This is a genomic window from Pseudomonas sp. GW821-FHT02A11 (genome assembly GCF_059421985.1).
In genome coordinates, this window is record NZ_JBWKWB010000002.1 from 115343 (window position 1) to 156166 (window position 40824).

39 protein-coding genes, 2 pseudogenes and 1 riboswitch (1 of these 42 running past the window's edge) are annotated in these 40824 nt (G+C 61.5%); of the genes and pseudogenes, 30 read left to right on the forward strand and 11 right to left on the reverse strand.

Annotated elements, in window-relative coordinates; translation table 11 throughout:
- From AC07V9_RS03015 to AC07V9_RS03025, 3 genes are all read right to left on the reverse strand, one after another.
- Positions 1-761 carry the 5' portion of an HNH endonuclease family protein gene (locus AC07V9_RS03015; protein WP_495014215.1) on the reverse strand. It extends 46 nt beyond the left edge of the window, so only the first 761 of its 807 coding nucleotides appear in the window; its start codon is at positions 759-761; its stop codon lies beyond the left edge, outside the window.
- Positions 758-2062: an AAA family ATPase gene (locus AC07V9_RS03020; RefSeq protein WP_495014216.1), complete on the reverse strand. Its 1305-nt coding sequence runs from the start codon at positions 2060-2062 to the stop codon at positions 758-760. Before AC07V9_RS03020 ends, AC07V9_RS03015 begins: the two co-directional genes overlap by 4 nt.
- Before the next feature lie 94 nt (positions 2063-2156).
- Positions 2157-2759, reverse strand: a complete 603-nt coding sequence (locus AC07V9_RS03025; RefSeq protein ID WP_495014217.1) for a cupin domain-containing protein — start codon at positions 2757-2759, stop codon at positions 2157-2159.
- Between the two features lie 290 nt (positions 2760-3049).
- Here AC07V9_RS03025 and glnT point away from each other — a divergent pair, with 290 nt between their 5' ends.
- From glnT to AC07V9_RS03050, 5 genes are all read left to right on the forward strand, one after another.
- Positions 3050-4384, forward strand: a complete 1335-nt coding sequence (gene glnT / locus AC07V9_RS03030; protein WP_495014218.1) for a type III glutamate--ammonia ligase — start codon at positions 3050-3052, stop codon at positions 4382-4384.
- A gap of 130 nt (positions 4385-4514) precedes the next feature.
- Complete coding sequence (locus AC07V9_RS03035; RefSeq protein ID WP_495014219.1) at positions 4515-5420, forward strand: class II glutamine amidotransferase; 906 nt, start codon at positions 4515-4517, stop codon at positions 5418-5420.
- 11 nt (positions 5421-5431) lie between these two features.
- Positions 5432-6115 carry a protein glxC gene (locus AC07V9_RS03040; protein WP_495014220.1) on the forward strand — a complete coding sequence of 228 codons (684 nt, stop codon included), beginning with the start codon at positions 5432-5434 and terminating at the stop codon, positions 6113-6115.
- Positions 6116-6130: 15 nt separating this feature from the next.
- Entirely contained in the window at positions 6131-7465 is a 1335-nt protein-coding gene (locus tag AC07V9_RS03045) for an FMN-binding glutamate synthase family protein (protein WP_495014221.1), read from the forward strand.
- Between the two features lie 276 nt (positions 7466-7741).
- Positions 7742-9067 (forward strand): ammonium transporter, encoded by a 1326-nt coding sequence (locus AC07V9_RS03050; RefSeq protein WP_495014222.1) that lies wholly within the window; start codon positions 7742-7744, stop codon positions 9065-9067.
- Positions 9068-9144: 77 nt separating this feature from the next.
- On the opposite strand, the gene AC07V9_RS03055 is transcribed toward AC07V9_RS03050, so the two are convergent.
- Positions 9145-9471 (reverse strand): NIPSNAP family protein, encoded by a 327-nt coding sequence (locus tag AC07V9_RS03055; RefSeq protein WP_495014223.1) that lies wholly within the window; start codon positions 9469-9471, stop codon positions 9145-9147.
- Between the two features lie 172 nt (positions 9472-9643).
- Between AC07V9_RS03055 and AC07V9_RS03060 the strand changes: the two genes are divergently transcribed.
- The 25 genes and pseudogenes from AC07V9_RS03060 to AC07V9_RS03180 all read left to right on the forward strand — a co-directional run bounded on the left by AC07V9_RS03060 (position 9644) and on the right by AC07V9_RS03180 (position 32204).
- Complete coding sequence (locus AC07V9_RS03060; protein ID WP_495014224.1) at positions 9644-10528, forward strand: NAD(P)-dependent oxidoreductase; 885 nt, start codon at positions 9644-9646, stop codon at positions 10526-10528.
- Between the two features lie 3 nt (positions 10529-10531).
- The gene (locus AC07V9_RS03065) at positions 10532-11959 is read left to right on the forward strand and encodes an aldehyde dehydrogenase family protein (protein WP_495014225.1); all 1428 of its coding nucleotides are present in this window, start codon (positions 10532-10534) and stop codon (positions 11957-11959) included.
- A gap of 93 nt (positions 11960-12052) precedes the next feature.
- A complete protein-coding gene (locus AC07V9_RS03070) occupies positions 12053-12445 on the forward strand; it encodes a carboxymuconolactone decarboxylase family protein (protein WP_495014226.1) in 393 nt (130 codons plus the stop codon).
- 53 nt (positions 12446-12498) lie between these two features.
- A complete protein-coding gene (locus tag AC07V9_RS03075; RefSeq protein ID WP_495014227.1) occupies positions 12499-13839 on the forward strand; it encodes an MFS transporter in 1341 nt (446 codons plus the stop codon).
- Between the two features lie 18 nt (positions 13840-13857).
- A complete protein-coding gene (locus tag AC07V9_RS03080; protein ID WP_495014228.1) occupies positions 13858-14778 on the forward strand; it encodes an NAD(P)-dependent oxidoreductase in 921 nt (306 codons plus the stop codon).
- A complete protein-coding gene (locus tag AC07V9_RS03085) occupies positions 14775-15164 on the forward strand; it encodes a cupin domain-containing protein (protein WP_495014229.1) in 390 nt (129 codons plus the stop codon). The genes AC07V9_RS03080 and AC07V9_RS03085 overlap by 4 nt, the downstream gene beginning before the upstream one ends.
- 151 nt (positions 15165-15315) lie before the next feature.
- The gene (locus AC07V9_RS03090) at positions 15316-16092 is read left to right on the forward strand and encodes a carboxymuconolactone decarboxylase family protein (RefSeq protein WP_495014230.1); all 777 of its coding nucleotides are present in this window, start codon (positions 15316-15318) and stop codon (positions 16090-16092) included.
- Between the two features lie 16 nt (positions 16093-16108).
- The gene (locus AC07V9_RS03095; RefSeq protein ID WP_495014231.1) at positions 16109-16951 is read left to right on the forward strand and encodes an N-acyl homoserine lactonase family protein; all 843 of its coding nucleotides are present in this window, start codon (positions 16109-16111) and stop codon (positions 16949-16951) included.
- Positions 16948-17715, forward strand: a complete 768-nt coding sequence (locus AC07V9_RS03100; protein WP_495014232.1) for an SDR family oxidoreductase — start codon at positions 16948-16950, stop codon at positions 17713-17715. The genes AC07V9_RS03095 and AC07V9_RS03100 overlap by 4 nt, the downstream gene beginning before the upstream one ends.
- A gap of 38 nt (positions 17716-17753) precedes the next feature.
- The gene (locus AC07V9_RS03105) at positions 17754-19094 is read left to right on the forward strand and encodes an MmgE/PrpD family protein (RefSeq protein ID WP_495014233.1); all 1341 of its coding nucleotides are present in this window, start codon (positions 17754-17756) and stop codon (positions 19092-19094) included.
- A gap of 17 nt (positions 19095-19111) precedes the next feature.
- Entirely contained in the window at positions 19112-19993 is an 882-nt protein-coding gene (locus AC07V9_RS03110; protein ID WP_495014234.1) for an NAD(P)-dependent oxidoreductase, read from the forward strand.
- Positions 19994-20070: 77 nt separating this feature from the next.
- Positions 20071-21168 (forward strand): annotated as a pseudogene (locus AC07V9_RS03115) (transglycosylase SLT domain-containing protein); the annotation flags it as partial.
- 1093 nt (positions 21169-22261) lie between these two features.
- Positions 22262-23209 carry a sigma 54-interacting transcriptional regulator gene (locus tag AC07V9_RS03120; RefSeq protein WP_495014235.1) on the forward strand — a complete coding sequence of 316 codons (948 nt, stop codon included), beginning with the start codon at positions 22262-22264 and terminating at the stop codon, positions 23207-23209.
- Positions 23210-23257: 48 nt separating this feature from the next.
- Positions 23258-24169 (forward strand): sigma 54-interacting transcriptional regulator, encoded by a 912-nt coding sequence (locus AC07V9_RS03125; protein ID WP_495014236.1) that lies wholly within the window; start codon positions 23258-23260, stop codon positions 24167-24169.
- Between the two features lie 412 nt (positions 24170-24581).
- Entirely contained in the window at positions 24582-24920 is a 339-nt protein-coding gene (locus AC07V9_RS03130; protein WP_495014237.1) for a type III secretion system major pilin HrpA, read from the forward strand.
- 53 nt (positions 24921-24973) lie between these two features.
- Positions 24974-26026 (forward strand): type III secretion system effector HrpZ, encoded by a 1053-nt coding sequence (locus AC07V9_RS03135; protein WP_495014238.1) that lies wholly within the window; start codon positions 24974-24976, stop codon positions 26024-26026.
- Between the two features lie 39 nt (positions 26027-26065).
- Positions 26066-26440 (forward strand): type III secretion system inner rod subunit SctI, encoded by a 375-nt coding sequence (sctI, locus tag AC07V9_RS03140; protein WP_495014239.1) that lies wholly within the window; start codon positions 26066-26068, stop codon positions 26438-26440.
- A 9-nt stretch (positions 26441-26449) separates the two neighbouring features.
- Positions 26450-27253 (forward strand): type III secretion system inner membrane ring lipoprotein SctJ, encoded by an 804-nt coding sequence (sctJ, locus tag AC07V9_RS03145; protein ID WP_495014240.1) that lies wholly within the window; start codon positions 26450-26452, stop codon positions 27251-27253.
- Complete coding sequence (locus AC07V9_RS03150) at positions 27253-27783, forward strand: type III secretion protein (RefSeq protein WP_495014241.1); 531 nt, start codon at positions 27253-27255, stop codon at positions 27781-27783. Before sctJ ends, AC07V9_RS03150 begins: the two co-directional genes overlap by 1 nt.
- A 23-nt stretch (positions 27784-27806) precedes the next feature.
- Entirely contained in the window at positions 27807-28388 is a 582-nt protein-coding gene (sctL, locus tag AC07V9_RS03155; protein ID WP_495014242.1) for a type III secretion system stator protein SctL, read from the forward strand.
- Between the two features lie 513 nt (positions 28389-28901).
- A complete protein-coding gene (locus AC07V9_RS03160; RefSeq protein ID WP_495014243.1) occupies positions 28902-29126 on the forward strand; it encodes a type III secretion protein in 225 nt (74 codons plus the stop codon).
- Positions 29113-29544 carry a type III secretion system chaperone gene (locus AC07V9_RS03165; RefSeq protein WP_495014244.1) on the forward strand — a complete coding sequence of 144 codons (432 nt, stop codon included), beginning with the start codon at positions 29113-29115 and terminating at the stop codon, positions 29542-29544. The genes AC07V9_RS03160 and AC07V9_RS03165 overlap by 14 nt, the downstream gene beginning before the upstream one ends.
- Position 29545: 1 nt before the next feature.
- On the forward strand, positions 29546-31642 hold the full coding sequence (gene sctC / locus AC07V9_RS03170; RefSeq protein WP_495014245.1) for a type III secretion system outer membrane ring subunit SctC: 2097 nt from the start codon (positions 29546-29548) through the stop codon (positions 31640-31642).
- Complete coding sequence (gene hrpT / locus AC07V9_RS03175; protein ID WP_495014246.1) at positions 31639-31845, forward strand: HrpT family type III secretion system protein; 207 nt, start codon at positions 31639-31641, stop codon at positions 31843-31845. Before sctC ends, hrpT begins: the two co-directional genes overlap by 4 nt.
- A 2-nt stretch (positions 31846-31847) precedes the next feature.
- The gene (locus tag AC07V9_RS03180; protein ID WP_495014247.1) at positions 31848-32204 is read left to right on the forward strand and encodes a type III secretion protein HrpV; all 357 of its coding nucleotides are present in this window, start codon (positions 31848-31850) and stop codon (positions 32202-32204) included.
- A gap of 174 nt (positions 32205-32378) precedes the next feature.
- Here the strand turns inward: AC07V9_RS03180 and AC07V9_RS03185 are convergent, their stop codons facing one another.
- From AC07V9_RS03185 to AC07V9_RS03215, 7 genes and pseudogenes are all read right to left on the reverse strand, one after another.
- The gene (locus AC07V9_RS03185) at positions 32379-33146 is read right to left on the reverse strand and encodes a methyl-accepting chemotaxis protein (RefSeq protein WP_495014567.1); all 768 of its coding nucleotides are present in this window, start codon (positions 33144-33146) and stop codon (positions 32379-32381) included.
- 90 nt (positions 33147-33236) lie between these two features.
- Positions 33237-34325: pseudogene (locus AC07V9_RS03190) on the reverse strand (HAMP domain-containing protein); the annotation flags it as partial.
- Positions 34326-34680: 355 nt separating this feature from the next.
- Positions 34681-35469 carry an ABC transporter ATP-binding protein gene (locus AC07V9_RS03195; protein WP_495014248.1) on the reverse strand — a complete coding sequence of 263 codons (789 nt, stop codon included), beginning with the start codon at positions 35467-35469 and terminating at the stop codon, positions 34681-34683.
- Positions 35466-36506: a FecCD family ABC transporter permease gene (locus AC07V9_RS03200; protein ID WP_495014249.1), complete on the reverse strand. Its 1041-nt coding sequence runs from the start codon at positions 36504-36506 to the stop codon at positions 35466-35468. The genes AC07V9_RS03195 and AC07V9_RS03200 overlap by 4 nt, the downstream gene beginning before the upstream one ends.
- Positions 36503-37522 carry an ABC transporter substrate-binding protein gene (locus tag AC07V9_RS03205; RefSeq protein ID WP_495014250.1) on the reverse strand — a complete coding sequence of 340 codons (1020 nt, stop codon included), beginning with the start codon at positions 37520-37522 and terminating at the stop codon, positions 36503-36505. The genes AC07V9_RS03200 and AC07V9_RS03205 overlap by 4 nt, the downstream gene beginning before the upstream one ends.
- Positions 37523-37658: 136 nt before the next feature.
- A riboswitch (cobalamin riboswitch) is annotated at positions 37659-37855 on the reverse strand.
- 261 nt (positions 37856-38116) lie between these two features.
- A complete protein-coding gene (locus AC07V9_RS03210; protein WP_495014251.1) occupies positions 38117-38839 on the reverse strand; it encodes an aspartate/glutamate racemase family protein in 723 nt (240 codons plus the stop codon).
- A gap of 23 nt (positions 38840-38862) precedes the next feature.
- Complete coding sequence (locus AC07V9_RS03215; RefSeq protein WP_495014252.1) at positions 38863-40371, reverse strand: NCS1 family nucleobase:cation symporter-1; 1509 nt, start codon at positions 40369-40371, stop codon at positions 38863-38865.
- Between the last annotated feature and the right edge of the window lie 453 nt (positions 40372-40824).

Sequence of the window (40824 nt, forward strand, 5' to 3'; positions counted from 1 at the left end):
TCTTCATGGGCGCTGTGAGATCGTTTCATTTCCACCCATACCGCAGGGTTGGCCATGGACTTCAAGCCGTTGATCAGCGCGTTGAGGTCTGCTTGAGGCGCACCCGCGTCGCGCTTGTGGATGTATTCAAAAAGCCGCGAGCGATAAGAGCCGAACGCCAGGCGCCTTGCTTCGATGAGCACGTCACGATTGTTCAACGCAAGAACCCGGCAGGTATAGGTTGCACGTTTTTCCGAGAGTGTCCCGGCGTCATCGTTGGCGATGAAGTTGAACGTGTCGATGATGTCCAGCCAGAGAAACTCTTGCGGATTTTCAAAACGTGGATTGATCAGCGCATGCGCTCCGGCAGCCGGTTCAACGACCTCGGCACCCTTGGCCCTGCCGACATGCACTAAGTCACCTTCCGCGTTCAATACCGCGTATTGATTGCCTTTGGGGCTGTTGCACGGTCCGCATGCGTAGACGTAGTTGTTCCAGTCGAACACCCGATCAGGGTAAAGGTCCTTGGGCGCAATGTGCTCGACTTCATCGGCCATCGAGTCTTCGCAGTAGCAGCAACGACGCGTGTTCGTGCACATCTTTGCCAGTGCAGCCCGAACCTGTTTGAACACTGCATTGGTCTTGGTATTGCGCGCTTTGAATTCGGCTTTCGCGCTCGTTACCCGTTCGGGATAGGTGTCATGGGCATCGACAATCCCTTGATACGTTGCCAGCCCGTCAAGCATGGATTGGGGCACGGGTAGATCGGCCAGGCGAATCATTCAACCTCCAGCCCGGACCTCGATGCCACTGAGGCGGTCGTGGGCATGCAGGCGCGCAATGTTTCGATTCTCAGCAGCCCGGCTTGATCGATCTTTCCCAGCGCCTGCTTGCGGTTGAGTTGGGCCAGTTCCAGCAACTGCGCCTTTGAAGTTTCCGAGCGCGTCACCTCATCGCCAAAGAAAGCCGTGTCGTAGGCTTCCAGAATATTGCCGAAAATCAGCCGGTTGAGGGTGTCACCTTTGACCTGACCGCCTTTTTCATCGCTGCCAGGCGTCGGTAGACGCCAGACCGTTCCGTGTTCTGCCGCCTGGCAAATGATGGGACTGTGAGTGGTGACAATGAATTGCAGACGCGGGAACACCTTCAGGAACCATGGTGCGATGCGTTTCTGCCAGGAGGGATGCAAGTGCGCGTCAACCTCGTCAATGACCACCACACCCGGTAGGGAAATGGCCCCCGAGCGAATCTGGGGTGCAACAATCGCCTGACCGTAGCTGATGGTGAGCTGGCGAATCAGTTCGAACGTCAGGCTGAGGATTGAACGGTACCCATCACTCAGGAAGTCGACGCTGACCTCATGGCCGTTGCCGTCGATAAAAATGATTTCCTCGGAAGTGATGCGACTGATGCGCGAACCATGGGGCAAAAGCTCACCGTTGTTGATGAACGAGATGACGCAATCGAGAAACTGGGAATCGTCCTTGCTCTCCAGTTGTTTGATATGGAGCGACTTCAACCATTCAAGGCACTCGGTCAGCGCAATGTCTTCGCCAAATGCGGTGAGATGGGGGGCCAGGCGCGGGTTGGTATAGAACATCCGCTCATAATCACGGTTACCGCCGGTAAAGCGCCGAAACGGCCCGAATGAGGCGGAGAACCAGCCTCTGCTGCGGCCCCAAAGCGCTCGTTCAAGTCCCTTCGAACTGTGTTTGCCTTCCACCAGAATCGCACCGGTACTCAAGGCTTCGTTGTTGGATTCGATGACGATTTCGCAGGCCAGTTTTTTCACGGGGGCACGCCCTTGGCCGGTGATCGAATCGACCTCAGGGTTCCATGTCAGGTGAGCGGTAACGTTGGCCTGGTCACACCCCGTTCGAAGCCAGGTGCTCCAGTCTTGCCGCAATGCCCGGGCTTCGGCAGGGCCTGCAAGGGCCAACGCCAGTGATTTCACGAAGCTGGACTTACCCGCACCGTTGTCGCCCAGAATCACGTGCCAGCCCCATGGCTTGTCCTCAGGCACCTGAAAAACAAACTTCTCATGAGAACGAATGCCGGCGATTTCGAGTTTCGTCAGGTACATGGTGTGGTCCGATCCAAGGCAAGGCAGGCATTTTGCGTCGGTTTGTCGAGATGGTCCATGGCTGGCCCGCAAAGCCGCTCGGTACCCGAGATATTCATTCCCCCGACGCGCCGTAGTTCATGATCGACAGCAAGCGGATCGGCACCTGCACCAGAGATTCCGGGCCATGGGGGATGTCGCCATCGAAGGTCAGACTGTCGCCGGCCTCCATGTGGTACAGCTGGTTGCCGTGGCGGTACACCAGCTCGCCCTCCAGCAGATGCAGGAACTCGGTGCCGGGGTGGGAAAAGGTCGGGAACTCTTCACTGGCGTCGTCCATGCTCACCATGTAGGCCTCGAAGCTCTTCTTCGGCCCGCGGGTGTGGTTGAGCAGATGATAGGTGTGGCCTTTCTCGGTGCCACGGCGCACGACTTCCAGCCCTTCGTCGCGCTTGACCAGCAGCGCGCTGCTGCCTTGCTGATCGTACTGACTGAACAGCTTGGACATGGGCATGCCCAGGACGTCGCACAGGCGGCTGAGGTTATCCAGGCTGGTGGACACCTGGGCATTCTCGATCTTGCTCAACATGCCCTGACTGATGCCGGCGATGCGCGCCACATCAGCCAGTTTCAGCTCCTGCGCCTGGCGCTGGCGTTTGATCTGAATGCCCAAGTACTGCTCAAGCTTGAGCTTCGGTTGTTCTTCAGACGTACTCATCGGCTTTGCACGGTTTCCGTTCGATAATTTTAGTTTCGCACCAGGAATGTGCGATTCAAAGACCCGGCTGCTCGGTCGGCAGCGGATTATTCCCTCAAGGAAAATGAGTTTCCCATATATACAGCCGAATTTCCGCCTCCCGCGCGATTCATTTCCTGGCATACCCAGTTGGCAAGACGCTTGCATTCCTTATGGGAAATTAACTTTCCTGAATGGAATAAAAACCCGTCAGGCTCCGAGACAACGGTCACTGACCTCAACGTTTTGCTTATCGCCAGGAGTGAATGCTCATGTTGCCACCCGAAACACAGCGGCTGATCGAGGAACACGGGATTAAGTACGTGTTGGCCCAGTTCGTCGATATCCATGGTTCCTCCAAGACCAAATCGGTGCCGGTGTCGGGCCTTGAAATGGTGGCCGAAGAGGGCGCAGGCTTTGCCGGTTTCGCCATCTGCGGCATGGGCATGGAGCCCCACGGCCCGGACTTCATGGCCAAGGGTGATCTGTCGTCGCTAAGCCCGGTGCCTTGGCAGAAGGGCTATGGCCGCGTGGTGTGCATCGGTCACGTCGAAGGCAAGCCGTGGCCGTACGACAGCCGCTATGTGCTGCAAAAACAGGTCGAGCGCTTAAGCGATCGTGGCTGGACCCTCAACACCGGCCTGGAACCCGAATTCAGTCTGTTCAAGCGCGACGCTGCGGGTAGCCTGCAACTGGTTGACGCCAGCGATGCGCTGGACAAACCGTGCTACGACTACAAGGGCCTGTCACGCTCGCGCGAGTTCCTCGAACGCCTGACCGAAGCCCTGCAACCGGTGGGTTTCGACATCTATCAGATCGACCACGAAGACGCCAACGGCCAGTTCGAGATCAATTACACCTACAGCGATGCGATGGAGTCGGCGGACCGTTTCACCTTCTTCCGCATGGCCGCCGGCGAGATCGCCAATGACATGGGCATGATCTGCTCATTCATGCCCAAGCCGGACCCGAAACGCGCGGGTAACGGCATGCACTTTCACCTCTCCATCGCCAGCGCCAGCAACAAAAACCTGTTCCACGACGCCAGCGACCCGAGTGGCATGGGGCTGTCGAAAATGGCCTATCACTTCGCCGCCGGTTTGCTCGCCCACGGTCCGGCGCTGTGTGCCTTTGCCGCCCCAACCGTCAACTCGTACAAGCGCCTGGTGGTCGGCAATTCGCTGTCCGGCGCGACGTGGGCGCCCGCCTTCATCGCCTTTGGTGCCAACAACCGCTCGGCCATGGTTCGCGTGCCTTACGGCCGCCTGGAATTCCGTCTGCCGGACGCCGGTTGCAACCCGTATCTGGTGAGCGCCGCGATCATCGCCGCGGGCCTGGATGGTATCGACCGCAAGCTGGAAATCGACAACGTCTGCAACGAGAACCTCTACAAGCTGAGCCTGGAAGAGATCGCCGCGCGCGGCATCAAGACCCTGCCGCAGTCGCTCAAGGAAGCTTGCGATGCGCTGGAAGCCGACCCGCTGTTCGCGGAGGTGCTGGGCGACGAGATCGTCGGCGAGTTCATCCGCCTCAAGCGCATGGAGTGGGTGGAGTACAGCCGCCATGTGAGCGACTGGGAAATCAAGCGCTACACGGAATTCTTTTAACGGCAGCTTCGAGCCGCAAGCTTCAAGCCGCAAGAAAAAGCAGGTGCGTGGCGTGTACAAATTATTAAGTCAACTCGGACAGCTTGCAGCTTATTGGCTTGCAGCTTTCCTTACGAAGTGAGGCTGCTTTATGTGCGGAATCGTGGGTCTTTACCTGAAAAATCCGGCGCTGGAATCCCGGCTCGGCGAGCTCTTTGAACCGATGCTCGAAGCCATGACCGATCGCGGTCCGGACAGCGCAGGTTTTGCCATTTATGGCGATGAGGTGGCCGATGGCTGGGTCAAGCTGACCTTGCAGGCCACCATCGAAGGCTATGACTTCAAGGCGCTGATCGCGGCGCTGGAAGGCAAGCTTGGCGTATCGTTGGACTGGTTCAAGAACGCCAGCGCCATCGTGCTGAAGATCAAGGCTCAAGAGGCTGCCGTACGTGCCGCCTTGGGCGAACTGGCGCCGAGCGTGCGCATCATGAGCGCGGGCAAGAGCATCGAAATCCTCAAGGGCATGGGCCTGCCCAAAGAGATTTCCGAGCGCTTTGGCCTGGGCAGCATGAAGGGCAGCCACATTATCGGCCACACCCGCATGGCCACCGAAAGCGCCGTGACCATGGAAGGCAGTCACCCGTTTTCCACGGGCGCCGACCTGTGCCTGGTGCACAACGGCTCGCTGTCCAATCACTTCCGTCTGCGCCAGAAACTGCGCCGTGAAGGGATCAATTTCGACACCGAGAACGACACCGAAGTCGCCGCCGGTTATCTCGCCTGGCGCCTGCAGCAGGGCGACTCGCTGAAGACCGCACTGGACAGTTCGCTGGAAGCGCTGGACGGGTTTTTCACCTTCGCCATCGGCACCCGTAACGGCTTTGCGGTGATCCGCGACCCGATTGCCTGCAAACCCGCCATCCTCGCCGAGACCGATGATTACGTCGCCATGGCCTCGGAATATCAGGCGCTGTCGAGCCTGCCGGGCATCGACAAGGCCAAAGTCTGGGAGCCTGTCCCGGCCACTATGTACATCTGGGAACGCGAGTCGGCTTAAGGAACGCACACATGAAAACCATCGATCTTTCCATCGCCAGCGTGCGTGATCTCAATCAGGCGCTGCATGACCAAGTCAACAATCTTGAAGAACGTGAGTGGGTCGTGACCCATCCCAACGGCGCCCACAACCTGGCCGTCGGCGTCAACGAAGCGGTGTCCGTGGATATCCAGGGCCACGCCGGTTACTACTGCGCAGGCATGAACCAGAAGGCCTCGGTCACCGTGCACGGCAACGTCGGCGTGGGCTGCGCCGAGAACATGATGTCCGGCTACGTGCGGGTCAAGGGCAGCGCCTCGCAAGCCGCGGGCGCCACGGCTCACGGCGGCCTCTTGGTCATCGAAGGCGACGCCGGTGCCCGTTGCGGCATTTCCATGAAAGGCATCGACATCGTGGTTGGCGGCAGCATCGGCCACATGAGCTGTTTTATGGGCCAGGCCGGGCGTCTTGTGGTGTGCGGCGACGCGGGCGATGCGCTGGGCGACTCGCTGTATGAAACCAAAATTTTCGTCAAAGGCACGGTCGAGTCCCTGGGGTCGGACTGCGTCGAAAAAGAGATGCGCGCCGAACACCTCGAAGAGTTGCAAGCGCTGCTCAATCGCGCGGGTTTCAACGAAAAGGCGTCGGACTTCAAACGCTACGGCTCGGCCCGTCAGTTGTACAACTTCAAAGTCGATAACGCGTCGGCGTACTGAGTCAGGAGCATTTCCATGAGCGAATCCCACACCCCCAAGGCAGCTCCCGTTCTGCGCGAATCGGCCACCTTTGATCGTCTGGCCATCCAGGAAATACAGCGTGCCGCCGAAACCGGCATCTACGACATTCGCGGCGGCGGCACCAAGCGCAAGCTGCCGCACTTCGATGATCTGCTGCTGCTCGGCGCCAGCGTGTCGCGCTACCCACTGGAAGGCTATCGCGAGAAGTGTGGCACCGACGTGATCCTCGGCAATCGCTTCGCCAAGAAGCCGATTCACCTGAAGATCCCGGTGACCATCGCCGGCATGAGTTTCGGTGCGTTGTCGGCCAATGCCAAAGAGGCCCTGGGCCGTGGCGCGACCATCGCCGGCACCAGTACCACCACCGGCGACGGCGGCATGACCCCGGAAGAACGCGGCCAGTCGCAGCATCTGGTCTACCAATACCTGCCGTCGCGTTATGGCATGAACCCGGACGACCTGCGCAAGGCCGACGCCATCGAGATCGTGCTGGGGCAGGGCGCCAAGCCCGGTGGCGGCGGCATGCTGCTGGGCATGAAGGTCACCGAGCGCGTGGCGGGCATGCGCACCTTGCCGATTGGCGTCGATCAGCGTTCGGCCTGCCGTCACCCGGACTGGACCGGCCCGGACGACCTGGCGATCAAGATTGCCGAGATCCGCGAGATCACCGATTGGGAAAAGCCGATCTACGTGAAGATCGGCGCCAGTCGCCCATACTACGACGTCAAGCTGGCAGTCAAGGCCGGGGCTGATGTGATCGTTCTGGATGGCATGCAGGGCGGCACCGCAGCGACTCAGGAAGTGTTCATCGAGCACGTCGGCATTCCGATTCTGCCAGCCATCCCGCAAGCCGTTCAGGCGCTGCAGGAGATGGGCATGCACCGCAAAGTGCAGCTGGTCGTCTCCGGCGGGATTCGCAATGGTGCAGACGTGGCCAAGGCCATGGCACTGGGCGCAGACGCCGTGGCCATCGGCACGGCGGCGCTGATCGCTCTGGGCGACAACCATCCGCGCCTCGACGACGAGCTGAAAAAAATCGGCTCAGCCGCCGGTTTCTACGACGACTGGCAGAACGGCCGCGACCCTGCAGGCATCACCACCCAGGACCCGGAACTCTCCAAACGCCTGGATCCGGTCGAAGGCGGGCGCAGGTTGGCCAACTATTTGCGTGTCCTGGTGCTGGAAGCGCAAACCATGGCCCGCGCCTGCGGCAAGTCCCACCTGCACAACCTCGACCCCGAGGACCTGGTGGCCTTGACCGTGGAATCAGCGGCCATGGCCCGGGTGCCGTTGGCAGGGACTTCGTGGATCCCGGGGCAGCAGTATTGATTCACGGCGGTTGAACGGTTTCGCCAGCCCTGTTGGCGAACCCCTGGCTGCTGGGCCATGACCACTGTGGGAGCGAATTCATTCGCGAGGCGGCATTTCAGACGGCTAATCTCTGCCAGCTGTACCGGCCTCTCGCGAATGAATTCGCTCCCACAGTTCTCGCCAGGCTTGAATTAATGCAATGACAGCGCCCATCTCAAGAGGCCAGCAAGGCCCGCCGCTTCACTTCATTGCTTTCTGCCAGACACTTTTCCATTCATTGCAGGAGCTTCGAAAATGGTTAACCGTCTACCCGGCAAATCCCTTCTTTTAGTGATGGCGCTCAGCGCCTGCATTCCCTTGGCTCAGGCGGCCGACGCCGCGACGTTGAACACCGGCAGCACCGCGTGGATGGTCACCGCCGCCGTGCTGGTGCTGTTCATGTGTCTGCCGGGCCTGGCGCTTTTTTACGGCGGTCTGGTGCGGGCGAAAAACATGCTCTCGTTGTTCACCCAATGCTTCGGCATCGCCGGGCTGGTGGGCGTGTTGTGGGTGATCTACGGCTACAGCATGGTGGTCGACACCACCAACATGGTCGAGGGTGAGGTCAGCTTCAACAGCTTCGTCGGCGGCCTGAGCCGTGCGTTTCTTGCCGGTATGACCCCGGAAAGCCTGGTGGGCGACATCCCTGAAGGCGTGTTCGTGACCTTCCAGATGACCTTCGCCATCATCACCCCAGCCCTGATCGCAGGTGCCTTCGCCGAGCGCATGAAGTTCTCGGCGGCGCTGCTGTTCATGGCCATCTGGTTCACATTGGTCTACGCGCCGGTGGCGCACATGGTCTGGGGCGGGGCAGGTGCGTTGATGCACAACTGGGGCGTGCTGGATTTCGCCGGCGGCACCGCCGTGCACATCAACGCAGGCGTTGCAGCGCTGGCGGCGTGCCTGATGCTGGGCAAGCGCAAAGGCTACGCCAACGCGCCGATGCCCGCCCATAACCTGAGCCTGACCATGGTCGGCGCGGCGATGCTCTGGGTTGGCTGGTTCGGCTTCAACATCGGTTCGGGCGGCGGCCTGAATGGCCTGTCGGGCATCGTCATGCTCAACACCCAACTGGGCGCCTGCGCCGGCATCCTCGGCTGGATGTTCACCGAGTGGCTGAAGGTCGGCAAGCCCAGCGCGCTGGGCCTGGCCAGCGGGGCGTTGGCCGGTCTGGTCGGCATCACCCCGGCGTGCGCCTACGTGGGCGTCGGTGGCGCATTGGCGATCGGCTTGCTGTGCGGCGTGTTCTGCTACCTCAGCGTCACCGTCCTGAAGAAACGCTTCGGCTACGACGACAGCCTCGACGTCTTCGGCCTTCACGGCATCGGCGGCATGATCGGTGCGGTACTGACCGGCGTGTTCTGCGTCCCATCGCTGGGCGGGCTGGTCGAAGGCGTGACCCTGGGCAGTCAAGTGATCGCGCAGATCAAAGGCGTGGTGTTCACCACCGTCTACTGTTTTTTGGTCAGCTGGGTGATCCTGAAAGTCGTCAAGGCGGTCGTCGGACTGCGTGCCGATGAACACGTGGAAGACATGGGCCTGGATCTGGCTGAGCACAATGAGCGTGCGTATAACCACTGATGTGAGTGCGAAACCCTGATCCCTCAGAAGTCCGGTTTGCCAACGGCAAGCCGGACTGCTTCACGCAAAAAAAACAGTCACTTCAAAGCCGAATACCCTGTCGGCGTCAAAAACTGGTTCTCGATCCGCTCCACGATAATCGCCTGCGCCTCACTTGCCGCGCGCTTGGCGATCCACTCGGCATCGCTCTGAAACGCATTCCACTTCGCCTCCCGCTCAGCCAGGCTTTCCCATTGCAACAGATACGTCAGCGACTGATTGGTCGCCCCGGTCAGGTTGGTCCAGAACCCGATCTGCCTGATCCCGTACTTCTCGAAAAACCCCAGCGTCGTGCTGGTAAAGCGCTCATGTAGCGCTGGCAGACGACCCGGTGCACAGTGATAGATACGCAATTCCACGATCATTCGTCCAACTCCTCAAAGATGCCGCTGGTAGGAAACCGTAAATTAGCCTATTGACCGATTGTATGACAGTCCTATAGTTTTGTCGCAACTGCTGGCGAACGTCGAGCAGAACCACTGCAAAACGCTGGCTCGACCCGATTGACAAGAACATAAGAAATCAAAGGGCACGAACATGACGCAACCGCAACGGATCGGCTTCATCGGACTGGGCATGATGGGTACGCCGATGACCACCTGCCTGGCCAAGGCCGGCTTTCAACTGTTCCTGGCAGACGCCGATACCGGGCGTCTGCGCGATGTGCAGGCCACCCTCGGTGCCCAGGCGCTGACCCCGGAAAACGCCGCCGAACTCGACGCGCTGATCACCATGCTGCCCAACTCCACTATTGTCGAGAGCGTGTTGCTGGGGGAGGGCGGCTGGGCGGCTTCACTGGCGCCGCGTACCATGGTCATCGACATGAGTTCTTCGGAGCCGGCGCGCTCCCGCGAACTGGGCGGCAAGCTCAAAACCCTCAATCTTGAATACCTTGACGCTCCGGTTTCCGGTGGGGTCAAGCGCGCCGTGGACGGCAGCCTGGCGATTCTGGTGGGCGGCGATGCTGCTGTGATGCAACGCTGCCGCCCGGTGCTCGACGCCATGGGCAAGAACATCCTGCACATCGGCGATGCCGGGGCAGGGCATGCGGCCAAGGCGCTGAACAATTTCGTCTCGGCTGCCGGGCTGATGGCCACTGTCGAGGCGCTGCATGTGGCCAAGCGTTTCGGCATCGACCCGGACGTCATGGTCGATGTGCTCAACGCCTCCAGCGGCGGCACCAACACGTCGCTGAACAAGGCCCGGCAGTTCATGCTCAGCGGCACCTTCGGTTCGGGCTTTTCGATGCAGTTGATGAACAAGGACCTGAAAATCGCCAAGGGCTTGTCCGATGCGCTGGATTACCCGCTGCTCTTCGGCCAGAGCGCGGTCAAGGTCTGGAACGACGTGGCCCAGGACGCAACGCCGACCACCGACCACACCGAGATGTATCGCATGCTGGCCAACGAAGGCGAGGCCTGACCCATGTCCCATGCCGCCTCCTTTTACATCGATGGACGCTGGGTCGAACCGGCTTCTCCCCGCTGGTTCGAGGTGATCGACCCGGCCACGGAAACGGTGGTCGATCGTCTGGCGCTGGGTGATGCCAGCGACGTCGATCGCGCCGTGGCCGCCGCGCGCGAGGCCTTACCGGAATACGCCGAAACGAGTGTTGCCGAGCGCATTGCCTTGCTCAAACGCATCGTCTCCATTTATGAAAGTCGCCAGGAAGAATTTGCCCAAGCCATGCGCATCGAGATGGGCTCGCCAATCACGTTCTCGCGCAAATTCCAGGTGCCTCGGGGCTGGCTGCACCTCAATCAGTTGATCGAAGTGCTGCAGCGCTTTCAGTTCGAGGAAGTCCAGGGCACTACGCTGATTCGTCACGAGCCGGTGGGCGTGTGCGGGCTGATCACGCCATGGAACTGGCCGATCAACCAGATCGTGGTCAAGGTCGGCCCGGCGCTGGCAGCGGGTTGTACCATGGTGCTCAAGCCCAGCGAATATTCGCCGCTAAGCAGCCTGCTGTTTGCCGAAGTACTGGACGAAGCAGGCGTGCCGCCTGGGGTGTTCAATCTGGTCAATGGCAACGGGCCCGGTGTGGGCGCGGCGCTGTCAGCGCATCCGGACATCGACATGCTGTCCTTCACCGGTTCGACCCGCGCCGGTGTGCTGGTGGCCAAGTCTGCGGCCGATACGGTCAAGCGAGTGGCTCAGGAGTTGGGCGGCAAGTCGGCGAACATCCTGCTCGACGACGTCAATCTGCAGGACGCCGTGACCCGTGGCGTCGCCGCGTGCTTTACCAACAGCGGCCAGTCCTGCTCGATTCCAACGCGGATGCTGATCCCACGTGCGCTGATGGACGATGCCGTGCAGATCGCCAGGACCGCCGCCGAGGGCTACAGCGTCGGCCCGACCGCCGACGAACACACCCAACTGGGCCCCTTGGTCAATCGTGCGCAATTTCGGCGTGTCCAAGAGCTGATTCAGACCGGCATCGACCAAGGCGCGCAGCTGGTCACCGGCGGCGTGGGCCTGCCGGATGGCATCGAGAAGGGCTATTACGCCAAGCCAACGGTGTTCGCCAATGTCACGCCCGAGATGACCATCGCGCAGGAGGAAATCTTCGGCCCGGTGCTGTCGATGATCCCCTACGACAGCCAGGCGCAGGCGATCGCCATCGCCAACGGCACCCCTTACGGCCTGGCCGCGTATGTGCAGTGTGCCGATCAGCAACGGGCGCGGGATGTCGCTCGGCAATTACAGGCCGGCACCGTGCATTTGAACTACCCGCCGGCCGATTTCGCAGCGCCCTTTGGTGGTGTGAAGCGCTCTGGCAATGGCCGGGAGTGGGGCGAGTACGGCCTGCGCGAATACCTGGAAGTGAAATCGATGGTGGGTTACGGCGCCTGACTGGCCTTAGAGCCGACGTGCTGTGACGCAAAAAAATTTGCCTGTTTTAGATGTATGACAATCAGTCGATCGTACGAACAAGGTGGCAGAACGATGGAAGACAACGAACGTTTCAATCAGGGCTTCAACAATCGCAAGGAAGTGCTGGGCGACCGCCATGTCGAGAAGTCCTGGGCGGCGGCCGATGACTTTAACCGGCCGATGCAGAAGATGGTGACCGAAGTCTGCTGGGGCGAGATCTGGGGAGACCCGACGCTGTCGTTCAAGACCCGCAGCATCATCAACATCGCCATGCTCACCGCCATGAGTCAGCACCACGAACTGAGCGTTCATGTTCGGGGCGCACTGCGTAATGGCGTGAGCAAAGATGAAATTCGCGCCGTGCTGATGCAGGCGGCGGTGTACTGCGGCGCGCCGCTGGGCCTAGCGGCCTTTCGGGTGGCGTCCGAGGCGATCAAGGCCTTTGAAGCCGAGAGCGTCGGCTGAACTCAACCTCGACTTCATTGCTTGCGTCCGACAATAACTATAAGGAAAACGTCATGAGCACCTACGCCCCAGCCAGTTCGGTGGCTGAAACCGATCAGTCGATCGAGAAGAAAAGAAGAAACGCGATCAAGGGCGCCTTCTTCTCCGAATACATCGACATGTTCGACATCTACTTGCCGGTGGTGGTGTTGTCCCCGGTGCTGTTCTTCTTCCAGCCAGCGCAGTTGTCGCCGGGCATGGCCGCCATTCTCGCCTCGCTGGTGTTCATCACCACGCTGCTGGGCCGCCCGATCGGGGCCTTGCTCTTCGGCATGATCGCCGACAAGACCGGCCGACGCATGGCCTCGATCTATTCGGTGACCGGCTTTGGCGTGGTGACGCTGTTGATCGCGCTGTTGCCCGGCTACGAGACCATCGGCATTGCCTCGTACTGGCTGCTGGTGCTGTTGCGCTTCGTCGATGGCATTTTCCTCGGCGGCGGCTACACCGGAGCCATGCCGCTGGCCATCGAGTATTCCAAGAAGCATCAGCGTGGCTTCGTCGGTGGCCTGATCATCGCCGGCTTCCCACTGGCCTATGTGAGCATCAACCTGGTGGCGATGCTGATGTTCATGCTGTTCCCGCTGGACGGCCCAGGCTCGCCCTACGTGCAATGGGGCTGGCGGATTCCGTTCGTGATTGGCGCGGTTCTGGCCGGCGTGCTGGCGCTGTATTACGTGTACGCGGTGTCGGAATCGGAAATATGGGAAAGCGAAACAGGCAACAAGCCTCGGGAAAAACTGCCGCTGACCGACCTGATCCGAGGCAAGAGCGGGCGCAATTTGCTGCAAGTGTTGCTGATGATGACCGGCTTCTGGCTGACCCAGAACATCATCACCATCTTCCTGCCCACGGGCCTTCTGCGAAACACCCTGCACCTGTCCGGCATGGAAGTCACCGGCACGCTGTTGATCGCCTATTCAGTGCTGTTCTTCAGCTACATCGGCTCGGGCATGATTGGCCAGAAGATCGGTCGCCGACGGTTCTTCATCACCCTGGGGCCGATCATCGCCACCGTGGGCGCGGCCATCATGTACGCGCTGGCCAACGTTCAGGGGCTGTCGCTGCCGGTGATCATGACCCTGGTCTGCGTGCTGTCGGTGCTGGTGACCGCGCCTTGGGGCGTGATTGTGACCTACATCAACGAGCGTTTCGTGACCGATGTGCGCGCCACCGGTTTCGGTGTCGGCTTCAGCCTCTCGGTGATCATCCCGTCGTTTTACGCCTTCTATATGGCCTGGCTGGGCGAGTTCATGCCGTTCACCGTCACACCCGCCGTGCTGTTGGTGATCGGTGGGGTGATCGCGACCGTCGGCGCCTACATGGGGCCGGAAACCAAAGACGTCGATTTCTAGGCCGCGAGGAGATCAATCGTGAGCAATACAACTGTGGGTTTCATCGGCTTGGGCAACATGGGCGGGCGCATGACGCGCTGCCTGGTGAATGCTGGCCTGAGCGTGCTCGGTTTTGACACCGACGCCGAGCGGGTCAAGGCCGCCGGCGCGCAGGTGGCCAAGTCCATCGCCGACGTGGTGTCCGAAGCGGGCGTGGTGTTGTTGTCGCTGCCGGACAGCAAGGTGGTCGAGGCCGTGGTCGAGGGCCCGCAAGGGCTGTTGGCGCACTGCCGTGAAGGGCAGATCGTCGTTGACCTGAGCACCGCAGCGGCGAGTTCGACCCTGCGCCTGCACGGTCTGTTCGCCGAGCGCGGGGTGCAGTACGTCGATGCCGGGATTTCCGGCGGCGCCGCTGCCGCCGAAAAGGGCGCGTTGACCCTCATGGTCGGAGGCGACGCCGCCACGGTGGACGCCTTGGCCTGGGTGTTCAAACCCATCGCCAGCAAGGTCTTTTTGATGGGCGAAAGCGGCGCCGGGCACACCACCAAACTGCTCAATAACTTCCTCAACGCGGTGAGCCTGGCGGCCACGGCCGAGGTGATGGTGGCGGGCAAAAAAGCGGGGCTTGATCTGCACCGCCTGCTCGAAGTGCTCAACAGCAGCAGCGGGGTCAATTTCGCCACGCTCAATCGTTTCCCGCACATCGTCGACGGCAATTACCTGGAAGGCGGCCTGACCGGCAAGTTGATGAGCAAAGACGTGGTGCTGTACCTGGACCGCGTCCGCGAACTGGGGGTCGCCTCCCTCAATGCGTCGGGTCCGCTGGCCAGTTTCGGCCTGCAAACGGCGCTGGGCTATGGCGACCTGATCAGCAACAGAGTGGTGGACGCCATCGGCGACATGTCCGGTGGGGTGCGCCTGCATGAATCGGCTACAGGCAAAACAGGAGAGCAGTCATGAAGGTTTTTCACGGCAGCGTCGAAGGCGCGATTTCCGAACAGCGCGGCGCCACCTTTACCGGGGTGGTCTGGGCTGACCCGGTGATGCCGACCACCGATGGTGTGACCATCAACAACGTTTCGTTCAACCCCGGCGCACGCACTTTTTGGCATTACCACGAACAGGGCCAGGTGCTGTACGTCACTTCGGGCAGCGGCTGGATCTGTCTGGAAGGCAGCGAGCCACAGGCGATTCGGCAGGGCGACACGGTGTGGATCGGCCCCAACGAACGGCACTGGCATGGCGCCAATACCAAAAACTTCATGGTTCACACCGCCACGTCCATCGGCAAGACGGTGTGGCAGGAAGCGGTGGCGGATGTGGATTATTTGCGGTCGGCGGATTGAACAAATACACCGCTATCTCCCCTGTGGGAGCGAATTCATTCGCGATGCGATGTGATTAGCGCCACATAGGTACCGATCATGAGGGCCAAATCGCGAATGAATTCGCTGCCACAGGGCAGGCCCCGCGCTCAATTGTGCAACGAGGAACACCATGAGCCTCACCGAAAAACAACAACAAGCCAAAGCCGCCTTCGAGCGTAGCCGTGGCACGTGGACCCCGGCCTGGGACAGTCTGCTGCGGCTGGACCCTGGCTTCGTCGAAGCCTACGCAGGTTTCGCCGCGGTGCCCTGGCAGAAGAATCACCTGCCAGACAAGGTCAAGGCCTTCATCGCCCTGGCCGCCAGTGCCAACGCCACCCACCTGTTCCAGCCCGGCATTCAGGCGCATCTGGAGGTGGCCATTGAGCACGGCGCCACGCGCGAGGAACTGACCGAAGTGCTGGAGCTGATCAGCACTGTCGGCATTCATGCCTCCAACGTCGGTGTGCCAGTGTTACTGGAAGTGCTTGAAGAAGAGGGCATGCTTGACGGCCCCCAACCGCTGGATGCCAGGCGCGACGCCTTGAAAACCAGCTTTATGGAAAACCGCGGCTACTGGCACGCGTCCTGGGAAGGCTTGCTGGAACTGGACCCGGAACTGTTCCAGGCCTACGTCGAATTCTCCTCGGTGCCCTGGCGCACCGGGGTGCTGGAGCCCAAGGTCAAGGAAATGATGTATTGCGCCTTCGATGCTGCCGCCACGCACCTGTACGTACCGGGCCTCAAGCTGCACATGCGCAACGCCCTGCGCTATGGCGCGACCAAGGAAGAGCTGATGGAAGTGCTGGAGATCGTCAGCCTGATCGGTATCCACGGCGCACTTGCAGCGGCGCCGTTGCTCGAGAAGGCCCTGGGCGAGGCGAGTGTTCACGCCAACCTGAACCGATGAAATACCGGAGTCTTCAATGAATAACAATAAGCAGACCCCCACACCGAACTGGCAAGATCCCGAGGTCATCGTGGTGCGCTACGGCACTCGCCAGACCACCAAAAGCGAGTGCTATTACAACTTCCGCGCCTACCGGGAACCGGACGCGGAAATCACCATGGATTACTTTTTCTGGATCTTCCGCAACGCCGAGCAAACCATCGTCATCGACACTGGTTTCAGCCCGGAAGCAGCGACAGCGCGCAAGCGCCAACCGGTGGTAGCGCCCGCCGATGCGCTGGCGCGTTTGGGCATCGACCCCAAAGAGGTCAAGCTGCTGGTGTTGACCCACGCCCACTACGACCATGCGGGAAACTTGGGTCTATACCCGAACGCGAAGATCGTCATGTCGCGCAAGGAGTTCGAGTTCTGGGGCACCGACATGGGCAAGCGCCCGCAGTACGGCCACCACATCGACCCGTTGGACATCGAGCGAATTCAGACGCTGCACCGCGAAGGGCGTATCACCTTGCTCGACGAAAAACAGAACACGCTGATCCCCGGCATCGAGCTGTACGAACTCGGCGGCCACACTCCGGGCCAGATGGCGGTGGTGGTGGAAATGCCCGAAGGGCCGGTGATCCTCGCGTCGGACGCCATTCACTATTACGACGAACTGGAGCAGGACCGGCCCTTCGCTGTGCTCGACAGCCTGGCCGACATGTACCAGGGCTACGAGCGCATTCGCGAATGGCTGCAACGTCCCGGTGCGCGGGTGATCCCCGGCCATGACCCGGACGTGATGAACCGTTTCGCGCCGGTCGATCCGAGCGATCCGTCGTTCGCGGTACGCATCGACGCCAACGGAGCCGGGGTATGAAACGGCGCACGGCACTGGTGACCGGGTCGTCGGACGGCTTGGGGCTGGCGATGGGCGCCGGGCTGGCCGCCGCGGGATACAACCTTGTGCTGCACGGTTTGGCCACGCCCGATGAGGTGCGCGACACCTGCGACGATTTGATGCGCGCCCACGATGTGCAAGTGCGCTACGTGCGCGCTGACCTGTCCACACCTGATGGCGTCCAAGCGCTGATCGCGTCGGCGGGTCAGGTCGATGTGCTGGTCAACAATGCTGTGATCCGGCACTTCGCGCCGCTGGAAGACTTCCCGCTGGCGCGCTGGGATCAGGCATTGGCAGTAAATGTCACGGCCGCCTTTCTGGCAATCCAGCGAGTGCTGCCGGGCATGCGCGAAAGGCAATGGGGGCGGATTTTCAACCTGTCGTCGGCGTATGGGTCGCGGGCCATCGCCAACCGCATCGATTACGTCACCACCAAAACCGCGCTGCTGGGCCTGACCCGCGCCGTGGCGGTAGAAACCCTGGGGCAGGGCATCACGTGCAACGCCGTGTGCCCCGGCTCGGTGATGACGCCGAACATCGACAGCCGCCTGACCGCGCTGATGGCCGAAAAACAGCTCGACCGCCAGACCGCTACCGTGGAGTTTCTGCACGGCAAACAGGCCACAGGGCGCTTTGTCCAGGCCAGCCATGTGGCGGATTTGATCGTCTACCTGTGCAGCGAATCGGCGGGGTCGATTACCGGCGCGACATTGCCGGTGGATGACGGGTGGATGGCGGGGTGAGCGATGCTGAACATGATCCTTGGAAATCGGAACTGCCCATGACCCAGAGCCTCAGCCTACAACTCGCGCATTTCATCGAACGCACCACCTGGTCGGACATTCCCGCCCACGTGCGTCACGAAGCCCATCGCGCATTGGTCAATTATTTCGCTGTGTCGCTGGCCGGTTGCAGCGATTCGGACGTAACGAAAGCGGCGACGCTGTTTACGCGCTTCAACGCAGGCAGTGCAGCCCACGTCATCGGGCGCAGCGAAGTCATGGACATGCTCAATGCGGCGTCGCTGAATGCCATGAGCGCCAATGTCTTCGACTACGACGACACGCACATGCCGACGATCCTGCACCCGACGGCACCGGTGGCAGCGGCGTTGTTCTCGCTGGCGGAAACGCAGCCTGTCAGCGGCGAACAGCTGTTGTTGGCGTTCGTGTTGGGCGTGGAAGTCGAGAGCCGGATCGCGATCGCCATTTCCCCTGAACATTATCAGCGCGGGTGGCACATCACCTCGACGTGCGGGGTGTTCGGTGCGGCAGCGGCCATCGGCAAGGTGCTTGGCCTCGACGCCCGGCAGTTGGTCGGCGCCTTTGGCAATGCCAGCGCGCAAGCCAGCGGGCTGGTGGAAACCCTCGGCAGCGCGGCGAAGAGCATGGGTGTTGGCAATGCGGCGCGCAATGGCCTGCTCTCTGCATTGCTGGCACAGGACGGGTTCGTCGGGCCAGACCAGCCGCTGGAGGGGGAGCGCGGTTTCTTGAAGGTGTTCGGTGAACAGCCGCGTTTTGACGAAATCAGCGTCGGGCTGGGCGAGCGCTGGGCGTTGCTGGCGAACATTTACAAACCCTATCCCTGCGGGGTGGTGCTCAACCCGGTGATTCAGGCGTGCCTCGAACTGGCACGGGATCGTACGTGGGGGCTGGACGACATTCAGCGCATCGAACTCACCGGGCATCCGTTATTGCGTCAACGCACAGATCGGCCTGACATTCGCGTCGGCAGACAATCCCAAGTCAGCGCGCAACACGCCGTGGCGGTCAGCCTGGCGACGGGCAAGGCCGGTCTGGCGGAGTTCAGCGATGCGGCGGTGAGCGATCAACGGCTGCGGGCGTTGTATGAACGTGTGCATTTCGTCGATGACGCCGACTGCCCGGTGGAATCCGCGCAGGTGCGGATCACGTTCAATTCAGGTTCGGTCCTCACGCGAAGCGTCGACGTTTCCCTCGGCAGCCTCGACGCGCCGCTCAGCGATCATTTTCTCGAAGACAAATTGCGCGAGCTGGCCGCCTATGGCCGGTCCGGGTGCGAGCCCCAGCCTCTGATCGAGGCGCTGTGGGCACTGGAACAATCCAACGACGCCGGCGCCGTGATGCGCCTGGCCAGTCGCTAATCAACAGGAATACCGTCATGGCCGATCAGCAATTGGGTTTTATCGGAGTGGGTGTCATGGGGCGACCCATGGCGCGGCGCCTTCTCGAGCAAGGGCATTCGCTGGTGATCTATGACAAGGATCAGGGCGCGCTGGATGAGCTTGGCGCCTTGGGCGCGCGGGTGGCCGGCAGCGTGCGGGAAGTGGCCGACACCGCGCAAGTCATCTTCACCAGCCTGCCCAGCCCGGCCATCTTCAAGGCCGTGGCACTGGGCGTCGACGGCATCGTCGAAGGCCGCGCCGTGCGCATTGTGGTGGACTTGTCGACCGTGGGTTCGCGTGCCGAACAAGAGGTCGCCGCAGGCCTTGCCGCCAAGGGCATCGAAACCGTCGATGCGCCGGTGAGCGGCGGCGCGGCGGGGGCGCAAAAGGGTACGTTGGCGCTGATGATCGCGGGCAAGCCGGAAGTCGTCGAACAGGTGCGCGGCCTGTTCGACGTGTTCGGCAAGGTGTTCGTCGTTGGCGAGCAACCGGGGCAGGGGCAGTTGCTCAAACTGCTGAACAACATGCTGTCCACCACTGCATTCGCCATCACCAGCGAAGCTTTTGTCGCCGGTGTCAAAGGCGGGCTCGATCCACAGGTGATGATGGCCGTGATCAACGCGGGCAGCGGCAAGAACGGCGCGACCCTCGATAAATTCCCCAAGCACGTGCTGCCCGGCAACTTCGATTTCGGTTTTCCGGTGTCCAGCGTGTGCAAGGACGTGGGCCTTGCGGTGGAAGAATGTCAGGCCCTCGGCGTGCCGATGTGGCTGGGCAACGCAGCACGCCAGTTGTGGAACGTGGCCGCACAGCAGGATGGCGGCGAGCGCGACCTGACCGAACTGGTGCGCACGGTCGAGGGCTGGTCGAATCGTTGAGCGGCTAATCCCACTCGCCATGGAACCAGCAGGGCGCGCGGGCCACCTAGGGTAATCGCTCTCAGGACCCGCGCCCCATGCCGCCCGCACTTACCCCGCACAAAGGGCCCTCGACCCTCGTCCGCGCCCTTCGTTTCGGCTCGTTCGGCATCGCGCTGCTGTGCACCGGTTGCCAGTCAACCGACTACACCGCGCTGGGCTACCCGCCTGCGCCTTCAATAGAGCGCACGCCGCGGCTGGTGGCGGGGCTCAATCGCCAGACCGACGCCCACCCGACGACGCGCAAAATCGCGACTTCGGCAATCCCCTATGACGGCACCGACATCTGGGGGCGGCTGGGCCAGGGCTTCACGCTGGTCGACGACAATGGCGTGAATCAGCGCATCGTCCGGCAGCGTGACTGGCTGCTGGAAAACCCGGGCTTTCTGCGCAATGCAAGCCTGCGGGCAGGTCCTTACCTGCATTTCATTGCCGAAAGCCTGGACACCCGTGGCATGCCGTCTGAGTTGGCGCTATTGCCCATCGTCGAAAGCGCCTACAACCCCAAGGCCAACTCCATCAAGGACGCGGCAGGATTGTGGCAATTCATGGCCGCCACCGGGCGCGACTTCAATCTGCGCCAGACCGCCTGGTACGACGGTCGACGCGATGTCGTGGCGTCAAGCAAGGCGGCGATGGATTACCTGACGCGCCTGCACGACCAGTTCAACGGCGACTGGCTGCTAGCGATGGCGGCGTACAACGCAGGCGAGGGAACGGTGAGCCGAGCCGTCGAAGCCAACCGACAGCGGGGGCTGCCAACCGATTACTGGCACCTGAGCCTGCCGAAAGAAACCCAGGATTACGTGCCACGCTTGCTCGCATTGTCGATGCTGGTGCGCGAGCCCGAGGTCTATGGGGTGCAGCTCAACCCAGTGTCCAATGCGCCGTATTTCACCGCCATCGAACTGAATCGCCCCGTGGACATCGGTCAGCTGGCAGCCAGCGCGGGCGTCGAGGAAGCCGTGTTGCTGGCGCTCAATCCTGCGTTCTTGCGCAAGAAAACCCTCGATGGCCCGGCTCATTTGCTTGTACCCAGGACGCAGGCCCGTCAGGTTTCGGACAGCCTGGCAAGGCTCATCGAGCCGCAAGCGCCCGTCGAGGCACTGGCTATCAGTGCAACCCCCGCTGCGCCGTCTGTCAGATTGGCCCCCTAATCAGACCCTTTCGAATGCAGTAAAAAGGTCTCCGGGCTGACCCTATTGGTCGCACGATGTCGGCAACGGCCTCGGTAACGGCACTGATACAAAGCGGTCCGCCGCAACATAGCCGCTGGCAAAGTATGGTTTTAAACCGGTGGCGGCTTATTCGTTCGTCCAGATCCTGCCATCACGGCTGAACTATTTTGCGCATTTGTAACCCTCCTGATACACCTCCCTTGTTTTAGTCCCTAGACATATCTTGAAACATCAATCGAACCATTCATCGCATGAATGCCTTGCTATGGCGACCGAGTTCGGCGTGTAAGCAGCCATTGGGTCTTAGTTGGATCCTGAAACTGAGCGTCGCGGGATTGACACAAATGTTTGCGAAATGTGGCGAAAAAAGTAGCGGCGTAGTGCCAGCGCAAGCCCCGTAAATCAAGGGGTTTGCTGAACGTTAGCTGAATGGATAAAGCAGTGTTCGGAAAACCGAATGACGTTAGTTGGATTTCCGAACGCGGGTATTTCAACTACGGTGGGTGAAAGAGGGTTGGGATTAATAATGAGTTGTTCAACAAGTGAGTTCGAAGTTTTAAGGCGGCGTATGAAGTTAACGAATACGGCTGGTTGTTTAAGATTGGCGCTTTAGGGGTGTTCAGCAAGTTGTGGTGGGGCTTGATTCTAAGTTGGTTTTAACATTGGTTAATGTTTTTCAAGCGTTGTCGTTAATGTCATCCCAGCGTCTATGCCTCTGCTGGTTTTCTGACGAATTGGCACGGTCATCGCGTCAGATGTACCGAGATTGAGCATAAGTCCATGATTGTTAACATATTGTGAAAGGCGATGAGAATCGTTCTGACGTGGGCGCTTGCCAATAAAACATTGTCACACCGCAGGCAAGTCGAGATTTTAAATCAGCGTTTGAAAGCTTGAACATTAAAGCCCAACTCTATGTATGCAGTCATATTGATATCACGCGGAACCTTGTGAACAAGTTCTCACCCGGTGTGGGAACTAAAATTAAATATTGCTGCCTTTGTAATGCGTGATACTAATAACTCGCTTGCACCCAATTTGAGAGGTATCGATGAAAGAAAAAATCGATGTAAGCGGCTGGGCGTCATTAGGGGGAAATGCAACGCTGGACCTCAACCAGATTGCATTGAACACGGCGAGTCTGAGCATGGATTTGCTGTTGTGTGGAGAGACAGGGACGGGTAAGGACACGCTGGCCAAGTGCATTCATGAGTTATCCGGTCGGACAGGTTCCTTTGTAGGCATGAACTGCGCGGCCATTCCCGAATCGCTGGCGGAGAGCCAGCTGTTTGGCGTCGTGAACGGGGCATATACCGGGGTCAACCGTTCGCGAGAGGGGTACATCGAAGCGTCCAGCGGCGGCACCTTGTACCTGGATGAAATCGACAGCATGCCCCTGAGCCTTCAGGCCAAGCTGTTGCGTATCCTCGAAACCCGAGGCATCGAACGGCTGGGCTCAACGGCCTTCGTGCCGGTGGACTTGCGGGTCATCGCCTCGGCCCAGCGCCCTCTGGATGAACTCGTGGAACAAGGGCTGTTTCGTCGCGACCTGTTTTTTCGGCTCAACGTGCTGACCATCCAGATGCCAGCCTTGCGCAACCGTCGCGAACAGATCCTGCCATTGTTCGACCAGTTCACCCAGACCATTGCCGGGGATTTTCACCGCGCCGTGCCCACGCTGGACAACGGCCTGGTGCAATTGCTGCTCAGCCACGCCTGGCCGGGCAACATTCGCGAACTGAAATCCGCGGCCAAGCGCTTCGTGCTTGGCTTCCCGCTGCTGGGCGCCGACATCGAACCGGACCGTGACCCTGAAACCGGGCTGAAAACCCAGCTGCGTGTCATCGAAAGAATGCTCATCGAGGACGCCCTCAAGCGCCACAAGCACAGCCTCGATGCCGTCGTGCAAGAACTCGAAATCCCCAGACGCACCCTGTATCACCGCATGAAGGAACTGGGCCTGAGCTGCCTGGGCGGGGCTGACCCGCTGTTCTCGTAACGCCTTCGGATCCGTTGTCTCGCAACCCTGACGTGCCAGAGGTCGTGGATGAGTGTGTACGATTTTTTTGATGAGCCCCTGGACGACGACCGTCATGTGCCGAACCTGACGGTGGTCGCCCAGAGCATTTCGCAGCTTGGTATCGATGTGCTGTTGTCGGGGGAAACCGGCACGGGCAAGGACACCGTGGCGCAGCGCATCCACGAACTCTCCGGGCGCAAGGGCCGGCTGGTGGCGATGAACTGCGCGGCGATCCCCGAATCGCTGGCCGAGAGCGAACTGTTTGGTGTGGTCAGTGGCGCCTACACCGGCGCCGATCGTTCGCGGGTGGGGTACGTCGAAGCCGCCCAGGGCGGCACGCTCTACCTGGACGAGATCGACAGCATGCCGCTGAGCCTGCAGGCCAAGCTGTTGCGGGTGCTGGAGACGCGTGCAGTGGAACGGCTGGGCTCGACGACGCCGATTGCGCTGGATGTGTGCGTGATCGCGTCGGCCCAGCATGCGCTGGATGAGCTGGTGGAGCAGGGGCGGTTTCGGCGGGATCTGTATTTTCGCCTGAATGTGCTGACCCTAAAGCTGCCCCCGCTGCGTGCCCAGCGTGAACGGATCCTGCCGTTGTTCCGACGCTTTGCGCTGGCCTCGGCGCGTGAGTCGGGGTTGGTGCTGCCGGAGATCAGCGCGGTGTTGCGTCATGTGCTGCTGAACCATGACTGGCCGGGGAATATCCGCGAGCTGAAGTCGGCGGCCAAGCGGTTCGTACTGGGGTTTCCGTTGCTGGGCTGCGAGCAGGAAGAAGCGCGGGCGTCCGCGACGGGGTTGAAGTCGCAGTTGCGGGTGATCGAAAAGGTGTTGATCCAGGCGGCGCTCAAGCGGCACAACAACAGCATCGACGCGGTAAGTCAGGAGCTGAATATTCCGCGCAGGACGCTTTATCACCGCATGAAGGAACTGGATGTTTGAGGTGGGCTGGATGAGGGAATATCCGTTGTCGGGGGGCTGATCAGGGTAGCGGGACCGGATGCAGCGTTCGGCGGGCGCCATTTCCTGTGGGAGCGAATTCAATCGCGAAAAATCGTTCAGGCGATGCACATGCATGGGCGGCACTGGCCCATCGCGAATGAATTCGCTCCCACAGGAAGTCTCCCGCATGGCGTGGATCTGTGCGTTGGCTTCTGATCTTCCACAGAGAAATTCAGACGCCGCTGAACGGGACTTCGGTGCAGGCCGAACGGAGCATCGCCAGAGTGGTGGAACATCGACGAAGTTGACGTCACCCCAAAAAAAATCCAAAAACCAAAGGAACCGAATTCTCCCAACGGGCCACCCATCGACACCAAGCACTTTCGCTGGTGATGACCCAGGAGTATTCGACATGCCAGGTATCAACCCAATCTCGATGGCCGGTAACTTCGCCAACAGCCTGATCAGCGGCGGTGGCCAGGCCGCCCAGCAAGCGGCCAGCGCCGTCACCAACTTCAAACAGGAAAGCAGCATCACCGACTCCGCCGGCCCTTCCAAGGCAGAGGCGGCCCAAAGCGCGGCCACCGAAAAAGCCGACGCCAGCCAGGCTCGCCTGATCGCCATGCAGACCGACGCCGACATCCGCAAACAGACCAACGACGTGCTCAGCGCCATCCGCTCCGGTAAAGAAGACAGCGCCAACAAAGCGATCAGTGCCGAGGCCCAGAACGCCAAAGGCATCAGCTACTGATCCCTCAGAGCGCCCCCTGAAAAAGGGGGCATCCACCTGAAGTTGGAGGTTTCATGCTTAGTCTCAATGCCAGTATCAACCCCCTGCAGAACGCCCACATCGGCACCGTGGTGTCTACCGGCGGGATCGGCGGGCAACAAGGCCCGCAGCAATCGCTCAAGGACGTCATCAGCCAGCTCGCTCAGGCCCTGACCAAAGACGGTCACCTGGATCAGGACTCGCCGCTGGGCAAGATGGTCGGCGACCAGATGAAAAAGATGAACCCCCTGGCCGCGCTGGGCGGTGGGTCGCCCGAGATGGTCAAGGCCGCGCTTGGCGAGGTGATCAAGGACAAGCTGGGCGATAACTTTGGCGCTGCGGCGGATTTCGGTTTGAGCGGCGGCGCAGGCAAGCCGGATCTGATGTCCCAGGTGCTCAATGGGCTGGGTAAAGCTTCGTTGGATGACCTTCTGGGCAAGCAGGGTGATGGAACGAAGTTTTCCTCCGATGACATGCCGCTGCTGGACAAGGTCGCGCAGTTCATGGACCAGAACCCGAGCAAGTTCCCGGCGCCGGATTCAGGCTCCTGGAAAAACGAGCTCAAGGAAGACAATTACCTGGACAAGAGCGAGACCGGCGCCTTCCGTGCGGCGCTGGACATGCTCGGCGGCCAGTTGGAGCAACAGCAGAACGGCCTGAGCGATGGCGGCGGCCAATTGGGCAACAATCAACTGGGTAACAGCCTCGCCACTGACCCAAGCGGTGGTCAGAGCGGGCTCAGCGGCAACCCGACCCAAGACTTGGGCCAATTGCTCAGCGGCCTGTTGCAGCAGGGCCTGAACGCCAACGCCGGCAATGGCAACAACCTCGGCGGCGGGCTGGGCACGCCCGCAAACGACGCCTTCCAGTCGGGCAATTCGGGTCACAGCGTGACGCAGGACCTGGGCCAGCTGCTCGGTGGCCTGATCGAGAAAGGCCTTGAAGCCAGCCAGAACGGCGGCGGTAACGGCAACGGCGTCGGCGGGCAGAATCAGCTGTTCGCCCAGCACGATCTGCAAAACAGCCTGGGCCAGGCCGCCAACGCCATCGTCTCGGCCTTGCTGGGTGCGGACAAAAACGTCGCCTGATCTGTCCCTCGTTTCGACACCGTCTGCCGGAGAGCCCCTGTGACCGTTTCCAATATCAATCAACTCAAATCGTCAACCCCCGATCTTGAGCCACACCTTGATCAGGGACTGGTCAGCGGGCCTTCGCAGGCGGATGTCGACCTGTTCAATGCGGCAATGCGCCCCGACGCGGCATTGCAGCCGAGCCACTTGTCCGAGCAGATCGCCAGTGCCCTGTCCGAGCGGCTGGGCAGCATGGACAAGTTTTCCCAGCAGGCGGTGCGCAAGATGAAAAAAGCGTCCACCACCGACGACCCCCTGGAGATCGCCCAGATGAGCCGATCCCTGTCCCAGTATTCGCTGCAAATGGCGTTGACCACCAAGGTCGTCAACAAGAGCGCCCAGGCGTTCGACAAGCTGACCAACCTGCAATAGAGGCGCGCCGTGAAGTATCTGACCGCAGGACTGATGTGCCTGATGCTGCTGCTCAGCGGCTGCAGCGACGAGACCGATCTGTTCAGCGGTCTGTCCGAGCAGGACTCCAACGACGTGATCGCAAGCCTGGCCGATCAGCACATCGATGCGCGCAAACGCACCGAAAAGACGGGCGTGGTCGTCACCGTCGCCAGCGCCGACATCAACCGCGCCGTGCGGGTGCTGGATGCAGCGGGGTTGCCCCGTCATTCGCGCACCAGCCTGGGTGAAATTTTCAAGAAAGAGGGCGTGATTTCCACGCCGCTGGAGGAGCGCGCTCGCTACATCTACGCGCTGTCCCAGGAGCTTGAGGCCACGCTGTCGCAGATCGATGGCGTGATCGTTGCGCGGGTGCATGTGGTGCTGCCGGAACGCGTCGCGCCGGGGGAACCGGTGCAGCCGGCGTCGGCAGCGGTGTTCATCAAGCACACGGCCGCGCTGGACCCGGACAGCGTGCGCGGGCGAATTCAGCAGATGGTCGCCAGCAGCATTCCGGGGATGTCCGGCGAGCCGCTGGATTCAAAGAAGTTCGCCATCGTCTTCGTGCCCGCCGCCGAGTTTCAGGACAGCGAACGGCTGGTGCATTTCGGCCCGTTTCTGGTGGACAGCGAGCACCTGGATTTCTGGAGAAGCATGGTCTGGGCAGCGCCGTTCGCAGCGATAGTGCTGGTCTTGTTGCTGGTGCTGATCCTGCGCGCGGACTGGCGCAACACACTGTTGCAGCGCATCGGCCTGCGTCGCGCCGAGGGTTTCAACCTGCCGGTGCGTGCGTGATGCAAGGCGCTGACGAACGCTGGATTCAGTGGTGGTGTGCGCCCTGGCAATGGGCGCATCCGGGCTGGGTCGAGCCATTCGTTGGAAGGCTCGGTGTACCTGTTCAGGCCGCCGAACCCTTGTTGCGAGGGCGACACAGCGCGTTTTTGCACAGTGTCGGCGTCACGCCGAGCCAGCCGCCAGCGCCGGCGGCGTGGGTTCAGTGGTTGATGCTCAATGCGGAGCAGCAAGAGCAGACGCTCGTCCTTGCAGCCAGTATCTGCTTCGGGCGCGTCGAACACAGCGATGCGACAGCTGCCCATGAGAACTGGTGCCGTGCCGTGGCCAAGGCGTTGCGACCCGGTGCATGGCTCGCCCCGGGCTTGGCTGACCCGCGTCTGTTGTTGGCGGCCTGGGCAGGGGAACACTGTTGGTCTCGCCTGCGCCTGAGTTGGGCGCCGGGCACGCCGCCGCCGTCCTTCATGCCGTTGCCCGGGAACAAGCTGCAAACCCTCTGGCAGTCGGTGCTCTGGCGCGTAACTACCGTTTGAACCCTCCGTGAAAGGACACTGACATGCTCGCCAAACGCAGCCTCAACCTGGCGTCTTCCGCGGTGCTGGCCGAAACCCTCCTGCGCCGCGAAGACATCGCCGACATGCAGCTTGCTTCTGATGTGCTGCGCAACGCTCGGCGTGAGGCCGAGCATATCCTCGATGAGGCCCATCAACAGGCGCAGCGCGAAAAGGAGCACGCCCTGGCGCAGTTCTGGCACGCCGCCAACCAGACGCTGGACCGCCTCGAACAGCAACGCCAAACCTTGCAGCGTGAAGCGATGAACGCCGTGGAAGCGCTGCTCAACAGCACCCTCGCGCGCCTGCTCGACGAAACCACCCTGGCCGAACGCACCCGCGCTCTGGTGCGTAATCTGGCTGACAGTCAGCGCTTCGAGGCCGTGGCGATCCTCAGCGCCCATCCCGACCTGCTCGATGACCTGAAGCAGTGGCTGGTCGCGAGCCGGTTCGCCGAGCACTGGCAGCTCAAGGGAGACCCGCTCATGGCGCCCCAAACCCTGCGTCTTTCCGATGACAACGGCGCGTTCGACATCGACTGGTCAGCGCTGCGCCGGGGCCTGTTGGGCCCTGACGCCACATGTTAGTAGCCGCGTTCCTCCACAGTTGAATCCGCGTCTGGCCTTGCACTTCGGCGCGACTGGGGGTTTTTGTGGGAGCGAATTCGTTCGCGATTGGCCCGTACACCCGACACATGACTGTCTGCAGTAACACCGCATCGCGAATAAATTCGCTCCCACAGCTGAATCCGGATCTGGCCTTGCGCTTCGGCGCGACTGGGGGTTTCTGTGGGAGCGAATTCATTCGCGATTGGTCGGTACATTCGACCCATTTCTGTCGCCTGTACCAAAGTCTCGCGAATAAATTCGCTCCTACAGTTGAATTCGCGTCTGGCCTTGCGCTTCGGCGCGACTGGGGGTTTCTGTGGGAGCGAATTCATTCGCGATTGGTCGGTACTTTCGACCCATTCCTGTCGCCTGTACCAAAGTCTCGCGAATAAATTCGCTCCCACAGGGTGATTCATTTTTGCGACTCGACAGGGAACCAGAACCGCCGCGACTTCCACTCACGGACTGAACCCTAACGCTGGAGTCGCCCCCATGATCAGTTTCAAATCCCTGCAAAACCACCTCGATCACGCCTACAGCCGCGCCCAGAGCGACATGGAAGATGCCGCCGAAACTGCCTCGGACAGCGGCACCATGGAAGACCTGCAGGCGTTCAACGATGCGTCGCAACAGACCAACGTCGCCAACATGATCCTCAATGAAGGGCTGCGCGCCAAACACGGCATCACCAAAGCGATCATCGATGGAATTCAGTGAATTCACGGCGATCCTCGCTCAGTGGTGTGAGCAGCGTCCGCTCACACCGCTGGACTGCTGGATCGACGATGCCAATGCCCGTCTGGCCGTGCTCGGGCAGGGCGTGCGCATCAGCCTCGACCTGCTCGACCCTTATGACGGCAGCGACCCGCAACGCCTCGACAGGTTGCTCGCCCAGGGTGGCGCCAGTGTGGCCTGCGATTGCGCAGGGGCCCTGGCGATCGACCCGGACACCCGCTGCGTCGTGCTGCTCAGCTGGCTGCCCGACCCCTGCACTCAGGCCGACGTGCTCAACCGCCTCGAACAGCTGGCCAACCAGCGCGCGGCCATGCTCAGCCTGATGCAAACCTCCATGCGCCACGCCACGGCCCCGTCGTCGCCTCGCGCAACCCTCAATACCTGGCAACCGGGAGTGTGAAATGCGCAAGGCCTTAATGTGGTTGCCTTTGCTGATGATCGGGATCGCAGCGCCCACGCTGGCGGCGGTACCCGATGCCTGGAAACACACGGCGTACGCCTACGATGCACGGCAAACCGACCTGGCCACCGCGCTCAAGGATTTCGCCAAAGAGTTCGGCATCGGCCTGGACATGGCGCCGATTACGGGCACCCTCGACGGCCGCATCCGCGCGCAGAACCCGCAGGAATTCCTCGACCGTCTGGGCCAGGAACACCACTTCCAGTGGTTCGTCTACAACGAAACCCTGTACGTTAGCCCGACCAGCGAGCAAACCTCGGCGCGCATCGAAGTCTCCCCGGAAGCGGTGGATGACCTGCAACAGGCGCTCTCAGATGTCGGGTTGCTGGACAAGCGCTTCGGCTGGGGCGCCTTGCCCGACGAAGGTGTGGTGCTGGTGCGTGGCCCGGCCAAGTACGTGGATTTCGTGCGCAATTACAGCAAGAAGGTCGAGGCCCCGGAAAAAGCCGAGAAGCAGGACATCGTGGTCCTGCCGCTGAAATACGCCAACGCTGCCGACCGCACCATTCGCTATCGTGATCAGCAACTGACCGTGGCCGGTGTCGCCAGCATTCTGCAGGAGCTGCTGGAAAGCCGCTCCCGCGGCGAGTCGATCAATGGCGTGAACCTGTTGCAGGGGCAGGGCAGCAGTGCTCGGTCCGGCAGCAATTCCTCAGGCCTGAATTATGGCGGCCTTGAGGGCGGCGGTTTCGACACCAACGCCCTGGAGCAAGGTCTGGACCGCGTGCTCGGCTCCGGCGGCAAGCGCGGCATTGGCTCTTCCAGTGCGTCGGGCCGCTCGAAAATTCGCGTCAGTGCTGACGTGCGCAACAACTCGGTGCTGATTTACGACCTGCCCAAGCGCAAGGCCATGTACCAGAAGCTGGTGAAAGAACTCGACACCCCACGCAACCTGATCGAGATCGACGCGGTGATTCTCGACATCGACCGCAACGAACTGGCCGAGCTGTCCAGTCGCTGGAATTTCAACGCCGGCAGCGTCAGTGGCGGCGCCAATCTGTTCTCCCAGGGCACCAGCTCCACGCTGTTCATCCAGGACGCCGGGAAGTTCGCCGCCGACCTGCATGCCCTGGAAGGCAATGGCGCAGCGTCGGTGATCGGTAACCCGTCGATCCTGACCCTGGAAAACCAGCCGGCGGTGATCGACTTCAGCCGCACGGAATTCCTCACCGCCACCTCCGAGCGCGTCGCCGACATTCAGCCGATCACGGCGGGGACCAGCCTGCAGGTGATTCCGCGTTCCCTGGAGAAGGGCAAGACTTCCCAGGTGCAGCTGATCGTCGATATCGAGGACGGCCAGATCGATACCTCCAACATCAACGAGGACCAGCCTGCCGTGCGCAAAGGCAATGTCAGCACCCAGGCGGTGATCGCCGAGCATGGCTCGCTGGTGATCGGCGGTTTCCACGGTTTGGAGACCAATGACAAGGTCAACAAGATCCCGCTGCTGGGGGACATTCCGGTGATCGGCAAGCTGCTGTTCCAGAATCGCACCCGCGAGATGAATCAGCGTGAGCGGCTGTTCATCCTGACTCCGCGTTTGATTGGCGATCAGGTCAATCCGTCGCGTTACGTCGAGATCAGCAACCCTCACGACGTCGATGACCAGATGAAACGCATCGAGCAGCGTCGCGATGGCGGCGAGGAGCCGACCCGTGGCGACGTGCAGAACGCCTTCACGCAACTGCTCGATGGCGTCGCGCCGGTGGGCTTGAGCAGTGGCGAGAAGCTGCCCTTCGAGCCCGACAGCCTCTGCGACCCGGGAGTGGGACTTGAGCTGGATCGTCAGCGCTCGCAGTGGTTCGCGAAAAAGGACTGGGGCATCGCCGTGGTGGTCGCGCGCAACACCACTGGCAAACCGGTGCGCATCGACGAAAGCCGTTGCGGCGGGCGCTGGGTGATGGGCGTCAGCGCCTGGCCTCACGCCTGGTTGCAGCCGGGTGCCGAAAGCGAAATCTACATTGCCTTGCGTCAGCCTCAGGTCTCGACCAAAGCCAACCAGAATCGACCTTCATTGCTCAAGGGGTCCACGCGATGAACCTGCGCGGTTACGTCATCTTGCTTGTGCTGTTCGCCACGCTGGGCGGCTGCGCGATTCATTCCGGTTGCTCGGGCTACGCCTGCAAACGCCCGGATTCCAATGACCGCGAACTGGTGATCTGGTGGCCGCAGGACATGCGCCAGGGGATCGACGAGCGCGATCATGAACAGGATTTCACCGTAGTGCCACTGAAGGATTGAGCATGATTCGGGTATCGGAAAAAACGGCGTTCTACGCCCACGTCGCGGCCGAGCGCGCGGCGATCTGGCCAGTGGCAACCGGGGTCGCCTTTGTCAGCCGACGCGAACACCGTGACTGGGGCATCGCCCTGCACATCGAAGGCCGCGCCCTGCGCCCCGAGCAATTGCGCGATGCGCTGCAGCGCAGGTTTTCACAGGCAGAGGTGTTCGACGAGTACTTTCTGTTTCTCGACGTGCAGCGGGATTTCGTGGTGTGGCACGCGGTGCCTGGGGCTTCGGAGTCGTCCGCGAGCCTGGACAGCATTCGCCAGCATGAGTTGATGCTGGCGGGGCTGGATCACTTGAACAACGACCTGTAGCAGCACGGCGTGCCGGCGGTGGCGTCGGTGAGACAGTCGTCCAGACGCAAAATCCACTGTGTGCGAATTCATTCGCGAGAGGGCGTTGCGGGCGACACATTTCTATCGTCTGTCCCGGCCATCGCGAATGAATTCGCTCCCACAGGTGTTCATCGGCGGCGGTGTAACCTTGGATCAGGTCCTGAACCGACGCACCAGCCCGTCCAGTTCATTGGACAACGCCGCCAGGTGGCTGGAATCCCCCCGCGCCGAGTCCGCCAGCTCTGCAACCAATTGTGCGTCGCCGTGGATCTGGCTGATGTGGCGGTTGATGTCCTCGGCCACCTGATGCTGCTGTTCGGCGGCTGTGGCGATCTGGGTGTTCATGTCGCGGATCACGTCCACCGACTCGCGAATCTGCCCGAAGCTGCTGCGGGCCTGACCGATCTTCGCCACCGATTGCTGCGACACATCGAGGCTGGCGTGCATCTGCTGCGCGACCGAGGCCGTGCGTTTGGCCAGGTTGCCCAGCAGCGAATCGATCTCGGCGGTTGAATCTGCGGTACGTTTGGCCAGCGCCCGGACTTCATCGGCCACCACAGCAAAACCGCGGCCTTGCTCACCGGCACGGGCCGCTTCGATGGCGGCGTTGAGGGCCAGCAGGTTGGTCTGTTCGGCGATGGAACGGATCGTGTCGAGGATCGACTGGATGTCGTTGCTGTCTTTTTCCAACTGGGTCATGTCCTTGGCTGAGCGGGAGATCTCCGCGCTCAGTTGATCGACACTGTGCACCGCATCGTCAATCTGGCGCTGACCTTCACGGGCCTGACGCTGGCCGCTGTCGGCCGACTCAGCCGCCTGGCTGCAGGAGCGGGCGACTTCGTTGGCGGTGGCGACCATCTCGTGGAACGCCGTGGAGACCATGTCCACCGCCTCACGCTGACGCCCGGCGGCTTCGGCCATGTCGTTGGAGACGCGGGTGGAGCTGGCGGAGCTGTCGAGAATGCGCGTCGCTGCCTGACTGATGTGCTGAATCAGGCCACGAATCGCTGCCAGGAACTGGTTGAACCAGTTGGCCAGTTGCGCGGTTTCATCCTTGCCGCGCACCGCCAGACTCTTGGTCAAGTCGCCTTCGCCCTGAGCAATGCCCTCCAGGCCATCGGCTACGCCACGGATCGGCCGCACGATCAGCGTGGCGAAGCTGGCGCCGATGATGGCGAACACCACGGCCAGTACCGCTGCGATCACTGCAATCAGCCAGGTCAGGCGGGTGGCCGAACTCATCACCTCGTCCTGTTTGATCAGGCCGATGAAGCTCCAGCCCAGTTGGTCGGACGGGAACACGTTGGCCATCAAATGCTCGCCATTGATATCGACCTTGATCAGCCCAGGCCCTGCCTTGGCCAGTTGGCTGAAACCCTCGCCCAGCTCGCCGAGCTTCTTGAAGTTGTGTTCCGGCTGCTTGGGATCGACCAGTACCGTGCCGTTGTTTTCGATGAGCATCAGGTAACCGCTTTCGCCCAGCTTGATCTGCTTGACGATGGTGGTCAGCTGCTTGAGGGATACGTCGATGTTGACCACGCCGCCGGCGTTGCCCAGCGCGTTATTGACTGCGCGCACGGTACTCACCAGCACCGCGTCGTCACCGGCCCAGTAATAGGCTTCGGTGCGCAGGGTCTTGCCGGGGTTGGCCTGGGCGGTCTTGTACCAGGGGCGCTGGCGTGGGTCGTAACTCGCCATTTTCGGGTCGCCCGGCCAGAACGCGTAGGTACCGTTGGCCAGGCCGTAGGACACATAGGAGTAGGCCGGATGGCTCTTGGCGATGCTGGCGAAGAAGTCGAACAGTTGGTTGTCGAGAGCGGAGTGCGGAATTTCCGGGGCCTGGGCGGTCATGTAGCTCTTCACGCCTTCGCCGGTGCCGGTGACCAGCGGGTGCGCTGCCAGGTAGTCGACGTTCTGGCTGATGCCCTCGAAGAACAGCTGCATGGCATTGGCGACCTGGCGAATCTCCCGGCCGCTGCTGTCGACGAAGTCGCTTTCGGCGTCCTGACGAAGATTGATAATGACCAGCGTTGCCACGAGGATGATCGGCAGACACGCGATCACCGCAAAGGCCCAGGTGAGTTTCTGTTTGATGTTCATCGGCGCTCCTGATTTTTTTTGTAGATCACGCGTGAAACAGGTGCTGCACGCAGGCAGCGGATCGATCAGGACCGTGCGATGGGAAAGGCAAGTCCGTCTGATGGTATGCCACTATCGGCAGCTGGATGGATTTCTTGAGAAAGCCCGAAGGCGCTTAAATGATTCACCTGCACACGGCGTGAACGACGCAGATATCGGCCCTGACAAAAATACCTGTAGGAGCAGTCGGAGGTTACGACGGCCGCGAAAGCGGTGGAGCTACTGGCGATGGAGTGTCAGGTATGTCGCCATCGCCACCATCGTAACCTCCTGAAGCTACTACAGGTTTCGCGTCGTTGGGGAGTCAGCGTCCTGATCAGGCTGTGCGCAACCGCAGAATGCGCGCGCCATCGAACGGGTCTGTCAGCCAATGCCCCTGGACGCCGAAGGTGAGGCGCAAGCGCTCCGGCGTGAGCACATCGAACGGCGATCCCAGGGCCACCAGCCGGCCGTGGTCCATCACTGCCAGACGATCACAGGCCAGTGCCTGATTGAGGTCGTGCAGGGCGATCACCGTGGTCACCGGCAACTGATGCACCAGCGACAGAATGGACAGCTGCTGCTGAATGTCCAGATGGTTGGTCGGCTCGTCCAGCAGCAGGATTTGCGGGCGCTGGGCCAGGGCCCGGGCAATGTGGGCGCGCTGGCGTTCGCCGCCGGACAACGTGTGCCAGGCGCGCTGCCTCAGGTGCTGCAGGCTGACATCGGCAATCGCCTGGCTGACGATGCGCTGGTCTTCATCGCTCCACGGCGCCAGGACAGAGAGCCAAGGAGTACGGCCCAGTTCCACCGCCTGCAACAGGCTGATGGCGTCGCTGGTTTCGGCGTGCTGCTCGACCACGGCAAGGCGCCGGGCGATGTCGCGACGGCGGATCCTCGACAGGCGCTCACCCTGCACAAACACCTCACCCGACGTCGGCGCCTGAATGCCAGCCAGCAGCTTGAGCAGCGTCGATTTGCCCGAGCCATTGGGCCCGACGATGCCCAGGTTTTCCCCCGGCCGAATCGCCAGCGACACGTCCGTCAGCAGCTGCGCGCCTTTGACGCTGTAGCTCAGGTTTTGCCCGCTAAGCACGTGAGTCGCCTGATCGACAGAAGCGTTCATCGCGTACGGTTCCCCCGCACCAGAATCAGGGCAAACACTGGCGCGCCGACCAGCGCGGTGATGACGCCAATGGGCAGGACCTGGCCCTTGATCAAAATGCGCGACAGGATATCGGCGGCGATCATGAACAGCGCGCCGCTCAATGCACTCAACGGCAACAGGCGCGCATGTCTTACCCCGGCGACCATGCGCACGGCGTGGGGAATGACCAGCCCGACGAAGCCGATGGAGCCGACAATCGACACCATCACTGCCGTGACCAGCGCTGCGGTGGCGATCAGTATCGTCTGCACCCGCCGCACCGGAATGCCCAGCGAGGCGGCGGAATCGGCGCCAAAGGTGAAGGCGTCCAGCGAACGTCGATGCCACAGACAGATGCCCAGCCCGATCAGTACCACCGGCACCGACAGCGTCACCGACGACCAACGCACGCCACTCAGGTTGCCCAGCAGCCAGAACATGATGCCGCGTGCCTGTTCGGCGCTGGCGGATTTGGTGATGAGAAACGACGTCAGCGCGTTGAACAGTTGCGAACCGGCGATGCCCGCCAGAATGATGTGGCCTGCCGCGGCCTGGCTACTCGACGAGCGAGACGAACGGGCGAGCAGGGCGACCATGGCAAAGGCGGCAAGGGCGCCGACGAACGCCCCGGTCGACAGGGAAATCGCCCCGGCGCCCAGGCCAATGATCGCCACCAGCACAGCTCCTGTGGAAGCCCCGGCGGAAATCCCCAGCAAGTACGGATCGGCCAGAGCGTTGCGCAGCAGTGATTGCAGCACCACCCCGGAAATCGCCAGCCCCGCGCCACAGGCCGCGGCGACGATGGAGCGGGTCAGGCGGTAATTCCAGACGATGCCTTCATCGATCGGGTCGACCGCAAACCCCGCCGCCCACAGCTTGTTGGCCAGCACCTGGAAGATCACCGGCAGGCTGATCGATGTCTCGCCAATCGCCACCCCCGCGACAGTCGCCAGCAGCAACAGCGCGCTGACCCACAGTGTGTGGCCCAGCAGGCGGGGGACGTTCAGGGCATTCATTGTGTGTGGGTGGCCTTGGCCAGCTGCTCGATGCCGTCGAACAGGCGAACGCTGGACTCCATGGCGCTGGCGTCCATGATCACGATGCGGTTGTTTTTCACGGCGTCCATGTTGCGGGTGACCGGGTCGGATTTGAGGAAGGCCAGTTTCTTCTCATGATCGTCGGCAGGGAAGCGGCGGCGGTCCATGCGCGCGATGACCAGGATCGTCGGGTTGGCCTTGGCGATGGTTTCCCAGCCCACGGTTGGCCACTCTTCGTCCGAATCGATGATGTTTCGAATGCCCAGGGTGTCGAGCATGAAATTCGGTATGCCTTTGCGGCCTGCGACGTAGGGGTCGGTGTTGATGTCGGGGCTGGAGAACCAGAACGCCGCCGAAACCTTGCCCGCGTCGTGCTGTTGCGCCTGCTCGACAGCCTGAGCGAGACGCGCCTTGTAGCCGTCGATCAACCACTGACCACGGTCCTGCACATCGAAGATCTGCGACAGTTGCGCGATGCTCTTGTACAGCGTGTCGACGCGAAAGGCCTCAAGCCGCGTGCCATCGGCGCCGACCAGGTTGTTCTTGTTCTCGCAGTCCGAAGGCAGGATGTAGGCCGGGATCTTCAGGTCCTGAAACTGTTGGCGGGTGCCCACCGCGCCTTGCGGGCCGACCATCCACTCGAACTGCACCGGCACGAAGTCCGGGCGTTTGCCGATCACCGATTCAAAGCTTGGGGCGTTCTCGGCCAGCCGCTCGATTTTCGCGTTGGCGGCCTTGAATTGCGGCAGGGTTTCGTTGAACCACAAGGAGGTGCCGATCACCTGATCACTCAGGCCCAGGGCGTAGAGCATTTCGGTGGCGGCCTGGCCGATGGTCACGGTCTTGTGCGGCGCCTGGGTGAAGGTCAGCGGCACGCCACAGTTGTCGATCGTCAGCGGGTAGTGAGTCGGGGCGGCGACAGCGGCGGGGGACATGAGTGCCGCACCTGACAGGCTCAGACCGGCGAACATCGGGGCAAGGCGGCGCAACGACATCGGGTTTCTCCAGTGGACCGATAGGTCGGCGCGGGCACTGGAAAGCACATCCCGGATGCACGCCTGACGAAAAGGCAAGCAGCGATCACGCTGAACAGGTGAGCACGGGAGCCCTCCCCCGGACACCCCGCCGGTGAATGATTGACGCTTGCCGGCAGGTCTCCTGACTGGCGCGTCGTCGCCGTGCTTCGGCCTTCCCGGGGTAACCCAGTGGCGAACGGGAAGCAGGGCTCAGCGCCTACAGTTGCGGGGACAGTTCCGTTTGAGCCCAGAGAGTCGGGCTCGCGGATTCCCTATTAATTCCGAGTGGAAACCGGCGGCGGGGATACTAAACGATTTGAACAGAGCGGGCGAATTCGCGTTCGATTCCGCGCGGAGGGCATGGGGGCTCAACGTGCTAATGCCGCTGCGCTTTTGCCGAAGGCGTAGGAGCTTGGCTTGCCAGCGATCTGGCGCGCAGCGGCAGCAAAACCCGACGCTGCGGTGTGCCAGGCAGCCTTCATCGACAGGTTTAACGACTGCTGCGCAGCCGATCGCCGACAAGTCAGGCTCCTACGCCCTCCGGGCAGAATCAGTCTTCGGTGCGCTCCGGATTCACAGGCTGAACGGCCAGCCAAGCACCTTCTTCGGACGCGGTGTCGCGTAGGTGCGCACTTTGGACGTCTTCAACCCCAGCCGCACCAGCGATTCCGCCAATGCCACCGCTGCGGTCACGCCATCGACCACCGGCACGCCGGCGCGGTCACGAATCAGTTGATCCAGCCCGGCCATGCCGCCGCAACCCAGGCAGATCACCTCAGCCTTGTCATGCTTGACCGCTTCAACCGCTTGGTCGGCAATAGCCTCCAGCGCGCGATCAGGCATTTCTTCCAGCTCCAGCACGCTCATGCCGCTGGCGCGCACCGAGGCGCAACGTTCGAACACGCCCGCGAGTTTCAGGCGGTCTTCGATCAAGGGCACAGCACGATCCAGAGTGGTCACCACGGAGTACTTGTGGCCCAGCAGCATCGCCAAGCTGGCAGCGGCTTCAGTGATGTCCACCACCGGCACTTCCAGCAACTCCTGCAGGCCTTCGCGGCCGTGTTCGCCATAGCCGGCCTGAATCACTGCGTCGTAGGGCTGATCGTAGGACAGCACCCGATCCATCACGGCAATCGCCGCCAGATAGCTCTCGAAATTGCCTTCCACCGACTCGGCGCCGAAACGCGGGGTCAGCCCGATGATCTCGGTGCCGGGGGAGGCGACGCTGCGCGCCTGCTCGGCGATGGTCTGGGTCATCGATTGGGTGGTGTTCACGTTGACGATCAAAATACGCATGGGTGACGGTCTCTCGCTTGCGATCAGTGCTGAACGGTTTGCACGGCAATGGCCTCGCCACTGACGTCCTTGAAGGTTTTACGACGGTCGGCCAGCAGCAGGTACAACGCTGCGCCAATGGCCGCGCCCATCAGCCAGGAAAACGGCGATACCGAGTCGAAGGCCGGCACCAGCGCCGTGATGATGGAAATCAGCGCCGCCGGGATGAACGCCCCGACCGCCCGCAGGTTGACCCCGCGCGAATAGTGATACGGGCCGCGCGGGTCTTCGCTGTACAGCTGCGGCACATCGACCCGGCCCTTGCGCAGCAACCAGTAATCGGCGGTGATCACGCCGTACAGCGGGCCGAGCAGGGCGCCCAGACCCGACAGAAAATACACGATCACCACCGGGCTGTTGTACAGATTCCACGGCAGGATCAGGACCGCGACGGTCGCACTGAGCATCCCTGCACGACGGAAAGTCAGGTAGCGCGGCGCCAGGCTGCTGAGCACGAAGGCCGGGGCGACGAAGTTGGCCATGATGTTCACCGCCACGGTGACGATCAGAAAGGCCAGGCAGCCCAGTACCAGGAAGAAGGTGTTGGGGATGGTCTTGATGATGTCGGTGGGGCTCTGGATGATCTGGCCGTTGATCGAGAACTGCGCGCCGCAAATGATCACGGTGATGAAAGCGAACAGCAGCACATTGACCGGCAGACCCCAGAAATTGCCCTTGCGGATGGTTTTCTTGCACGGGGCGGAGCGAGAGAAATCGCAGAAATTGAGGATCAATGTGCCGTAGATCGCCAGCCACAGGGTACTGCCGGCAAAGATGCTGCGCCACATTTGCACGCCTTCGAGCGGGGTTTTGTTCGACCAGGCAATCTGCCCGTGGGCCTGGGTGAACATCCACACCGCCAGGCTCGCCACGGTCAGCAGGATCACCGGGCCTGCGAAGGCTTCGTAGCGGCGCACCATCTCCATGCCGTAGGCGAGGATCACGAACTGCACCAGCCAGATGCTGACGAAACACAGCCAGCCCAGGCTCGACAGGCCCAGCCAGGTGTCATGGTCATAGTTGTCCAGCGCGGGGTCCAGGGCGGTGAGCAATACCCGCAGCACCACCGAAGCCAGGTAGGTCTGGATGCCGAACCAGGCGATGGCGATCACTGCGCGAATCAACGCCGGGATCTGTGCGCCGAAAATGCCGAAACTCACCCGACTGATCACCGGAAACGGCACGCCAGTCTTCTGGCCCATGTCGCCGGTGAGGTTCATGCATACGTAGACCAGCGCAGCGCCGATGGCCAGCGACAGCATGATTTGCCAGCCGCCCAGGCCCAAGGCATAGAGGCCAATGGCAAAGGAATAGTTGGCAAGATTGTGTACATCATTCGTCCACAGGGCAAAGATACTGTATCCACCCCAGGTTCGGCCTTGCGCTTTGCTGGGGGCGAGGTCAGTGTTGTAGAGGCGAGGACTGAGCGCCGGGTGTTCGGCAGTCGAGGCGCGGGCGGCAAGGGCTGGATCGAGGGTGTTGTCAACGGGCATGTTCAACAATCTCCGGCGCTATTTGTATTTGTTTTTGTATACAGTGCGCAGGCAAGACTAACGGAAATGACAGTTGAGTCAACGCGAAGATTACAGATGGGGGGGATTTAGCACCCTGGCTCATCAGATAGCAGGTGCAGAACACAGGCCCTGTGGTCGCTAATTTATTTTGCGCGGCATTCCGATGATGCGTTGAGTCGGCCAAAAAACATGTGCTGGATGCACCGGCCAATCGCGAATGAATTCGCTCCCACAGAGGGTTCAGCGTCTGCCTCCAATGCAGGCGGCGCCACGGAACCCTGGAGCGAATTCATTCGCGAAAAATCGCGTAGACGCCGAATTTCGTCTGTCAGTCTCCCACAGAGGGTTCAGCGTCTGCCTCCAATGCAGGCGGCGCCACGGAACCCTGTAGGAGCGAATTCATTCGCGAAAAATCGCGTAGACGCCGAATTT

Excerpts from the sequence above, each read along its gene's own strand:
- AC07V9_RS03020 (WP_495014216.1), bottom strand. The coding sequence starts at position 2,062 with ATGTACCTGACGAAACTCGAAATCGCCGGCATTCGTTCTCATGAGAAG.
- AC07V9_RS03025 (WP_495014217.1), bottom strand. The coding sequence starts at position 2,759 with ATGAGTACGTCTGAAGAACAACCGAAGCTCAAGCTTGAGCAGTACTTG.
- glnT (WP_495014218.1), top strand. The coding sequence starts at position 3,050 with ATGTTGCCACCCGAAACACAGCGGCTGATCGAGGAACACGGGATTAAG.
- AC07V9_RS03035 (WP_495014219.1), top strand. The coding sequence starts at position 4,515 with ATGTGCGGAATCGTGGGTCTTTACCTGAAAAATCCGGCGCTGGAATCC.
- AC07V9_RS03040 (WP_495014220.1), top strand. The coding sequence starts at position 5,432 with ATGAAAACCATCGATCTTTCCATCGCCAGCGTGCGTGATCTCAATCAG.
- AC07V9_RS03045 (WP_495014221.1), top strand. The coding sequence starts at position 6,131 with ATGAGCGAATCCCACACCCCCAAGGCAGCTCCCGTTCTGCGCGAATCG.
- AC07V9_RS03050 (WP_495014222.1), top strand. The coding sequence starts at position 7,742 with ATGGTTAACCGTCTACCCGGCAAATCCCTTCTTTTAGTGATGGCGCTC.
- AC07V9_RS03055 (WP_495014223.1), bottom strand. The coding sequence starts at position 9,471 with ATGATCGTGGAATTGCGTATCTATCACTGTGCACCGGGTCGTCTGCCA.
- AC07V9_RS03060 (WP_495014224.1), top strand. The coding sequence starts at position 9,644 with ATGACGCAACCGCAACGGATCGGCTTCATCGGACTGGGCATGATGGGT.
- AC07V9_RS03065 (WP_495014225.1), top strand. The coding sequence starts at position 10,532 with ATGTCCCATGCCGCCTCCTTTTACATCGATGGACGCTGGGTCGAACCG.
- AC07V9_RS03070 (WP_495014226.1), top strand. The coding sequence starts at position 12,053 with ATGGAAGACAACGAACGTTTCAATCAGGGCTTCAACAATCGCAAGGAA.
- AC07V9_RS03075 (WP_495014227.1), top strand. The coding sequence starts at position 12,499 with ATGAGCACCTACGCCCCAGCCAGTTCGGTGGCTGAAACCGATCAGTCG.
- AC07V9_RS03085 (WP_495014229.1), top strand. The coding sequence starts at position 14,775 with ATGAAGGTTTTTCACGGCAGCGTCGAAGGCGCGATTTCCGAACAGCGC.
- AC07V9_RS03090 (WP_495014230.1), top strand. The coding sequence starts at position 15,316 with ATGAGCCTCACCGAAAAACAACAACAAGCCAAAGCCGCCTTCGAGCGT.
- AC07V9_RS03095 (WP_495014231.1), top strand. The coding sequence starts at position 16,109 with ATGAATAACAATAAGCAGACCCCCACACCGAACTGGCAAGATCCCGAG.
- AC07V9_RS03100 (WP_495014232.1), top strand. The coding sequence starts at position 16,948 with ATGAAACGGCGCACGGCACTGGTGACCGGGTCGTCGGACGGCTTGGGG.
- AC07V9_RS03105 (WP_495014233.1), top strand. The coding sequence starts at position 17,754 with ATGACCCAGAGCCTCAGCCTACAACTCGCGCATTTCATCGAACGCACC.
- AC07V9_RS03110 (WP_495014234.1), top strand. The coding sequence starts at position 19,112 with ATGGCCGATCAGCAATTGGGTTTTATCGGAGTGGGTGTCATGGGGCGA.
- AC07V9_RS03120 (WP_495014235.1), top strand. The coding sequence starts at position 22,262 with ATGAAAGAAAAAATCGATGTAAGCGGCTGGGCGTCATTAGGGGGAAAT.
- AC07V9_RS03125 (WP_495014236.1), top strand. The coding sequence starts at position 23,258 with ATGAGTGTGTACGATTTTTTTGATGAGCCCCTGGACGACGACCGTCAT.
- AC07V9_RS03130 (WP_495014237.1), top strand. The coding sequence starts at position 24,582 with ATGCCAGGTATCAACCCAATCTCGATGGCCGGTAACTTCGCCAACAGC.
- AC07V9_RS03135 (WP_495014238.1), top strand. The coding sequence starts at position 24,974 with ATGCTTAGTCTCAATGCCAGTATCAACCCCCTGCAGAACGCCCACATC.
- AC07V9_RS03150 (WP_495014241.1), top strand. The coding sequence starts at position 27,253 with ATGCAAGGCGCTGACGAACGCTGGATTCAGTGGTGGTGTGCGCCCTGG.
- sctL (WP_495014242.1), top strand. The coding sequence starts at position 27,807 with ATGCTCGCCAAACGCAGCCTCAACCTGGCGTCTTCCGCGGTGCTGGCC.
- AC07V9_RS03160 (WP_495014243.1), top strand. The coding sequence starts at position 28,902 with ATGATCAGTTTCAAATCCCTGCAAAACCACCTCGATCACGCCTACAGC.
- AC07V9_RS03165 (WP_495014244.1), top strand. The coding sequence starts at position 29,113 with ATGGAATTCAGTGAATTCACGGCGATCCTCGCTCAGTGGTGTGAGCAG.
- sctC (WP_495014245.1), top strand. The coding sequence starts at position 29,546 with ATGCGCAAGGCCTTAATGTGGTTGCCTTTGCTGATGATCGGGATCGCA.
- hrpT (WP_495014246.1), top strand. The coding sequence starts at position 31,639 with ATGAACCTGCGCGGTTACGTCATCTTGCTTGTGCTGTTCGCCACGCTG.
- AC07V9_RS03180 (WP_495014247.1), top strand. The coding sequence starts at position 31,848 with ATGATTCGGGTATCGGAAAAAACGGCGTTCTACGCCCACGTCGCGGCC.
- AC07V9_RS03185 (WP_495014567.1), bottom strand. The coding sequence starts at position 33,146 with ATGGCCGAAGCCGCCGGGCGTCAGCGTGAGGCGGTGGACATGGTCTCC.
- AC07V9_RS03195 (WP_495014248.1), bottom strand. The coding sequence starts at position 35,469 with ATGAACGCTTCTGTCGATCAGGCGACTCACGTGCTTAGCGGGCAAAAC.
- AC07V9_RS03200 (WP_495014249.1), bottom strand. The coding sequence starts at position 36,506 with ATGAATGCCCTGAACGTCCCCCGCCTGCTGGGCCACACACTGTGGGTC.
- AC07V9_RS03205 (WP_495014250.1), bottom strand. The coding sequence starts at position 37,522 with ATGTCGTTGCGCCGCCTTGCCCCGATGTTCGCCGGTCTGAGCCTGTCA.
- AC07V9_RS03210 (WP_495014251.1), bottom strand. The coding sequence starts at position 38,839 with ATGCGTATTTTGATCGTCAACGTGAACACCACCCAATCGATGACCCAG.
- AC07V9_RS03215 (WP_495014252.1), bottom strand. The coding sequence starts at position 40,371 with ATGCCCGTTGACAACACCCTCGATCCAGCCCTTGCCGCCCGCGCCTCG.